We start from the raw sequence: 57,671 nt of genomic DNA on the forward strand, positions 1-57,671 counted from the left end.
GCTTTCCACTTTTTCGCGAAGCAAACCCTTAACCGTCAATCAGCTGTAACACGCGCTATGGCTGTGGTTTCGCCTCAGGTTCATCGGCGACATCCCCCGTGTGACGGCCCTCTTTGGTCCCCTGCCAGCCATGGCGCTGGACCACGGACAGATGCGCCCGGTCTTCGCTGATAATCTCCGTCAACATCGCACTGGTGCGTTTAAAGACGTCCGCTCTGGCCTGAGCGGTGTTATCCACTCCGGCCATCTCCTCAACCATCTGGGTGTTGAACTGGCGGAAAAGGTCGGCACGCTCACGCGCCTCATAAGGCCCCAGACCTAACCCTTCGAGCGCCATTCGCCCGGCTTTCAACGCCGCTTCAAATGTTTCACGCTCCGGCTTCTCAACACCCGCCTGGCGCAGACGAATGTAATGATCGACGTCGCGGGCACGGGCAATAATACGCAGCGCCGGGAAATGGGTTTTCGCCAGTTCAGTAAGCTGGAGATTGGCCTGCGGATCGTCAATCGCGTTGATCAGCACTTCGGCTTTTCCGGCACCGGCTGACTCCAGCAGATCCACGCGCGTCGCATCGCCATAAAAGACCTTCATGCCGAATTTGCGCAGCGTTTCAATGTGGTCCGGGTCGTGATCGAGAACAACCATTTTGACTCCACTAGAGAGTAGCAGACGCCCGGCAATTTGGCCGAAGCGGCCGAATCCGGCCACAATGACCCGCGGTTCATCTTCGTCAATCTCATCGGCTTCACGCGCTTGCCCGGTGGCAGCGCTTTCCAGACGCGTCAGCAGGACTAACAGCACAGGCGTCGCCGCCATGGACAACGCCACAGCCAGCGTCAAGGCTTTGACCCACTCCGGGTCGAGCACACCTGCCATTTGTGCTGCACCAAAAACCACAAACGCGAACTCACTGCCCTGCCCCAGCAGTGCCGCAAACCAGCGCCGCTGTTTGCCTGGCACACTCAGCGGACGAGCAATCAGCCAGAGAACGAGGGTTTTAATCACCAGGAAACCGACCAGCAAAAGCAGGATACGCAGCGGATGAGTGACCAGGGTGCCAAAGTCTATCGACATACCGACACCGATAAAAAAGAGCCCCAGCAGCAGACCTTTAAAGGGTTCAATATCGCTTTCCAGCGCATGACGGTATTCCGAGCTTGCCAGCAGCACGCCAGCCAGGAACGCCCCCATCGCCATGGAAAGGCCAGCCTCTTCCAGCAACAAACCGAAGCCGAATACCAGAAACAGCGCCACGGCGCTGAACACTTCACGTAATCCGGAGCGGGCAACAAAACGCAGTGCCGGACGCGCGACATAGCGCCCCAGCACGACCACCAGCGCCAGCGCGCCAACCACTTTCAACGCCGACAGGGCAAACGCCCCCACCGTTGTGGATGCGCCACTGCTGGCCAGTAGCGGAATCATCGCCACCAGTGGAATGGCCGCGATATCCTGGAAAAGCAGCACGGAAAAGGCACTACGCCCCATTTGCGAAACGGTCAGGTTACGCTCATTCATCGCCTGCATGGCAATCGCGGTTGAGGAGAGCGCCAGCGTCAGGCCGATAAGCAGCGCCACCGGCCAGTCGAGCCCCAGTACCATACAAAACGCCCCCAACAAAACGCCGCAGGAGGCCATTTGCAACGCGCCGCCGCCAAAGACGGACACGCGCAACTTCCACAGTCTCTGGGGATCCAGCTCAAGGCCAATCACAAACAGCATCAACACCACGCCGATTTCAGCGAAGTGGAGGATAGATTCAGCGTCAGTGACCAGGCGTAAGCCCCACGGACCAATAATACAACCGGCGATCAGATAACCCAGCACGGACCCCAGCCCCAGACGTACCGCGATCGGTACGATGAGCGCGGCCGCCCCCAGGTAAATCAGCGCCTGAATAAGCGTATGACTATCCATGGTGGGTCTCCTGCCAGTCGAGCAACAATTGTTTGTAGCGACGGGCCTGCGCCTGCAGAGTTTCGTCGTCGCAAATGAAGGTGCAGTGAGTGGCAAACGGCGGCAACCAGTTCATCCCGCAATAGAGCGCCGTGGCCTGTAATGGCTGTCCCAGAACATCAAAGCCAGGGTGTGAGCCAATATCAAAGTGCTGATCCCCGCCGCCCGTGGTCACGGCCCATAACAGACTTTTCCCCTGCAACGCACGCGCGCCATGGCCATATGCCCAGCCGTGGGCCAGGACTTTATCAATCCATAATTTGAGGAGCGGCGGTACACTGTACCATTGCATGGGATGTTGCCAGACAACCAGGTCAGCGCGACGCAATGCCTCCTGCTCGGCGGCGATATCAATATTGAAATCGGGGTAGAGGTGATAAAGAGAGCGAATTTCCACCCCCTCCAGAGTCCCTGCATGCTCAATCATCCGCTTATTCGCATGGGAATACTGCGGATAGGGATGGGCATAAATTATCAGAATCATCGATTAACCTGTTTTCACTGCACACTTTTTTCTTTGAGTGTAGACAGTTAATCGTCGTGCTAACAGCGACAATCTATGCGGGATTAGCAGGCACCAGCACAGCACCTGTCAGAATAGCGGCTAAAACAGCGAGAAGGGTTGGCATTACCGGTCTGCCGCCACCGAGGGGTGAGATAAAAAAGTCCCGCGCTAATGGCGGGACGCTTTCTGACACGGAGTGAAATTAATTGTCCAGTTCACTCATGTTCTTCACCTGGTCGCGGTTAATCTGCTCGGTTTTACCCGTTTCCGCATTTTTGTAAGAGACCAGGCCGGTGTCGCTATCGATTTCCGGTTTGCCATCAGTCACGATAGTTTTGCCATCGGTGGTTTTTACGGCCTGATTGGATGAACAACCGGCAACGGTAAAGAGCGTGGCAGCCGTAAACAGTGACGTTAATAACAGTTTCGTTCGCATGGTGTTCTCCCCTGCTTTTCAGTCGTTTTCAGTTAAATACAGGGTAACTTTAGACTAACTGACTGACCTTAAAAGAAAATACAGAACACTCTGAAGGTTTGACTTAATTCAGCGACTTGCGTCGAATCGTCATACTCCCCGTCTGAGCAAGCGTCAAACCACGCGTCTCCGGTGCAAAAGCGATGGAGATGAGCAGGCCAACGAGCGAAATTCCCGCCCCCATCAGCATGACGTAACTGATCCCATATTTAGTGATAAAAATCGGCAGCGCCCAGGTTGAAAGAATGGTACCAATCCGGCTCAGGGACATGATGACGCCAACGGCAGAAGCGCGAATATCGGTCGGGAACAGCTCATTCGGGTAAAGCCACTGGAGGTTTCCTGGCCCGCCGGAGAAAAAGGCATATACCGCGAATGCCGCAACCACCAGCCAGATACCCATTTCAGGGATCAATCCCAGCACGGCCAGCGCCAGTGTCATCATCATAAAGCTGCCGATCAGCAGCGGTCGCCTCCCCATGCTGTTCAGCCAGTACATCGGTGGAATGCAGCCCAGCATAAAAAACAAGCTGATCACCACATTGCCCAGCGCCGCGCTTTTCCCGACGCCCAGCCCCAGCAGGCCAACAATCTGCGGACCAAAGGTATAGATGGCGAACATCGGAATAACCTGGCACGTCCAGATAGCGGCGACAAACAAGACAAACGGGAAGTGACGACGATTAAACAGTTGTAAGAAGCGAGTTTCTTGTGGTGGTTCATCATCGAACGCTACCGGCTCGCCAAACAGTTTAATCATCATCTCCTCACACTCTTTCACCCGCCCTTTACGCAGGAGCCAGCGCGGAGATTCTGGAAGATCAAAACGCCCAATGAGGATCATGATACAAGGGATTGCCGCACTCCCCAGCATCCAGCGCCATCCGCCGTCCACATCGTACAACCAATAACCGACCAGATCGGCACAGGTCGCGCCGACATACCACATCGCAGCAATAAAACTGATTGAGAAAGCTCGTTGGCGGGTACTGGAAAATTCAGTGATCATGGAGGTTGCGATAGGATAATCCGCGCCAATCACCACGCCAATCAGCACACGCATAATGAGCAATTCCATGGGCGAGGAGACAAACATCGTGGCCACCGATATCACCCCAATGGCAATGATATCGATGAGGAACATTTTCCGTCGCCCCACTTTGTCTGAGATGTAGCCAAACAACGAGGTGCCGACAAACAGACCCGCCAGCGTTCCCGCCCCCAACAATCCCAGCCACTGTGCATCCAGCTTTAATGCTGGCGTGAGTTGCTCCAGTGCAACGCCAATCATGACAAGCACATACCCATCCAGGAAAGGTCCGCCGCTTCCCCACAACATGATTCGACGGTGAATAGATGAGAATTGGATATCATCAAAATTTCTGATCTGCTGCATGGTTATGTCCTGTCTCAACGGCAAAATACGAGGTTGGTCACCTCAAGTGCCTAATGGCCCGGCAAAAGCACCTTCTCCAGCCAATACTTCACGTAATTTTTATAGGCCGGATAAATCTCTGTTATCCGGCACCGGTTTTAGCCGTAGCGAAACTCCACACCAAACGTACCGCGTGGGTAGTCCCATTTTTCGAGGACCGTATCCAACCCCAAAATCCGACAGGTACCGCACTCCAGGCATCCGGCGTAATCAAAACGCACGCTGCCGTCATCCTGCTTTTTGTACAGGCCCGCAGGACAGGCTTTAACTAACACCTCCAGCACCTGCTTATCGGGGTCGGTTTTTAAAATGATGTGTGGGTTTTCTTCATCCACGTTGAATTTGTTAACACCCAGTTTGATGTCCACATTGACGGGGGAAGTCATAGTACAGTCGCTCCTTTTAGACCATCCTTTATCAAATTGATAAAACCTACCTTTTTGGCATGACGAAGGATTTTCTTACGCATTGCTACCGGGGCGGTACCATCGACGGTAAACAGATCGCGTGCCACGCCAACCGCCATTTCTGGGTAACGGGTAAACATGCGCGGGTTATCGAGGAAGGCAGGTAAACGCTGATACATACGCATATCCCGCATCGGACCGTCATCAAGGCGCTGACGATAAGCCGAAAGCCCCTGACGGCTGAAATTGTTACTTTGCATCGCGGAAAGTACCGTTTTCGCGGCGGCTTCCCCTGCCGCCACGGCCAGGTCCATGCCACGAATGGTGAAACCAAGATTCATACACATGCCGGCGGCATCACCCGCGATCAGTACACCGTCGCCAACCAGTTCAGGCTGCATATTCATCCCGGATTCCGGAACAACATGAGCGGCGTATTCCACCATTTTGCCGCCGCTAATCAACGGCGCGACGGCAGGGTGCTGTTTAAAATCCTCCAGCATTTGCGGGACTGATTTTTTGGCCTCTTTGAGATGATGCAGACCGCATACTAACCCAAGCGAAACTGTCGTTTGATTGGTATAGAGGAACCCGCCCCCCATCAGGCCATCTGTCGGTGCGCCGGCAAACAACCAGGCCGCTCCTTCGTTGCCCCGTAACTGGAAACGATCTTCAATGACCGTTTTTGGCAATTCGATGAGTTCTTTAACCCCAACCGCAACATTCGAAGCCGTAACGCGTTTCGCCATGCCCAGTTGTTCAGCCAGCAAGGAGTTCACACCGTCCGCCAGAATCACGACTTTCGCTTCCAGAATGTCGCCATCGGCTTCCACGCCAACCACTTTGCCATCACGTTGCACAACATTGTCAACGCGGATCCCGGTGATCAATTGCGCACCCGCCTCTTCTGCCTGCTCCATCAGCCAGGCATCAAATTTACTGCGTAAGACGGAATAAGAGGCTTGCTCAGGTTCACCATGATCGCCGTTGAGGTAATCTACCGTCATTGCTCCCTTATCGGTCATAAACGAGAGCTTTTCATGTGTAATCAGGCGTTCGACGGGAGCATGCCCGGCAAAACCGGGAATAATACGTTCGAGACTATGGGCGTAAATACGCCCGCCAGTTACATTTTTCGCTCCAGCGGAATTGCCCCTCTCAATCACCAGTACTTGCGCACCTTCCCTGGCAAGCACCAGCGCTGCCACCGAGCCCGCCACCCCCGCCCCCACGATGATGGCGTCAAAAATATCTTCTGACATAAAAACTCCAGAAATTACCTGTAATAACAGAGCGGCCACCGCTCTGCTTAAGGAATTAGCGCGTTAATGCGGCCGTCAGTGCGGGTAAAATTTTCAGCGCATCACCGACGATACCGTAATCGGCATACTGGAAAATCGGCGCGTTTTTGTCTTTGTTAATGGCAAAAATCGTCTGTGCGCCGTTTGCGCCCACCATGTGCTGAATCTGACCGGAGATCCCTACAGCCAAGTACAATTCCGGTTTGAGCATCAGGTTAGAAATGCCGACATAGCGTTCGTGTTCCATCCATTTTTCGTTTTCAGCGACCGGACGCGAACAGGCCAACTCCGCGCCAATGGACTGGCACAACGCTGTTGCCAGCGAGATATTCTCCTTGCTACCGATACCGCGTCCGACGCTGACAACCCACCGCGCTTTATCAAGATCAACATTACTGTTCTGGCGAGCCTGAGTTGCCGTGCGAATGACGGTGATTTCCGGTGACTGCCATGCGACAGTCTGCGCCACGCCGCTTCGCGAAGTGTCTGGCTGCGCCGGCTCAAATGTGCCGCTGCAGAGTGTAATCACGGCGAAAGAAGAACGTAGCGTTTCTTCGCCAATGGCAAGTCCGCCATACACCATATGTTTTACCAAAGCCTTATCACCCGCGATGGCGACGGCACTGGCATCATTAGAGACTGCGGCCGTCAGGCGGAAACCCAATTTTGCCGCCAGTAATTTGCCCCGACGTGTATTGGGCAGCAGTACCAGCCCTTTCGAACCCTGCTGGCGAATGGTCGCCGCCATGGCGTCCGCATAATCTTCAATCATGCGGTCTTCCGGTTTACCGCTGAGATGCCAGACGCTATCGGCCCCCAGGTGGAATGCTGTGGCACTGTCGGTTTCACTGAGCACAAATACATTGGTCTGTTCGCCCAACATGCGTGCGCCACCCACCAAATCAGCCAGCCGGGAAACGGTATCGCTGAATACCCATACAGTGGAAAACTTGCTCATAACATCCCCTTTTAATTGATGATCTTGCGCAGATGGTCAGCAAATACGGCGATTTGTTCTTCGCCATCACCTTCAATAACGATGCGCTGGCGCTCACGTTGTCCTGGCGCAGCGATCTGTTGCACGGAGTTCGCTTCCCCGTGGGTAAAACCAATATCTGCTGTCGTCCAGACCTGAACCGGTTTTTTAGCCGCCCCCAGAATGGCTTTCATGGAAGGAATTTGCGGGGAGTTAATATCCGTAGAGACCGCAATGGCCGCCGGAAGCGGTATGCTCAGGGTTTCGATCTCGTCTTCCAGAGCGCGCTCAACGGTCAGCGTGTTATCCACCAGCGATAAAATTTTACTGACGCCGTTGATTGCCGGAATGTGCAGCATTTCACCCAGCAGCAGACTGACCTGTTGGGCATAGAGATCGGAGGAACCGTCGCCACAAATAATCAGATCAAAGCCGGATTTTTTCGCTGCCTGCGCTAACACCACTGCGGTTTGTTGCGGCAGCGCATTCTCAAACGCATCATCAATCACAACAATCAGTTCGTCCGGGCCGCGCGAAAGCACATCTTTGCGTCCTTTCGCATTAGTCAGCGCCTTCCCGCCAACACTCATGGCGATCACTTGCGCTTCTCCGGACTGCTGTTTTAACTGGCAGGCAGCTTCAATCGCATTCAAATCGTATTGGCTAATTTTGGCATCCGCTTTACTAATATCTAACGAACCATCCGCGTTATTGATCGCAATATCCTGTTCATCAGGTACGCACTTGTAACAAGTAATTATCTTCATTGCCTCTCCAGAAATCATGAAGGAATCGTCGTCCATATCGGCGATGGTAAATACAGATATCACACCATTTAATTACGGGATAAAACATTAATCACCAATATTGAAAATGTCACACCCTGTAAAATGGGACTTTCAATATTGTTAGCGACCTCACCAATATTGAAAAATCGGTTTCACCTTACAAATTTTCAATATTGTTTCCGGGATCACCAATATTGAACACCACAAGGATGAAAAAACAGAAAAACAACAAGTAAGAAATTGTTTTTAAAGAACTTATCAATCACTCCCAACCAAATAAAAACCGACAAAAAAGTGTGACCAGAATAACAGAATACGCTGTAGCGAATACCCATCATGGAGTACTCGCCGAATCTCCCTTGAGGTTAAAGAGTCATTAAATAAACACTCACAAAAATGAACATAAATATAACAAACGGGAACGAAATATAAATCAATTATGACACTGGAATTCGAACATGAAAAATGACAAGAGAAAGTCAGGTATAGAGCCAAAAGTTTTTTTCCCACCGCTAATAATCGTCGGAATACTTTGCTGGCTAACTGTTAGAGATCTTGATGCCGCCAATGTGGTTATTAATGCAGTATTTACTTATGTAACGAATGTCTGGGGATGGGCATTTGAGTGGTATATGGTCGTGATGCTCTTTGGCTGGTTCTGGCTGGTCTTTGGCCCTTACGCCAAAAAGAAACTGGGCAATGAGAAACCTGAATTCAGCACCGCGAGCTGGATTTTCATGATGTTCGCCTCCTGTACCTCCGCAGCCGTGTTGTTCTGGGGATCGATAGAGATTTATTACTATATCTCTACGCCACCGTTTGCATTAGCCCCCAACTCTACCGGCGCCAAAGAGCTCGGCCTCGCCTACAGTTTGTTCCACTGGGGACCGCTACCGTGGGCCACCTATAGCTTCCTTTCCGTCGCTTTCGCCTACTTTTTCTTTGTTCGCAAAATGGATGTGATTCGCCCCAGCTCAACGCTCGTGCCTTTAGTGGGCGAGAAACATGTGAAAGGGTTATTCGGGACCATCGTCGATAACTTCTATCTTGTGGCGCTGATCTTCGCGATGGGTACCAGCCTCGGTCTGGCTACGCCGCTGGTCACCGAATGTATGCAGTATCTATTCGGCATCCCCCATACGCTGCAACTGGACGCGATCATCATTACCTGCTGGATCATTCTGAACGCAATCTGCGTGGCCTGCGGCCTGCAGAAAGGAGTGAAGATTGCCAGCGACGTGCGTAGCTACCTGAGCTTCCTGATGCTCGGCTGGGTATTCATCGTCAGCGGTGCCAGCTTCATCATGAACTACTTCACCGATTCCGTCGGTATGCTGTTGATGCATCTGCCACGTATGTTGTTCTACACCGATGCTATCGGCAAAGGCGGTTTCCCGCAGGGCTGGACCGTTTTCTACTGGGCCTGGTGGGTCATTTACGCCATCCAAATGAGTATCTTCCTCGCCCGTATATCGCGTGGACGTACCGTTCGGGAACTGTGCTTCGGAATGGTGCTGGGCCTGACGGCTTCCACCTGGATCCTGTGGACTGTGCTGGGCAGTAACACGCTACTGCTAATGGATAAAAATATTCTGAATATTCCGCAGCTTATCACAGAGCATGGCGTACCACGCGCCATTATCGAGACCTGGGCCGCCTTACCCCTGAGTACAGCAACAATGTGGGGATTCTTTATTCTCTGCTTTATTGCCACCGTCACACTTATCAACGCGTGTTCTTACACGCTGGCCATGTCGACCTGCCGTGAAATACGCGATGGTGAAGAGCCGCCTCTGCTGGTACGTATCGGCTGGTCCATTCTGGTCGGCATCATCGGTATTGTGCTGTTGGCTCTCGGCGGGTTGAAACCGATACAAACGGCGATCATCGCAGGCGGCTGCCCTCTCTTCTTCGTCAATATCATGGTCACGCTGTCCTTTATTAAGGACGCCAAAGCGCACTGGAAAGATAACTAAGATAAATCAACCATATCAAGAGGTTAAAAGATGGACTTTAACTTGAATGATGAACAGGAGCTGTTCGTCGCCGGTATTCGTGAATTAATGGCCAGTGAAAATTGGGAGGCCTATTTTGCCGAATGCGATCGCGATAGCGTCTATCCTGAGCGTTTCGTAAAAGCACTGGCCGATATGGGCATTGACAGCCTGCTGCTCCCGGAAGATCGCGGTGGTCTGGATGCCGGTTTCGTTACCGTGGCGGCTGTGTGGATGGAATTGGGTCGCCTGGGTGCACCAACCTACGTGCTCTATCAACTTCCTGGCGGCTTCAACACGGTGTTACGCGAAGGCACTCAGGAACAGATCGATAAGATCATGGCGTTTCAGGGTACCGGTAAACAGATGTGGAACTCGGCGATCACCGAACCGGGCGCCGGGTCTGACGTGGGCAGTTTAAAAACCACTTATACCCGTAAAAATGGTAAGGTTTATCTTAATGGCAGTAAGTGCTTCATCACCAGTAGCGCTTACACCCCTTATATCGTGGTAATGGCGCGTGACGGCGCGTCTGCGGATAAACCCATTTATACCGAATGGTTTGTCGATATGAGCAAACCTGGCATCAAAGTTAACAAGCTTGAGAAACTCGGTCTGCGCATGGATAGCTGCTGCGAAATTACCTTTGACGATGTTGAACTGGATGAAAAAGACATGTTCGGCCGTGAGGGTAATGGGTTTAACCGTGTTAAAGAAGAGTTTGACCACGAACGCTTCCTCGTTGCTCTGACGAACTACGGTACCGCAATGTGCGCCTTTGAAGATGCGGCGCGCTACGCCAATCAGCGAGTACAGTTTGGCGAAACGATCGGTCGCTTCCAGCTCATTCAGGAGAAGTTTGCCCATATGGCAATCAAATTAAACTCCATGAAAAACATGTTGTTGGAAGCTGCCTGGAAAGCAGATAACGGCACCATTACCTCCGGCGATGCAGCCATGTGCAAATACTTCTGCGCCAATGCGGCATTTGAGGTCGTTGACAGTGCGATGCAAGTACTCGGTGGCGTTGGGATTGCAGGCAATCACCGTATTACCCGTTTCTGGCGCGATCTGCGCGTTGACCGGGTTTCCGGCGGTTCCGACGAAATGCAGATCCTGACGTTGGGTCGCGCAGTGCTCAAACAGTACCGTTAATCGGGTGATAACCCCATCACGCTGTGATGGGGTTCCAGGGATGCCACACAGGAGTATGTCATGAGTCATCGTTTACCAATGCCCGTGTTTGGACCACTTGCGGGTGTGCGGGTCGTTTTCTCCGGTATCGAAATTGCCGGGCCCTTCGCCGGACAAATGTTTGCCGAGTGGGGCGCAGAAGTTATCTGGATTGAAAATGTCGCCTGGGCCGACACAATTCGTGTCCAGCCCAATTATCCGCAACTCTCACGCCGCAATCTGCACGCGCTATCGCTGAATATCTTCAAAGATGAAGGCCGGGAAGCGTTCCTTAAGTTAATGGAAACCACCGACATTTTTATCGAGGCCAGTAAAGGTCCGGCATTTGCTCGTCGGGGAATTACCGATGAAGTGTTATGGGAACACAATCCGAAGCTGGTCATCGCTCACCTGTCTGGTTTTGGGCAGTTTGGGACAGAGGAGTACACCAACCTTCCTGCTTATAACACCATTGCGCAAGCCTTCAGTGGTTACCTGATTCAAAATGGCGACGTTGACCAGCCGATGCCCGCTTTTCCCTACACGGCAGACTATTTTTCCGGCATGACGGCGACAACCGCAGCACTTGCGGCGCTGCATAAAGTACGTGAAACAGGTAAAGGGGAAAGCATTGATATTGCGATGTATGAAGTGATGCTGCGCATGGGCCAGTACTTCATGATGGATTATTTCAATGGCGGCGAAATCTGTCCGCGTATGACCAAAGGCAAAGACCCCTACTACGCTGGCTGTGGTCTGTATAAATGCTCGGATGGCTACATCGTGATGGAACTGGTCGGTATCACGCAAATTACCGAGTGTTTTAACGATATCGGACTGGCGCATATTCTCGGCACGCCAGAAGTTCCGGAAGGTACACAACTCATTCACCGCGTCGAGTGCCCGTACGGTCCACTGGTGGAAGAGAAACTGGATGCATGGCTGCTAACGCATACCATTGCCGAAGTACAAGCGCGCTTCGCCGAGCTGAATATTGCCTGTGCAAAAGTACTGACCATTCCTGAACTGGAGGGTAACCCGCAGTACGTCGCCCGCGAATCAATCACCCAATGGCAAACCATGGATGGCCGTACCTGCAAGGGGCCAAACATTATGCCGAAATTCAAAAATAACCCTGGGAAAATCTGGCGCGGCATGCCGTCACACGGCATGGATACCTCCGCCATCTTGCAGAACATCGGTTACAGCGAAGCAGATATTAAGGAACTGGTAAGCAAGGGGCTGGCCAGGGTTGAGGATTAAATACATAGCGCTAACGGGATCGTGTAGCCACCCGGTTAGCGCTTATACCTAATTTCAGTGGATAAAAGTGCGATGGATGTTATTGGCGATCAAAACTTACGTCAGATGTGGGACGACCTGGCAGAGGTCTATGGCGATAAAACGGCGCTGATTTTTGAGTCATGTGAAGGTGAAGTACAGCAATTCAGCTATACCTTCCTCAATGAGGAAATCAATCGCACAGCAAACCTGTTCAACGGGCTGGGGATCCAAAAAGGCGATAAAGTCGCGCTGCATCTGGATAACTGCCCTGAGTTTTTCTTTTGCTGGTTCGGGCTGGCAAAAATCGGCGCCATCATGGTGCCGATTAACGCCAGGCTATTGCATGATGAAAGTCTGTGGATCCTGCAAAACTGCCGGGCTCGTTTGTTGGTAACCACTGAAAACTTCTATCCCCTTTACCGTCAGATTCTGCAGGAAGGTGAAACGCAGCTCAATCATATCTGCCTTATCGACCGGCAGTTCTGTGTCTCAGATACCGCGGTGAGTGATTTTTATCAACTTAAGCGCGCCCAACCCACTACCCTGAACTCTACGCCGACGTTAAGCACCGACGATACCGCAGAAATTCTTTTCACCTCGGGCACGACCTCACGACCAAAAGGCGTGGTTATTACTCAATATAACTTACGCTTTGCGGGTTACTACTCCGCCTGGCAGTGTGCATTACGCGATGACGATATTTATCTGACCGCTATGCCCGCTTTTCATATCGATTGTCAGTGTACGGCGGCAATGGCCGCCTTTTCCAGCGGTGCCACCTTTGTGCTGCTTGAGAAATACAGTGCGCGTGCGTTCTGGAGCCAGGTGCGAAAATACCGTGCCACAGTTACCGAATGCATTCCCATGATGATTAGAACCCTGATGGTGCAACCGCCAATGCCTGCGGATAATCAGCATTGCCTTCGTGAAGTGCTTTTCTACCTCAATCTTTCCGTGCAGGAAAAAGACGCCTTTGTTGAACGTTTCGGTGTCAGGTTGCTGACATCGTATGGCATGACGGAAACGATTGTCGGCATTATTGGTGACAGACCCGGTGATAAACGGCGCTGGCCGTCAATTGGCCGCGCGGGGTTTTGCTACGAAGCGGAAATTCGTAACGATCAAAATCAGCCCCTTCCTCCCCATGAAATCGGTGAAATATGTATTAAAGGCATGCCGGGGAAAACGCTTTTTAAAGAGTATTACGAACAGCCGAAAGCAACCGCCATGGCGCTGGATGCAAGCGGCTGGTTACATACCGGTGATTCGGGTTACTACGATGAAGAAGGCTTTTTTTATTTCGTCGACAGGCGTTGCAATATGATTAAGCGCGGTGGCGAGAATGTCTCCTGTGTAGAACTGGAGAATATCATTTCGACCCATCCAAAAATTCAGGATACGGTGGTTATCGGTGTTAAAGACACTATCAGGGATGAAGCTATAAAAGCCTTTATTGTTCTTCATGAAGGCGAAACATTAAGTGCTGATGAGTTTTTTTCTTTTTGTGCCAGCAATATGGCGAAATTTAAAGTACCGACGCTTGTTGAATTCAGGAGCGATCTGCCACGCAACTGTTCAGGGAAAGTCATCAAGAAAAATCTAACATAACGTATTTGGCTGAATTTATGTTCGCCGAAATAGAAATAACGTGAACACTTCATATCTTGCAGAGGCGGTATGCCTCTGCAAAGCATACACATATTTAAAAGGAGCAAAATATGAGTGAATCATTACATCTGAACCGCCATGGGCATATTCTGGAAATTATTCTCGATCGCCCCGTTGCTAATGCCATTGATGCAAAAACCAGTTTTGCCATGGGTGAAGTATTTCTGAATTTCCGCGATGCCCCTGAATTACGCGTGGCAATTATTACCGGCGCCGGCCAGAAATTCTTTTCCGCGGGCTGGGATTTAAAAGCAGCAGCAGAAGGTGAAGCACCGGATGCAGATTTTGGGCCTGGCGGGTTTGCGGGATTGACAGAACTTTTTGATCTCGATAAACCGGTCATTGCCGCAGTAAACGGCTATGCCTTTGGCGGTGGGTTTGAACTGGCGCTGGCAGCAGATTTCATTATCTGCGCTGAAAATGCCAGCTTTGCCTTACCCGAAGCCAAACTCGGCATCGTGCCGGACAGCGGTGGGGTTTTACGCCTGCCTAAACGCTTACCGCCCGCTATCGTCAATGAAATGGTGATGACCGGGCGGCGCATGAATGCCGAAGAAGCACTACGCTGGGGTATCGCTAATTATGTTGTCAGTCAGGAAGCATTAATGGAGAAGGCGCGCGAACTGGCACAGCAACTGCTTCAAAGCGCACCACTGGCTATTGCCGCATTAAAAGAGATAACCAGAACAACCAGAGAAATGCCGGTAGAAGAAGGCTATCGTTATCTCCGTAGTGGTGCGCTGAAACACTATCCGGCGGTCCTGCATTCCGAAGATGCTATTGAAGGGCCGCAGGCCTTTGCCGAAAAACGCTCACCGGTATGGAAAGGACGTTAATAACTCATGAGCTATTACGCCTTTGAAGGCTTGATCCCGGTCGTCCATCCAGAGGCGTATATCCATCCGAGCGCGGTATTGATTGGCGACGTCATTGTAGGGGCTGGTGTCTACGTCGGCCCTCACGCTTCGCTTCGCGGTGACTATGGCCGCCTGATTCTGGAACCAGGTTCGAATTTACAGGATGGCTGCATTATGCACGGTTACTGCGATACCGACACCGTCGTCGGTGAGAACGGACATATCGGACACGGCGCGATTTTGCATGGCTGCGTGATTGGCCGGGATGCGCTGGTCGGTATGAACAGCGTGATTATGGACGGCGCGGTCATTGGCGAAGAGAGCATTGTTGCCGCCATGAGCTTTGTGAAAGCCGGATTTATCGGGGCAGCAAGACAGTTATTGGTAGGATCGCCAGCCCGTTTCATCCGTGATGTAACCGAAGAAGAGTTACACTGGAAGCAACTTAATACCCGGGAATATCAGGATCTGGCTATCCGTTGTCGCTCATCATTATATGAGACGCAACCGCTGCGCCAGCCAGAAAAAAACCGACCGCGGCTTAAAGGTACGACAGAGGTGAAGCCGAAATCAGCGCAATGACTTTATCGAATGGCGCACTCGCGCCATTCGATATTCGCTCATTAACGACGCAAACTTTTTGACAACATCATTTGCCATTTCTGTTCCGTCTTAAGTCCTGCTGGCAGGACTACAGGCATATGGGATGTTTTTGTGGTACTGAGAATTTTTTCCTGCGCATTATTTTTCAGCCTGGTATAGATTTGATCGTCAATATTTTTTACACGCACCAGACGCTGACATTGACATCCTCTACCTTGCAGTTGATTTGGAATTGTCCTGGTCTCACAGGTAATTTCTTCTACCTCAGAAAGAATATAAGAAACCGTATTGATCGCTTTACAGTGGTCCATGTCAAAATGCCTGGCAATTTCCTTAGCGCTCACCCAACGATTTTCCGCCATCATCCAATCGGCAATTAACAAATAAAGGGGTTTTTCAACATATTCTTTACTCATAAGCACACCATTTTTACAAATTAAAAATCTTGTTATGGTCAGGCTTGCCTGAATATCGACAAAACCATTAACCATATTAAAAATACGGATAACAAGAAATAGTATGCAGGTTTGAGGATCATTAGTGTGAGCAAAATCGTGCTAGTAGCATTAGAAAAATGCGTAACAATGATTTGCACGTTCAGCACGAATGGTATGGATAAAAAAACGGCTCCTTTACAGGAACCGTTTATTTAATCGGTAATACTGTGCGCTGGTCTGCGCAGCAAGTTACGCTTTAATCTGCGCGTGCATTTCCTGAACGGAGGTCACCTTCTCGGTGGCATCAGCGTTCAGCGCCATCGCGGTAGCAAAACCACCGTTCAGCGTGGTGTCGTAATGCACTTTGTACTGCAGCGCGCTGCGGCGAATGACCCTGGAGTCTTCTATCGCCCGACGGCCTGCGGTGGTGTTGATGATGTAGGTGTATTCGCCATTCTTAATACGGTCCTGAATGTGCGGACGACCTTCATGCACTTTGTTCACCAGACGCGGATTAATACCGGCTTCACCCAGGACAATCGCCGTACCGTGGGTTGCATCAAGCTCGAAACCGAACTTGAGCAGCTTCGCTGCCAGGTCAACCACACGCTCTTTATCCCCTTCACGTACAGAAAGCAGCGCACGACCCTGTTTCTTCATCGTGGAGTTGCTACCCAGTTGCGCTTTAGCAAACGCTTCGGCGAAGGTACGGCCCACACCCATCACTTCCCCGGTAGAGCGCATTTCTGGCCCTAACAGCGGGTCAACGCCCGGGAATTTATTGAATGGCAGCACCACTTCTTTCACTGAGTAGTACGGCGGGATAATTTCTTTGGTGACGCCCTGTTGTGCCAGCGTCTGACCGACCATCACACGCGCCGCCACTTTCGCCAGCGGTACGCCGGTGGCTTTGGAGACAAACGGTACGGTACGCGCCGCACGCGGGTTCACCTCAATCAGATACACTTCGTTATCTTTTACCGCAAACTGGACGTTCATCAGACCGCGAACCTGCAGTTCGAAGGCCAGTTTCTGCACCTGCTGGCGCATCACATCCTGAATGTCCTGGCTCAGCGTGTAGGCTGGCAGGGAACAAGCGGAGTCGCCGGAGTGCACGCCGGCCTGCTCGATATGCTCCATGATGCCGCCAATCAGCACCATTTCGCCGTCGCAGATAGCGTCAACATCCACTTCTACCGCATCGTCCAGGAAGCGATCCAGCAGGACTGGCGCATCATTGGACACGCTCACTGCGGTCTGGAAGTAGCGACGCAGGTCGGCTTCGTCGTAGACGATTTCCATCGCACGGCCGCCCAGTACATAAGACGGACGCACCACCAGCGGGTAACCAATCTCTTTCGCCTTTTCAACCGCTTGCTCAATGGCGGTGACAGTGGCGTTCGCCGGTTGTTTCAGTTTCAGACGGTCAACCGCCTGCTGGAAACGTTCACGGTCTTCGGCACGGTCAATGGCATCCGGGCTGGTACCGATAACCGGTACACCCGCCGCTTCCAGCGCGCGCGCCAGTTTCAGCGGCGTCTGACCGCCGTACTGCACGATAACGCCTTTCGGCTTCTCGATACGCACGATTTCCAGCACATCTTCCAGCGTTACCGGCTCGAAGTAGAGACGGTCGGAGGTGTCATAGTCGGTGGAGACGGTTTCCGGGTTACAGTTGACCATGATGGTCTCGTAGCCGTCTTCGCGCAGCGCCAGCGAGGCGTGTACGCAGCAGTAGTCAAATTCGATCCCCTGACCGATACGGTTCGGGCCGCCACCCAGTACCATGATTTTATCGCGGTCCTGGTTCGGATTCGCTTCACACTCTTCTTCATACGTGGAGTACATGTAAGCGGTGTCGGTCGCGAATTCTGCCGCACAGGTGTCCACACGCTTGTAGACCGGGTGCAGGTTGTACTGATCGCGCAGCTTACGCACTTCCGTTTCGCGCACGCCTGCCAGTTTAGCCAGACGCGCATCGGCAAAGCCTTTACGCTTGAGCATACGCAGGAAATCCGCGTCGAGGCCGTTAATACCCACTTCGGCGACTTTCTCTTCCAGACGCACCAGTTCTTCAATCTGCACCAGGAACCAGCGATCAATATTGGTCAGGTTGAAAACGCCATCAACGGACAGGCCTGCACGGAAGGCATCGGCGATGTACCAGATACGCTCAGCGCCAGCGTCTTTCAGCTCGCGACGGATTTTGGTCAGCGCTTCCGGGTCATCCAGGCTCACTTTCGGGTCAAAGCCGGTGGCGCCGACTTCCAGGCCGCGCAGCGCTTTTTGCAGGGATTCCTGCTGCGTGCGGCCAATGGCCATCACTTCACCGACCGATTTCATCTGAGTGGTCAGGCGGTCATTGGCGCCAGCGAATTTCTCAAAGTTGAAGCGCGGGATCTTGGTGACAACGTAGTCGATAGACGGTTCGAAGGACGCCGGGGTACGGCCACCGGTGATATCGTTCATCAATTCGTCGAGGGTGTAACCCACCGCCAGTTTCGCCGCCACTTTGGCAATCGGGAAGCCGGTCGCTTTCGAGGCCAGCGCAGAGGAGCGGGAGACACGCGGGTTCATTTCAATAACAATCAGACGGCCATTTTTCGGGTTAACCGAGAACTGGACGTTAGAACCGCCGGTTTCCACGCCGATTTCACGCAACACCGCCATCGAGGCGTTACGCATGATTTGATACTCTTTATCGGTCAGGGTCTGTGCAGGCGCAACGGTGATGGAGTCACCGGTGTGGATGCCCATGGCGTCGAAGTTTTCGATGGAGCAGACGATGATACAGTTGTCGTTTTTATCACGCACCACCTCCATCTCGTACTCTTTCCAGCCAATCAGCGACTCATCAATCAGCAGCTCTTTTGTCGGGGAAAGGTCCAGACCGCGTTCACAAATCTCTTCAAACTCTTCGCGGTTGTAGGCGATACCGCCGCCCGTTCCGCCCATGGTGAAGCTGGGTCGAATGATGCACGGATAGCCCACGTCAGCGGCAACGGCGAGCGCCTCTTCCATATTGTGCGCGATACCGGAACGCGCGGTTTCCAGGCCGATTTTCTTCATCGCCACGTCGAAACGGCGGCGGTCTTCTGCTTTATCAATCGCGTCAGCGGTGGCACCGATCATAGTGACGCCGAACTCGGCCAGTACGCCCTGGCGTTCCAGCTCCAGCGCACAGTTCAGCGCTGTCTGGCCCCCCATGGTCGGCAGTACCGCATCCGGACGCTCTTTTTCGATGATTTTGCGTACCACTTCCCAGTGGATCGGCTCGATATAGGTTGCATCCGCCATTTCCGGGTCGGTCATGATCGTCGCCGGGTTGGAGTTCACCAGAATGACGCGATAACCCTCTTCACGCAGCGCTTTACACGCCTGCGCACCGGAGTAGTCGAACTCACACGCCTGACCGATAACAATCGGGCCGGCGCCAAGGATCAGGATGCTTTTTATGTCTGTACGTTTTGGCATGGCTCTTTTTCGCTCCTGATTATTTAGCAGACTGACGGTAAATCTCAATTAACTCGATAAAATGGTCAAACAGCGGCGCAGCGTCGTGCGGGCCCGGGCTTGCCTCAGGATGGCCCTGGAAGCTGAATGCCGGTTTATCCGTGCGATGAATCCCCTGCAGGGTGCCATCAAACAATGACTTATGCGTGACGCGCAGGTTTGCAGGCATGGAGGCTTCATCTACTGCAAAACCGTGGTTCTGTGCGGTAATCATCACGGTGTTGTTATCGATATCTTTTACCGGGTGGTTGCCGCCATGGTGACCGAACTTCATCTTCACAGTTTTCGCGCCGCTCGCCAGCGCCAGCAACTGGTGGCCAAGACAGATACCGAATACCGGAATGTCGGTCTCAAGGAATTTTTCGATTGCCTCGATAGCATAATCGCACGGTGCCGGGTCGCCAGGGCCGTTAGAGAGGAAGATACCGTCCGGATTCATTTTCAGGACATCTTCCGCCGACGTTTTCGCCGGAACGACCGTCAGACGGCAGCCTCTGTCCACCAGCATACGCAGGATGTTACGTTTTGCGCCGAAGTCGTACGCCACGACATGCAGCGGCAGTTCATCTTCGCTTTTCGCTTCCGGCAGTTCGCCTTTCAGTGTCCAGCTCCCCTGCGTCCAGCTATATGGCTCGGCAGTCGTCACTTCTTTCGCCAAATCCATCCCGTTCAGCCCCGGGAAGCTTTTCGCTTTCTCCAGCGCCAGAGCGGCATCCAGATTGTCCCCGGCGATGATGCAGCCATTCTGTGCGCCTTTTTCACGCAGCAGACGCGTCAACTTACGGGTATCGATATCGGCAATCGCCACGATGTTATGGCGTTTCAGGTATGAAGAGAGGTCTTCGGTATTACGATAGTTGCTGGCAATCAGCGGCAGGTCGCGAATGACCAGGCCTTGCGCATGTACCTGAGAGGATTCTTCATCGGCGGCATTGGTGCCGACATTACCAATATGGGGATAAGTAAGAGTGACGATTTGGCGGGAGTAGGAAGGATCAGTGAGGATTTCTTGATAACCGGTCATTGAAGTATTGAAAACGACTTCCCCAACCGCCGAACCTGTTGCCCCTATGGCCCGACCGTAAAACTGGGTTCCGTCTTCCAGAACCAATAGCGCTGACTTAATCAAAACACCCTCCAGAGAATATTCACTCACTTTATTTGCATATTAATTCAATTATAAGCCTCGAATCAATGCAAATTTGCGTAACCGCGAATTTTTTGCAAACGGCGGCATTCTGGAGACATGAAGGGTAAAAGTCAACTCATAGCGCATCTTTTTCATGTCTTTTTGCGCCCCAGAAAAGAATAGCACGATTTAGAGGGCAAAAAGATCACATTACCGGAGGAAGGAAAACGCTTGCGTCGCCATAAAACTGGTTACACGGGCTTAGCTCTAGTAGAAAGTGGACCAAACGGTCAAAATTTACATTTCAACAACCATAATGAGACGGAAGATAGGCATTAATAGAGGTTTAAACGAGGAAATCACATAAAATCGGGAAAAATAAAAGGGCAATAAAATATTGCCCTATGCAATCAATGCATTACGACTGCAACAACCACATCACGATGGGTAATAACTTTTACAAATTATTCAGATCCAGCACATCTCGCATATCAAAAAGGCCGGCTTCTTTGTTTTTTAGCCATAAAGCAGAGCGAACAGCGCCATTGGCAAACGTCATTCGGCTTGACGCTTTATGGCTAATTTCAATGCGTTCACCGATATCAGCGAACATCGCTGTATGTTCGCCGACAATGTCGCCCGCGCGAACGGTAGCAAAGCCAATTGTGCCCGGTACACGCTCGCCGGTATGGCCTTCACGTGCATAAACCGCACATTCTTTTAAATCTTTATTCAATGCCTGGGCAATAGACTCTCCCATAGCCAGGGCTGTTCCTGACGGCGCATCTACTTTATAGCGGTGATGTGCTTCGATAATTTCTATATCGGTGTAATCCCCCATCACCTTCGCCGCTTTTTCCAGCAGCTTAAGCATTACGTTCACGCCAACGCTGAAATTCGCCGCAAAAACAATGGCAATCTCTTGCGATGCCTCGCGAATTGCCGCTTTGCCTGCATCATCAAAACCGGTGGTACCGATAATCATCCCTTTGCGGTGCTGGCGACAAAACGCCAGATGAACAAGGGTCCCCTCCGGACGGGTGAAATCGATCAGTACATCAAAATTGTCCTTTACCGCCTGCAGATCGCTGCTCACGGTAACGCCTGTTGTACCCACGCCAGCGAGCTCTCCTGCATCGCTGCCCAGCAGGGAAGAACCTTCGCGCTCCAGCGCTGCGCCAAGCGCGACGCCATCCATCTGCTGGGTTGCCTGAATTAACTGGCGGCCCATACGCCCGCCGGCCCCCGCGATGGCTACGCGGATTTGTGCATCATGCATAGTTGTACTCTTTTGTTAATGAAATGCTGAAAATCGTTCTCAGATTAACCAGCCCGCGTCGGGGCTACCAGCCGAAAACACCGATAATTAGAATTAAATGATAAACAGCGGGAAATATCAGTAAAAGACATGTGTTCGCATGTTGCGAATTGAATAGCAAAACCCACATAAGACACTGATCATCGGTATGCTAAGAAGATTTTTCACTACAGCGATGCGTTACCACCTCGTCTTTTGCTGCATGACAACGCACCGCGCGTCAGCGAACGGTCAGCGTTCGTCCACTGTATAGCTGACCACGAGCTGACCTTTTTTCATTTTGACATTGGTAAGTGTGATGAGCCCGATTTCACGCAGTGCGCTGACATGGGTGCCGCCGCAACCATAGGCAGACAATTCGCCGAAGCGAACGTGCCGCTTTCCTTCGGAAAAGCCGATGTGTCGCGGCAGATTTTCCTCCATCCACGCACTGATTTTCGCCGTTAACATCTCCGCAGTGAGAGTCCCGTTACCGCTAAAAGTAATGCGCCCCTCACCTGGCCAGTGATGGGCTTTTACAGGCTGCCAGCCGAATGTTTCACCTGCACAACCAATCAGATGTCCGGCCGAATGCCAGCGTGCATGAAGATGACGTAATTCACCGTCGACACTGAGCGTGACCGGGCCTGGCGCGACCGGCGTGGCGGTGCGATGCCATACCGTATCACCGTCGGCGAAAACGCGTTGTACGGGCACGCCGTCGATGGTTCCGCCATCAGAGGGCTGACCGCCTCCCTGTGGGTGAAAGAGCGTGGCATCCAACTCAATCACATAACCGTCCTCCCCATCGGGAATACATTGCACAACATTGGCCTGGCCCTGTGTCTCATCACAGGTGTAGTAATTTCGTGTTGTCATCTTCTTCCTCCTGATTACACGACCAGTATATTATCTTCACTGACTTTTATAATCCGTTTCGCTCTCAACACACTTTTGCCTGGCAGACACAAATGAATAACACCCTACTTCCCGATCTCGCGACCTTTGTTCTGATTGTCGATCAGGGCAGCTTCTCTGCCGCCGCCCGTGTTTCCGGCGCGACACCATCTGCAATGAGCCGCTGCGTTTCACGCCTTGAGCAGGCGCTGGGTAATAAATTACTGCACCGCACAACGCGCAAACTGCGGCTGAGTGAGTCCGGGCGTAGCGTGTACGAACATGCGCAAATGATGCTCGACGCCGCCAGACAGGCAATGAATGCTGGCAGCAGCGTGCAGGATATTGCGCAAGGCACCCTGACTATCAGCGTGCCCAAAGCCGTTGGGCGATTTGTTATCCACCCCCTCATGCGCGAATTTCTGGCCCGTTATCCGCAGGTTGATGTACGGCTGCGTCTGGAAGATCGGTATATGGATTTAATTGATGACGGCGTCGACCTGGCGCTGCGCATTACCGACTCGCCTTCTCCCGGCCTGCACGGTAAGCCGTTAATACCGATTAAACATCTGATTTGCGCCACGCCGGAATATCTGCGCCAGCGCGGCACACCCGAGAAGCCGGAAGATTTACGCCAGCATAGCTGCATCAGTCTTGGCGAAACGCCAGCAGACTCACGCTGGAAATTTCGTAAGCGTGGCAAAAGTGAAACCATTCAGACCCACGGACGCTATGCCGCTAACCACACCGGCGTGCGTCTTGATGCGGTGCTGAACCATCTGGGGATAGGCAGCCTGCCGCTGTTTACCGCAAGTAGGGCACTGGCGCGAGGTGAGATAGTTCAGGTGCTGCCAGACTGGGAATTTATTAGCGACTATTCCGGGCAGCTCTGGCTACTGTGGTCTTCAGGAAAGCATATGCCCGCCAGAATGCGGGCAATGATTGATTATTTAAGTGAGAAGATGCCGCTGGTCTCGCTTACGGCGCCTTACTGAGTACGTCTGCAACCCAGGCGCGGAATGCATCGATATCAATACCCAGGGCCACCTGCGCATTCGCGGGTTTCCCCAGACGGCCTTCAATGTCCACCACAGTCGTGCCCGCCGTGTACGTGCCCTGGGTTTCCACCGCCACAAAGCAGGATTTCAGGGTAAAAATGTCCGGGCGCACCAGCCAGGCAATCGCGCAGAGATCGTGCATTCGTAGCCCGGTCGCCATACTGCCGCTGCGGTAGTGGCTAAACAGGGCATGCAGCATTTTCCCGGTTTGATTTCCCGATGTCAGCATAGACAGATAATCCGGGGTAAGCGTTGCATGGTTAGTCACATCCAGACCGCACATCACAATCTCCAGCCCGCTTTCAAAGACACGCGCAGCCGCCTCCGGGTCGATGGCGATATTAAATTCGGCATTCGGCGTGAAGTTACCGCGTCCGGCAGAGCCACCCATCATCACCAGACGACGAATGTTGAACTGACATTCCGGGTAGTGGGATAACAGCAGAGCAATGTTGGTCAATGGGCCAATCGCTACCAGTGTGACCGGCTCCGGTGAGGCCATGAGCACATCTCGGATCGCCTGAAACGCTGGCTTTGCCAGCGGCTGGCGCTGATGTTCAATAAAGTTATAGCCTTCCATGCCGGATTCACCGTGGACACTTGCCGCATCGCGCAACGGGCGCAGCAACGGCGTCGCCGCACCTTTCGCAACCGGGATATTGGCATTCCAGAAGTGAAGCAATTGCAGAGCGTTACGGGTGGTTTTCTCCAGCGAGACATTACCTGCGACCGTGGTCATCAGTTTGAGATCAAGCTCAGGAGCAAAAAGCGCAGCGGCAATGGCAGCCGCGTCGTCAATACCAGGATCGGTGTCGAGAATAATCGGCAGGCGCATACATCCTCCATAAAAAATGCCAGGCGTCAGGCCTGGCATCTTCTCATAAACTCAAAACGAAAAAGTTATTCGACTTCGCGAACATCGACCCGCAGCTCTTTCGGAACTTCGAAAACGATATTTTCTTCACGGCCTTCCAGCGGAATGGCTTCCCCACCGCCAAGCTCCTGCAGACGGGAGATAACGTTTTGCACCAGAACGTCAGGCGCCGATGCCCCGGCCGTTACGCCAACGCAACTGATTTCGCGCACCCACTCTTCCTGAATATCAGAAGCATCATCAATCAGGTAAGCGGATTTCCCCATACGCTGGGCCAGCTCCGCCAGACGGTTGGAGTTCGACGAGTTCTTCGAGCCGACAACCAGTACCACTTCCGCCTGTTCCGCCAGTGCGCGCACGGCTTCCTGACGGTTGGTCGTGGCGTAGCAGATATCATCTTTACGCGGCCCGACAATTTTCGGGAAGCGCTGACGCAGCGCATCAATCACGTCGGAAGTATCATCCACGGAGAGTGTCGTCTGCGTCATAAAAGAGAGCTTATTGATATCTTTGATATTGAGCGTTTCTACGTCTTCCGGCGACTCCACCAGGTACATTCCCCCTTTCGGGTTGCTGTACTGCCCCATGGTGCCTTCGACTTCCGGATGACCAGCATGGCCAATCAGGATGGCTTCTTCCCCACGACGACTGGCGCGAGCGACTTCCATATGCACTTTGGTTACCAGTGGGCAGGTGGCATCAAAGACGGTCAGATCGCGGCTTTTCGCTTCGTTACGTACCGCCTGTGAAACACCGTGAGCAGAGAAAATCAGGATCGCGCCGTCCGGCACTTCGCTGATTTGCTCGATAAAAATCGCCCCGCGTTCACGCAGGCTGTCTACCACGTAACGGTTGTGGACCACTTCGTGACGGACATAAATGGGCGCGCCATAAATCGCCAGCGCGTTTTCAACAATGCTAATCGCGCGGTCTACGCCCGCACAAAAACCACGTGGGTTAGCCAACAGGATCTGCATGCATCCCCTCCAGTGCCGGTTCCACTTCCAGCACGTCGACATCAAAATGAACGGTCTGCCCTGCCAGCGGATGGTTAAAATCAACGGTAATAGAATCACCGTTGATCTCACGGATCACGCCTGGCATTTCGCTGCCATCCATTGCGGTAAAGAGCATAATCGCGCCGATTTCCGGCTCACCCGCGTCCATAAAATCACGGCGCGAGAAATACTGAATCAGATCGGGAACCGGCGTGCCAAATGCCGCGTCCGGTTCCAGCGAAAACGCTTTTTTGTCGCCTGCTTTCAATCCCAGCAAGTGCTGCTCAAGCCCTTCGGACAGCGAACCATCCCCCAGACGAAACAGCGCAGGCTTACCATTGTTGCGGGTTGACTCAGCGGTGGAGCCATCTTCGAGTTTGAGCGTAAAGTGCACCAGCACCGCGCTATTACTCTGTACAGATTTTGACATGCAGGTACGCTCACTTGTTTTGCCCGGTGACGATAATGCTTACCGGGCCTGAGGATAACCCAGGCCGGGCAAGCGTAACGCCGCCCGGCAGGTTTTGTTACGCCTGTTTCTTCGCAGCCGCGTTCGGCAGGAAGCCTTCCAGCACAATCAGCGCCGCGCCGACGCAAATGAAGCTGTCGGCCAGGTTGAAGGTGGCGAAATGCCAGTCGCCGACATAAAAATCAATCATATCAACGACAAAACCGTGCCACAGGCGATCGAACAGATTGCCTAACGCACCGCCGATAATCATCGCGTAGGCGATATTGTTCAGCTTCTGCGAGGCTTTTGAACGGTACATCAATACCGCCAGCACGACAGAAATACCGATAGCGATACCGGCAAAGAACCAGCGCTGCCAGCCACCGCTGTCCGCGAGGAAACTAAATGCCGCGCCATAGTTACGCGCGTAATGCAGATTAAGCGACCGGAACAGCGGCACCGTATCCCCCAGCGCAAAATGCTGGAGGATAAGGAACTTACTGCCCAGATCGATAATCAGCACGACGACGACCAGCCACAACCAGCGTAGCCCTGTTGAAAAGATCGGTTTACTCATCAGGCAAACTTACGTTTTTCGCCGTCACCGGCGACGTTGCTGACACAGCGTCCGCAGATTTCTGCGTGTTCCGCTACCTTGCCGACATCCTGAGTGTAATGCCAGCAACGCGGGCATTTCTCACCTTCGGCTTTGCTTAACGCCACTTTCAGACCTTTGAGCAGCTCGCTCTGTTGGGCATCAGCACAAGCGTTGGCATAATCTTCAACTTTCGCACCGGAGGTCAACAGGACAAATCGTAATTCGTCACCCAGCGCCGTCAGTTTCGCAGACAGTTCCGGTTCAGCGAACAGGGTTACTGCCGCTTCCAGCGAACCGCCCACTTTCTTGTCGGCACGCGCCTGTTCGATAACCTTGTTCACTTCGCCACGCACTTTGAGCAGTTCATCCCAGTAGGCGTCGTTCATGGCTTCGGTTTCCGCCAGACCAAACAGCCCCTGATACCATTCGCCGGTGAACACATATTTTTCGCGCTCGCCTGGCAGGTAGCCCCAGATTTCATCTGCGGTGAAGGACATGATCGGCGCCATCCAGCGCACCAGCGCTTCTGCGATATGGTACAGCGCAGTCTGGCAGCTACGACGGGCAACACTGTCCGCCTTTGCGGTGTACTGACGATCTTTGATGATATCGAGGTAGAAAGAGCCCATCTCGATGGAGCAGAAACGCATCAGGCGTTGCACAACTTCATGGAAGTCATAGGAGTCGTACGCGCTGATGATATCTTTCTGCGCTGCCTGCGCGCAGCCCACCGCCCAGCGGTCCAGCACCACCATCTCTTCCGGTTTCACCATGTCTTTTGCCGGATCGAAACCATTGAGGTTCGCCAGCAGGAAGCGCGCGGTGTTACGAATACGACGATAGCTATCGGCGGCACGTTTGAGGATCTCATCGGAAACCGCCATTTCACCGGTATAGTCGGTTGATGCCACCCACAGACGCAGGATATCCGCGCCCAGTTTGTTCATCACGTCCTGCGGAGAAACGGTATTACCGATAGATTTGGACATCTTACGGCCCTGACCATCGACGGTGAAGCCGTGGGTCAGTACCTGGCGGTAAGGTGCTTTGCCTTTCATCGCGACGCTGATCATCAGAGACGACATGAACCAGCCACGGTGTTGGTCAGAACCTTCCAGATACATATCCGCTGCGTGGCCGCCAAATTCCGGACGCGCGTCAACCACAGAGTAGCTTGTTGAACCGGAGTCAAACCAGACGTCCAGGGTATCCGGCACTTTCACGTAGTTGTCAGCGTCATCGCCCAAAATTTCACGCGGATCGAGATCCCACCACGCCTGAATGCCGTCTTTCTCAACGTATTTAGCGACAGCTTCCATCAGTTCAGTGGTACGCGGATGCAGCTCTTCGGTGTCTTTATGCACGAACAGCGCCATCGGCACGCCCCAGGTACGCTGACGGGAGATACACCAGTCAGGACGGTTCGCGACCATCGATTCGATACGTGCTTTACCCCATGCCGGGATCCAGCCGCTCAGGTTCTCTTTCGCCAGACCTTCCTGCTCAATGCGATCGATCTCTTTAAGAGACTGAATGCGCAGGCCTTTCTGATCCATGCTGACGAACCACTGCGGGGTCGCACGGAAAATGATCGGCGACTTGTGGCGCCAGCAGCACGGATAGCTGTGTTGCAGTTTTTCGACATGTAACAGTGAACCGTTGTCACGCAGCAGGTTGACGATAATATCGTTCGCTTTGAAGACGTTTACGCCATCCAGAATCGGATACGTACCCGGCAGATATGCCCCATCCGGACCAACCGGGTTAGCGATTTCCAGACCGTATTTTTGGCTGATGGTATAGTCATCAGGGCCATGGCCACCGGCGGTATGCACTGCACCGGTACCGGCTTCCAGCGTCACGTGGTCGCCCAGGATCGCAGGCACATCAAAGTCGAGGAACGGGTGTTTAAAGCGCATCAGTTCCAGGTCAGAACCTTTAACCACGCCCAGCACGGTAAACTCACTGATACCAGCGCGTTTCATCACGCTTTCCAGCAGATCTTTCGCGAGGATCAGCGCCTGCCCTTCAACCTGCACCAGCGCATAGTCAAATTCCGGGGACAGAGAGATAGCGCGGTTTGCCGGCAGCGTCCACGGGGTGGTGGTCCAGATAACCAGAGAGACAGGACCGTTAACGCTGGCAACGCCAAATTTCGCTTTTACCGCGTCGACATCGACGGCATGGAACGCCACGTCGATAGACGGAGAGGTTTTGTCGTAATACTCAACTTCCGCTTCCGCCAGCGCAGAACGGCAGTCAACGCACCAGTGCACCGGCTTGGCGCCTTTATGCAGGTGACCGTTACCGATGATTTTACCCAGCGCACGGATAATGTTGGCTTCGGTTTTGAAGTCCATGGTGCGATACGGATGTTCCCAGTCGCCCAGTACGCCAAGACGGATAAAGTCTTTGCGCTGGCCATCGATCTGGGTCGCAGCGTATTCACGGCATTTTGCACGGAACTCCGCGGCGGTGAATTTCTCACCCGGCTTACCAAATTCCTGCTCTACTTTCAGTTCGATAGGCAGACCGTGACAGTCCCAGCCCGGCACATACGGCGAGTCGTAACCCGCAAGGCCTTTGGACTTCACGATAATGTCTTTCAGAATCTTGTTAACAGAGTGACCAATATGAATGCTGCCATTCGCATAAGGAGGGCCATCATGCAGAATGAAGGTTTTTTTGCCTTTTTTGGCTGCACGAATGATGCCGTACAGATCATCATCAGTCCAACGCGCCAGCATTCCCGGTTCGCGTTTGGCGAGGTCGCCACGCATCGGGAACCCTGTTTCCGGCAAATTCAGGGTTGATTTATAGTCACTCATCAGATTCTCGGTTCCGTATTTATCACACAGGCATTTAAGCCGGGTTTGATAGCCCAAAAAACTCGCGGGCGGTTAACTCATCACGCGCGATCTGCGCTTTAAGCTCATCAAGCGATGTAAATCGCTGCTCGTTGCGTATCTTTTTACGCAGTACTACATCTATATGGCGTCCATAGAGGTCCATTACAACATCCAGCAGATGGACTTCAAGCTGCTGGCGAACCCCGGCAACCGTCGGGCGCGTACCAATGTTGGCCACGCCGGGCAGTAAAGTATCGCCTAAGCCAGCCACTTCTACCGCATAGACACCTTTAACCGGGGAAACCTGGCGGCGCAGCGGTATGTTCGCCGTCGGAAAACCGATAGTACGCCCCAGCTCGTCGCCGTGAACCACACGCCCGGAGATACTGAACGGACGGCCCAGCAGTTGTTCAGCGAGCTCAAGGTTGTCATCAGCCAACGCCTGACGAACCGCCGTACTGCTCACGCGCGCGCCACCAGAGCAGAAGGTTTGCGTGCTGGTAACATCAAAGCCGTATTTCAGACCAGCTTTCTGTAATAACAAGAAATCCCCCTGGCGACCAGCGCCAAAGCGGAAGTCATCGCCCACGGCGAGGAATTTCACGCCAAGTTTGTCAACCAGCAGGTCGCTGACGAAGGTTTGCGCCGTCAACGCGGCAAAACGCCGGTCAAAACGTACGCACAGTACGTAATCGACGCCACATTCGGCCAGCAGGCGCAGTTTTTCCCGCAGCCGGGTCAGGCGCGCAGGCGCTTTATCGCTCGCGAAAAGTTCGAGAGGTTGCGGCTCGAATATCATCACCACCACGGGGAGAGCACGGGTACGACCTTCTTCGCTAAGCCCTTGTAAAAGCGCCTGATGGCCGCGATGCACGCCGTCGAAATTACCAATAGTCAGCACACACCCGTGCGGTGCCTGGCTGAGATTATGTATGCCGCGTATCAGCTTCATGTCTGGCTCAAAACAGTGAAAATCGTCAAAGTATACCTTGTACAACGTGCAACGTTAACCGACGATTGCCCGAACCCGCCAGAAAGGAGAAGGATTTCATCAGGCTGCCTTCTTACCGCATGAAAAACTGAGCCGGAAAGCGATTTTTATAGTGGAAAGGCTGTATTCGATGACCACAAGCTGGTAGAATCCTGCGCCATCAATACGTAACGTAGCGTCGCACATTAACGGCGCTTATTTGCACAAATCCATTGACAAAAGAAGGCTAAAAGGGCATATTCCTCGGCCTTTGAATTGTCCATATAGATCATATTTGGGAGTTGGACCTTGGCTAATATCAAATCAGCTAAGAAGCGCGCCGTTCAGTCTGAAAAGGCTCGCAAACACAACGCAAGCCGTCGCTCTATGATGCGTACTTTCATCAAGAAAGTGTACGCTGCGATCGAAGCTGGCGACAAAGCTGCTGCACAGAAAGCATTTGACGAAATGCAACCGATCGTGGATCGCCAGGCCGCTAAAGGTCTGATCCACAAAAACAAAGCTGCGCGTCATAAAGCAAACCTGACTGCACAGATCAGCAAACTGGCTTAATCGCCCGCTTGTTGTACTTTGTGAAAGAACCCGCGTAAAGCGGGTTTTTTTATGCCTGCTACCCGACGTCAATGCCGAGTAATGTCTGTAACCCCTGCCGACCTTTCGCAGTCAGCGCAACTTCACGAAACCCGGGCGTCCTGCGGATCCACCCCTTCGTTTCAAAATAAATAAGCAACACCGCTCCTGCATGCCCCCCCAGATGAAAGCGCCGCTCGCTCCAGTCAAGACAGGCACAGCTACGTTTACGCGTTGATTTATTTTCCAGCGGTAAACCCATCCGGATAAAAAATGCCAGCCCTTCTTCGGTAAGCGACGCACCATCCGCGGTCAGGTAATCTTTCGCCACCAGCGCGTCATAAATGTTTACCGCCAGCTCACCAGCCAGATGATCGTAACAGGTGCGCGCATGCCGCAGCGCCACGTGCGTGCGTGTGGTTAAAGGTTTATCCTGCCGCCAGGAAATGCCCATCATCATTTCAATCAACCGGGCAACCTCCTGGCCTGCCAGACGGTAGTAACGATGACGCCCCTGTGACAGGAAACAGACCAGTTGGCTGTCAACCAGCTTACTCAGATGTGCGCTGGCGGTGGAGGCCGCAACGCCTGCCGCCACACTCAATTCCGTTGCCGTCCATGCCCGCCCATCCATCAGCGCACACAGCATTTTCACGCGTGATGGATCGGCCATCGCTGCGGCAACTGCCGCGACCGAAAGCTCAAGTGCGTCGTCATCAGAAAGATGTTCAGGATGAAGTTGCATAAACCGCCCAGGGTTCTGTTGCCTCGCTGGCAACGAGATCATTATCCGTCACCAGTATGAGCTGATTTGCGTGATCGCTATACTGCACGAGAATATTTACGCCATGGGATGCAAGCGTTGCCGTTATCTCGCCCAGCTCGCCGGGCCGCTCCTGTTTGAGCTTACGGATCACAGGCCTGCGCAGCTCGCGGACATCAAAACCGTGTTGCTCCAGTACCGCTTTCGCCCGTATGCCCTCTTCCACCAGAAAGTGGGCATGCCCTTCATTATTGTGGGTAAAGACACCGCCGCCCTCAAGGCCGATACCGTTACTGCCCAGCGTTTTGCCCAGTTTCGCCAGCTCACCCGGCAGGTTTTTGAGTACTACATAAATATCGTACATCACCTTACCTCCGGTTTTCCGATGAATATTCCCGTTCCAGACGGGCAATACGGATGCGATAAAACGAAAAAATTGCCTCGCGCCCCTCCGTCTGCGCCTCACGGTGAAAATGGTTATTTTTCCATGTCTGAATGGCTTCCTCATCGCGCCACCAGGATAACGAGAGTATCTTCCCCGGTGTGGTCAGGCTTTGAAAACGTTCAATCGCGATAAAGCCATCGATATCGGCAAGCAGCGGTTTCAGTTCCGCAGCCAGCTCAAGGTAGCGCTCTTGCTTTGCCGCAACCGCGTCGGCTTCGAAAAGTACAGCAATCATGATTTATCTCCTGTATGGGTAGGAGAGATAAATCTACCGTGCTGAAAAAGTCATGCTTCGGTGGTTAACGAAATATGGCGCGTATCATCAGAGGTCATGAAATAGCCGGGAGTAATCACGGTTACAAATACGCTGTACGGCGGGGTGCTGAATCATTCGTTCGGCAAAAATGGCGTGGTACTCTTCCATCACGTTATCCACTCGGCCAATTTCGACGATATTCTCATCGGCAAAATAGTCTTTTGCATAGAGCGTCGGAGCCACAAAAATGGCATTGTGCGCTGCGCCAAACGATTTCATCAACGCCGCATCATCAAACTCGCCCAGCACTTCAACATTCAGCCCCTGCGAATTAAACCAGTTAAGCAATTTACGCCCGAGCATCGACCGGCGGCCAGGAATCAGCAAACGGCGTTCTTCAAGGCAGGCAGGAAAGGGCTTTTTAAGTGCCGGTTTCTGGCACCAGAAGCTGACGCTGCATTCGCCAATCTTCACCGAAAAGAGCCCTTCCTGATGGGTAGAATCTATCGGGCAATCCGAAATAATCATATCGAGCTTATGCTGGCTCAACTGTTCGAGCAGCATTTCATGGGTGGATTCAAAACAGCGTAAATGGATAGGCTCGCCTTCCTGAACCGCAGCCTCAAGAATACCGCTCACAAGTTGTTTTGACAGCGCATCCGCTACCCCGACGTCAAACAACAAATGTGACTCTTTGCGATAATTAACGATATCCAGCATTTCCTGGCTTAGCGTAAACATCTTATCGGCGTAACGAAAAACCAGCTCACCAAGTTCCGTTGGTTCCAGCCCCCTTCCCCGGCGCTTAAAGAGCTTGCCCTGCAGGCGCTCTTCCAGCGCTTTTATTTGCCCGGTGATGGTTTGTGGCGTGAGGTATAACGCTTCCGCAGCACCGACAACGGACCCCGCGCGGTATACCTGCCAGAAGTAATACAGATGGTTGTAATTGATGTTCGACATCGTGTCTTCGCTCCCTGAGTGACGTTTTCGGGAAGGCTATCGTTCGCCTTCCCCTTCAGGAATTAGCGGACTATACGCGAACGCAGCAGACAGTATCCCACCACCGCCGCCAGGATTGAACCTGTAAGAATGCCTAATTTCGCCCAGGCAACCATATGTGTATCGACGTCACCAAACGCGAGGGTAGCGATGAAAATCGACATGGTAAAACCAATACCGCACAGCACGCCGACCGCCATTATTTGTTTAAACGCCGCCCCCTGCGGCAGTTTTGCCAGTTTGAGACGAAGCGCCAGCCAACAAAAAATGGTTATGCCGACGGGTTTACCGATAAACAGACCGGCAATCACCCCCATTGGCAACAGCGACGTCAGCCCGGCAAAGGTGACCCCTTCAAGCGATACGCCCGCATTAGCAAAGGCAAACAGGGGCAAAATCAGCCAGCCAACCCAGGGGTGGATCGCATCAATCACCTGACGGGCCGGAGAGACGCCATTCTCCTCTTTCAGAGGAATGAAGAAGCCCAGTACGACCCCGGCCAACGTGGCATGAATGCCCGATTTCAACACCGCAGTCCACAACACTATGCCCACCAGCATATAGATGCCGATCCGGCGAACATTAAGGGCATTCAGTACCGCCAGCGCCACGATGGCCGCCGCCGCAACGCCCAGCGATACCAGCGAGAGATCGCTGGTGTAAAACAGCGCGATAATAATGATCGCACCCAGATCATCGATAATCGCCAGCGCCATCAGGAAGATTTTCAGCGCCGGGGGAATGCGATCGCCGAGCAGTGCCAGAACGCCAAGGGCAAAGGCGATATCCGTCGCCGCAGGAATCGCCCAGCCGTGACGCGCCAGCGGATCGTGCATGTTAAACGCCAGAAATATCAGCGCTGGTGCCACCATACCGCCCAGGGCGGCAATCACCGGAAAAATTGCCTGTTGACGGCTGGCAAGCGAACCTTGCATCAGCTCATATTTCACTTCAAGGCCGACCATCAGGAAAAAGACCGCCATAAGCGCGTCATTTATCCATAACAGCATATTTTTATTGATTTCCAGCGCTGCAAACTTGAACGCAACCGGTGTATCAAGGAAAGCTTGATAACCTGCTTTGGTCACATCCAGATTGGCGCAAAACATCGCCAGTACGGCAGCAATGATGAGGATAATCCCGCCTGAGATATCACTGCTAAAAAAACGTTGTAGAAATTTCATGGTCTTCTCTCGATTTACGACTCCCTGGGGCGCTTATATTACCCCGCCAGAATCATCGATAAAATCAGATAAATTTTGGGGATAAACTCGGTTTTACCGAGTTTATATGATAATACGGTTATCAATGAGATGTTCAGGCTTTGCATACTTCGCCTGAATAGGGGGGATATTCTAGTGGCAGAGAGAAGGCTCGAGCGGCAGTACCGTGCGGGTCTGGTTGTATTCATACTTCATAAAATCAAGGACCATTGTCAGATTTGCCGGGGAAAGGCGCGTCATCTGAGCGTAAAAAGGATGCGACTCGACATAATGAATAAATCGCGTCGCGGGTAACAGCGTCGCACGACACAATTCTCCAGGTTTTTTACTGCCGGTCAAATTGGAGACGGCCATCGCGTAGTCAGGCGTGGAAAAATAGCGCCAGACATTGTTACGAATACCTCCCGCCAGAAAATATCGCGGTGGCCGCGCCTGCTGCTGCGCGACAAGCCCACGCTCAGCGACAAACGATATATGGCATCGTCCACGCACCACGTCATCGTGATTGGCTATCAGGCATCCACCATAAATAAAGCATTCGTGTTCAAGAAAATGCTGAACATTGATAGACCTTTCATCCGTCAATTTTTTCACCAACTCAAAATGACGATAAGCAGGCAAAACGGGCTTCACTATCATCCCTGCATCGTTTTTACGCAATGCGGCCATGCCGTAATCAATATCGAATAACGTCGCCCGTTGCGCAGTCAGCTTCTCTTTTCGTTGAACGATGTGGGCAAACGTTCCGCTCAATGAGCGCTCGGTAAAACTGTGAGTGTACTGATATTCTTTTTCTACGCAGACTGGCGAGTAATTGGTGGAGACGGCAACAACGTTGCCGCTATCCGCCTCGGCGGTCACCAGAATATAGAGCAAATTGCCCGAACCCAGATAAGGCAGAACAAAAGCGCGCGTACACAAAGCAATGTCATATGCCAAGAAAAGACATTGTGATTGAAGGCTATTAACCTGCCGCGCCAGTCGGGAAAATTGTCGGCTCAGGGCGGTACTGTCCAGACGCAGCTCTCTGCGAAGATCTATCAAAGTAGCGCCTGCCGCAATGCCTTTACCCAACTCGCTTAAATTCTCTTTTTCCAGACTCACCGGCGTAAAAAGGAAGGTTCTGCTGCAATGACGGCAGAGGAGTCGGCTTTTACCTTGCGAAGAATAACCGTGTCGTTTAAACGCCGTCCCGCCACAAAAAGGGCACTGTTTTATTAATCCCTTCCACTCTTTATTGATAGCCGTACGAAAAACATTCAAAGCGTGTCTGGAAATCCGCGGAAAGGTAAAACCACATTCGCGGCAAAGAATATCTTTCCCCTGCGGTTGGTAATCGGGGCTATTCAGGATACCCAGATTTTTGCAGCCAAAAGTTTTGCAGCAATCGACATCATGATGACCAAACATTGCGTTTCCTCCCTGAAATGCTCAGTTTGCCGATAAAACATACCTTATATCTGCCGGCGAGTATCCATTTTCAAACAGGGTTTTCATCGCTTGCATTAACGCGGAGGTATGAGAAAAGAAGTGCTGATAGCCCTGGCAAAGATAATTTTGCGGGAATGATCCCTCTGCCTGAGGCAAAAAACGATGTTTCGGGCAACCGCCATTGCAGGCAAACAGCCATGGGCAGGAGTGACACTCACGAGAAAGGTATTTGTTTTTCGCTTCGCCAAAAGTGTGGTTTTGCCGACTGTTGTTCATCTCTCTGATGGTGGTGTTATTGATATTGCCAAGTTTGTACTGCGGATAGACATAATGATCGCAGTTATACACATCGCCGTTCATTTCCATAGCAAAAGCACTGCCGCATGTCGGGGCAAACACGCAAACCTGGGGCGGCAATCGACACCACGCCGCAAGAGTTTGATCAAAGAGTTGCACAGAAATGTCGCCGATATCCTCCCGGATCCACACATCAAAAATCGTCGAAAGAAATTCGCCAAACGCCAGAGAGCCCACTGACCAGGGCATCATCTCCGCTTGCGGTTCCTGCGGATGGGCCAGTGATGCAGTGTCAGGCGTTTTGCTTCTTCGCTCCACCAGTGGGATAAACTGCATGTACTGACTACCCAGCGATTTCAGATAGCGGTAAACCCGAAGCGGGTGGGCCGCGTTTGCCGCGTTAACCACTGTGAGGGTATTAAATGCAACCTCATGGCGGGCAAGAAGATGGATCGCGCGCTCTACTTTTTCATGCGTTGGTTTTCCCGCTCGCGTCACCCGCCATGCATCATGCAACGCCGCATCACCATCAATTGAGATGCCAACCAGAAAGGCGTTCTCACGGAAAAACTCAGCCCAGCGATCGTCGATGAGTATTCCATTGGTCTGAAAGGTGTTCACAATCTGTTTGCCATTGGCATAACGTTTTTGTAGCGCGATGGCCTGCTGATAAAACGCTATCCCCATCAGTGTGGGTTCGCCTCCCTGCCAGGCGAAAATCACCTCGTCAACATCCTGCGCAGCGATATGCTGGGCAATGAAGCGCTCAAGGGTGCTTTCGCTCATGCGGAAATTTTTATTTCTCTCAGGGTAAAGCTTCTCTTTTTCGAGATAAAAACAGTACTGGCAATCAAGGTTGCATACCGAACCGGTGGGTTTGACCATGACCTGGCAGCTTTTTCTTAACATGATGTTCGTCCCTGAAATAAAAATAACCCGATCCCTCTATATGAAAGATCGGGCGGGCAGTGCCCTAAGTGGCATAATTACTTCTTTTTATTATTAAATGCGTTTAACCCCAGGTAACTGGCGTAGGTTTTTCACCGCGCGCTTTCATCAGTGAATCGTTATCAATATCCTGCTTATATTTCAGGAATTCCTCATACAGACGCTTTTCAACCTCTGGATTTTTGCCGATCTGGTTCATGGTTTCAGCCCGATCCTGTTTGAGGTTGTAGAGATATTTTGCCTTCCCTTCGCGGTCGATGATCATTTTCCAGTCTCCGTCGCGAAGCGCCCACAGGTCGGTCGGATCGTCCTGGAAAGGCATATCAATACCAAAAATCAGCGGTTTCTCGCGTTTCAGTTCAGCCTTCTCGAAGACAGGCGTCAGAGACTGACCGTCAATAGTGCGATCTTTTGGCAGATCAAATTTCATCATCTGTGCGAGTGTCGGCATCCAGTCCAACCCGGAAGCCGGCGTGTCGGTTACCATCCCCTGCGGCAGATGCTTGCCATATTTAATGATCGCCGGAACACGTATGCCCCCTTCCCAGAGATTATCTTTACGTCCGCGCAGGCCGTCGGTCTCACCGGCCATGTTCAGTTCGTAGACTTTACGAACTTCACGCGTTACCGGTCCGTTATCACTGGTAAAGATAATGATGGTATTGTCTTCTTCACCCATCGCCTTAATTTTTTCTACGACTTTACCTACCTGCTCATCCATATAGCTGATATTGGCATAGTACTCACCCGGTCCACGCCAGGGTTTATCCGCCCAATCGCCGTAATACATATCCGGGTGTTTCTTCTGAAATTCGCTCATATATTGCGAATACATATCGAGGTATTTCTTCGGCGACGCGACAGGGGTGTGTACTTCGGTGAAGGCAACGTACAGGAAGAACGGTTTGTCCTCTTTCTTCTTCTCACGCTCGTCCAGCCAGTTCACCACTTCGGTACTGACCAGCTCACCGCTCAGTAATTTCGCTTCGCCGATGGGCTTACCGTTGCGAATAAAGGCATCCGGATAAACGGCGCCGTAGCGAGGACGCTCTTTTGCATTTGCCAGTCGTTCGTTAGTGATAAATCCACCCGCGTGAACCAGTGAATAATCAAACCCAACATCTTTAGCCTGCGGCTGGTCTGTGCGATCCGCCCCGGCGTTAAGGTGTAATTTGCCCATTAACGCCGTGTCGTAGCCTTGCTCACGTAATAAATTCGCGATGGTGACTTCGTTACGACCAATCGACACATCTTTGCCTGCCGGTATCCAGGAACGAATACCGGTGCGGAAAGGCATACGTCCTGTGAGTAAGCCCGCACGCGAAGGCGAACAAAGCGGCGCGGGAGCGTAGTAATCGGTAAATTTGACGCCCTCCTGTGCTAATTTATCGATGTTTGGCGTTTTGACAATTTGATGACCATAAGCCCCCAGATCACCGTAGCCTAAATCATCCGTTAAAATTATCACCAAATTAGGGCGTTTCGCCTCTGCGGCGTGAACGGGAGAGATTGTGCTTCCTGCATATAACGCCAGACCAATCATACTGGCAACAAATGTTTTCTTCATTTCAGATCCTCTGAAAAATTAAAATTCATAGCCCAACATATAAATCATTTGATCGCCAAATCCATCATAACCAAGTTTATTATCAAAATAACGCCAGGTGACAGATGCTTTCCAGCGGGGATAAAATTTCCAGGCTAATGTTAAACCACCATTAATTCCGGTATGCCCATGCTGTTGTTCGGCGTATGCATCATTTCTGTCGAGTTCAATTTCATTCCAGTTCGACAATACAAACTTCTCATTAAAAGCATTGAAGAAGTATGCTGCGGTCCAGCCAATAACGTAACCGTTCCAGCCACTGGTTTGCCCATATTTTTTTGAGTAATAATCCCCGGACTGGTTATGCAATCCAATATAGGGTTTAAAAAAACCCGATTTCCCTTGCCAGCCCAGATAGCCAAGCCCATAGAACATATCTAAATCATCGCTCCATGAGTTGTCCCATTGACCATATAGTTTTCCGAAGAAGGAGTAGTCAGAATCGAAGAGACGGACATGAGCCATCGCCGATACGGTATGGTTTCGTCCCTCAACGGAGTGATTTAAGACATTACTTTCAAAAAATGAATAAATTTCTGCTTCGCGGAAATTAACGCCAAAATCGGCAGTTGCTTTCCATACTTCACCACGATGAACATTTTCAAAACCGCTATTCCAGTCAGCATAACCGGCATTTATAGAACCAAAAGCCCCTTTATACTCCAGAGACCATGCAGGGAGACTGCATAATGCGGTCGTCGATATCAGGGCACACGCCAGCAACTTTCCCTTTTTTTGGGGCATATAATGCATTCCTCATTATTATAGTTAACGTGAATACTTCAATAATAAAAACGATCTCAGGCAAGAATGAAAACGAGGCCAGTTTATTAAAAAGAACAAATTGGTTTGTGATAGAGATATCACATTGATGGATTAGCTAAGCCGTTAAAATGCAGGTGTCAGAAAATGTTGTTTTTCGTATCGTTAACCTATGAAAATAAGAAATTGCACTAAAATTTGTTTTTTACGACCAGCAGGAAGGTAATTCAATTTAGTAGAAGGAATAATTCGGGGGTTTACGTTAATAACATAACACGCCGTTCGATGTAATTTTTTTCACACCACGGCGGCAAGGAGAGATCCATAAAACAAGATAAGTGATAAGCCGTTTATGGCTGCGGATGCAATAAAAAAGGGTTGCGTTAAGCAACCCTCTAAAAGTTATAACTGATTAACGCGTCAGGTCATCAAAGAACTTTTTGACACCGTCGAAGAAGCTTTTGGAGCGCGGGCTGTTGTGTTCACCTGTCGGTCCACCAAAGCTTTCCTGCAAATCCTTAAGCAGTTGTTTCTGCTTATCGTTCAGGCCAACCGGCGTTTCAACCACCACACGACACAGCAGATCGCCCTGCGCGCCGCCGCGTACCGATTTCACACCTTTACCGCGCATGCGGAACAGCTTGCCGGTCTGAGTTTCGCCAGGGATCTTCAGATTGACGCGACCATCCAGCGTCGGAACCTCGATTTCTCCCCCCAACGCCGCCATAGCAAAGTTAATGGGGACTTCGCAGTACAGGTTGTTACCTTCACGCTCAAAGATAGCGTGCTGTTTCACCTGCACCTGAACGTACAGATCGCCTGCCGGTGCGCCGTGCTCACCCGCTTCACCCTCACCCGCCAGGCGGATGCGATCGCCCGTATCCACACCTGCCGGAATTTTAACGGACAGGGTTTTGGTTTTTTCTACGCGACCATGACCGTGACATTTATTGCACGGATCTTTAATCAGCGTACCGCGCCCCTGACAGTGCGGACAGGTCTGCTGAACGGCGAAGAAACCCTGGCGCATCTGCACCTGGCCGGAACCATGACAGGTCGGACAGGTCTGCGGCTGGGTACCGGCTTTCGCGCCGCTGCCGTGGCAAACGTCACACTCTTCCAGCGTCGGGATACGGATCTCTTTACTGACGCCGCGAACGGCTTCTTCCAGCGTCAATTCCATGTTGTAACGTAAATCGGCGCCACGCGCCGCACGCTGGCGACCACGGCCACCGCCAAAAATATCGCCGAAGACATCGCCAAAGATATCGCTAAAGTCAGCGCCGCCGCCAAAGCCGCCGCCGCCGAATCCACCGCCGCCCATGCCGCCTTGTTCGAACGCCGCATGGCCATACTGGTCATACGCAGCACGCTTTTGCGCGTCGGTCAGAACTTCGTATGCTTCTTTGATCTCTTTAAATTTGGCTTCGGCCTCTTTATCACCCTGGTTACGGTCCGGGTGATATTTCATGGCCAGGCGCTTGTACGCCTTCTTGATTTCGCGCTCTTCCGCTGTTTTGGAAACGCCCAAAATCTCGTAGTAGTCTTGTTTCGCCATCTTTTTTTATCTACCCCTAACATGCGAGCACGGGCGTGGAGAAATCTCCTACGCCCGTGCCGATTAATTACCCTGCATCAGGGCGATTATTTTTTATCTTTTACTTCTTCGAACTCAGCGTCGACAACATCGTCGTCTTTCGCGTTGTTCGCAGAAGCGTCAGCGCCACCAGCCTGCTGCTGTGCGTGCTGCTGCTGTGCGATTTCCAACAGTTTCTGAGAAGCCTGAGCCAGGGCCTGCATTTTCGCTTCGATGTCCGCTTTGTCTTCGCCTTTGAGAGACGTTTCCAGCGCGGTCAGCGCAGCTTCGATAGCGGTTTTATCTTCCGCTGGCAGTTTGTCGCCTGCTTCTTCAACCTGCTTACGGGTGCTGTGCAGCAGGTGGTCACCCTGGTTACGGGTCTGAACCAGCTCTTCGAACTTACGGTCAGATTCAGCGTTCGCTTCTGCTTCGCGAACCATTTTCTGAATTTCTTCCTCGTTCAGGCCAGAAGACGCCTTGATGGTGATCTTCTGCTCTTTACCGCTGTTTTTGTCTTTCGCAGATACGTGCAGAATACCGTCAGCATCAATATCGAAAGTCACTTCGATCTGCGGCATGCCGCGCGGTGCCGGGTTGATACCATCCAGGTTGAACTGACCCAGAGATTTGTTATCAGACGCACGTTTACGTTCACCCTGCAGCACATGGATGGTTACCGCAGACTGGTTGTCTTCCGCAGTAGAGAACACCTGGCTGTGCTTGGTCGGGATAGTGGTGTTCTTGTTGATCAGCGCAGTCATCACGCCGCCCATGGTTTCGATACCCAGCGACAGCGGAGTAACGTCGAGCAGCAGCACGTCTTTCACATCACCGGTCAACACACCACCCTGGACCGCAGCACCGATAGCAACAGCTTCGTCCGGGTTAACGTCTTTACGCGGCTCTTTACCAAAGAACTCAGCGACTTTCTTCTGCACCATCGGCATACGGGTCTGACCGCCGACCAGGATAACGTCCTGCACGTCGGATACAGACAGGCCAGCGTCCTGCAGCGCAACTTTCAGCGGCTCGATGGAACGGTTCACCAGGTCTTCGACCAGGCTTTCCAGTTTCGCGCGAGTCACTTTGATGTTCATGTGTTTCGGACCAGTAGCGTCTGCAGTAATGTACGGCAGGTTCACGTCGGTCTGCTGAGCGGAAGAAAGCTCAATTTTCGCTTTTTCTGCTGCTTCTTTCAGACGCTGCATCGCCAGCGGGTCGTTACGCAGGTCAATGCCCTGATCTTTCTTGAATTCTTCAACCAGGTAGTTGATCAGACGGCTGTCGAAGTCTTCACCACCCAGGTGGGTATCACCGTTGGTTGCCAGAACTTCGAAGGTTTTTTCGCCATCAACTTCGTCGATTTCGATAATAGAGATATCGAAGGTACCGCCACCGAGGTCGTAGACCGCGATAGTACGGTTGCCCACTTCTTTATCCAGCCCATAAGCCAGTGCAGCGGCAGTCGGTTCGTTGATAATACGTTTGACTTCCAGACCCGCGATACGGCCAGCATCTTTGGTTGCCTGACGCTGCGCATCGTTGAAGTATGCCGGTACGGTGATAACCGCCTCAGTTACTGGCTCACCCAGGTAATCTTCAGCCGTTTTCTTCATTTTTTTCAGCACTTCGGCAGAGATCTGCGGCGGTGCAGTTTTGGTGCCTTTCACATCAAGCCATGCGTCACCGTTGTCAGCAGCGATGATTTTGTACGGCATGATAGAAACGTCGCGCTGAACTTCTTCGTCCTGGAAGCGGCGGCCAATCAGGCGTTTAATCGCAAACAGGGTGTTTTGCGGGTTTGTCACTGCCTGACGTTTAGCCGGCTGACCAACCAGAGTTTCACCATCCTGGGTATAAGCAATGATAGAAGGCGTGGTGCGGTCGCCCTCGGCATTCTCCAGCACACGCGCGGTAGTGCCATCCATAATCGCTACACAAGAGTTGGTAGTACCCAGGTCGATACCAATAATTTTACCCATCTAAACGTCTCCACTAAAAATTCGGTCAACATGTGGTTGTGAACCTGTAATAAGGGCGAATCGTGCGGTTTCAACTACCCTCGTTCGTTTTTTTTCAGGTCCACACATTGCGGTTGACTACAAGATGGGGTCGCAACGAAGCTCATCAAGGGGTAAGGAATAAAAAAATTTTTAATTTCCACCTGTTCAGATCATAGACACAGCCAGTGACGCTATTTATGATGCCGCGCCCCGCCTCCTCTATATAGACGCGGGGAATACATTTCATCCTTCAATGTTGATTTATTTTGAGGAATTATGGGCAACATCAAGTTGGCTAATCCGGCTCCGCTGGGCCTTATGGGCTTCGGCATGACCACTATTCTGCTTAACCTGCACAATATTGGCATGTTCCCGCTGGATGGTATTATCCTGGCTATGGGTATTTTCTACGGTGGTATCGCGCAGATTTTTGCGGGGCTGCTGGAATATAAAAAAGGCAACACCTTCGGTTTAACCGCATTTACCTCTTACGGTTCTTTCTGGCTCACCCTGGTTGCGATTCTTCTGCTGCCTAAAATGGGTCTGGCAGATGCAGCGAATGGCCATTTCCTGGGTGTCTATCTGGGTATCTGGGGTGTGTTCACCCTGTTTATGTTCTTCGGCACGCTGAAAGGCGCACGTATGCTGCAGTTCGTCTTCCTGAGCCTGACCGTGCTGTTCGCTCTGCTGGCAGTAGGTCACCTGGCAGACAACGAAGGTATCGTTCATGTAGCCGGCTGGATTGGTCTGGTATGTGGCGCAAGCGCTATCTACCTGGCGATGGGTGAAGTCCTCAACGAGCAATATGGCCGTACCGTTCTGCCAATTGGCGAACAAGGGCAGCACTAATACCTTCTTCGTGCCTGCACCGCGGGCACGAATTCCCCCGTTTTGCCTTCCTGTTGATTACGCATTCATCCACTTTATGGGATGATGACGGCACTTCTTCGCAGACAGAATCTGACAATGACTACGCTTTTCCAGGGCCGTGCTTACTGGTTACAACGCTGGGTTGCGCTTCTTCTCACCGGGGTCATGGCCGGGCTTAGCGGTATGTTGCTTGCCATGTTGCTACATGAAATTCAGCACCTCGCGTATGGCTATAGCCAGAATGTATTGATAAGCCCACAGACCTTTCTGGAGGGCGTGAGCGACGCCAGTGCACAGCGGCGCTTTATCGTGTTGGTCGCCGCAGGCATCGTTGCCGGGGGAGGATGGTGGCTGCTTGCCCGTTATGGCAAAAAGCGTGTCAGCATCAGTACGGCGGTAAGCAATCCGGACAAACCGATGCCGCCACTCACCACACTTGTTCATATTCTGCTGCAAATCATCACCGTAGCGATGGGCTCACCGCTCGGGCGCGAAGTCGCTCCACGTGAAGCGGGCGCCCTGTTTGCCGGCGGCGCTGCGCGGAGATTGCACCTTCCCCCTGCCGATATCCAACTGATGACCGCCTGCGGTGCGGGTGCAGGGCTGGCTGCGGTGTATAACGTGCCGCTGGCGGGTGCTATCTTTACGCTTGAAGTTTTGTTGGTGAGTTTTAGCTGGGATGCGGCTATCGCAGCGCTGGTCACGTCGGCGCTGGCGGCCTGGGTCGCCACGCTGGGGCTGGGAGACGAACATCAGTATCACTTCACAACGGAGTTCGCTGCCCCATCATTGATTTTCTGGAGCGTGCTTTGTGGCCCATTGCTGGGCGCGGGCGCTTTTCTTTTTCGCCGCCTCACCCAATATGCGAGCAGCAAAGTTCGGGATAACTGGCAGATGCCTGCTGTCAGTCTGATTGCCTTTACGTTGCTGGGTATTTTTTCCGTCTGGTTCCCACAGCTTCCGGGCAACGGTAAAGGTGCTGCGCAACTGGCGCTGAGTGGCGAAATGACGGCCTGGCTCGCGGTGGTTTTACTGGTACTCAAAGTGGTTGTTATCTGCGCCGTACTACGTGCAGGGGCGGCAGGCGGATTGTTGACACCGGGCCTTGCCGTCGGCGGCCTGCTGGGGTCATTACTGTTTATGCTTGTCGGGCCGCTTTTCCCCGGTAGCGATATGGAAAGTTTCGCCCTGTTGGGGGCTGCCGGGTTCCTGGCCGCCTCAGCGAATATGCCCGTCACCACACTCGCCTTAGTGATGGAGTCCACGCGAATGGACCACAGTTTCCTGGTGCCTGCCGCACTCTCAATCGCCGGGGCATATGCCACCTCGCGCGCGCTGGGAACCTGGCAGAATGCGCGTTTTTCGACCGAAACCATAACCGAAGCTAAACGAGATGGTAATAAAAATCCCATTTAATTGATAAGCATTATCATTTCTAATATGGTCGCCGGGAGCATCCCGGATATTGGATATCATGCAACAGCCTGAACAGGAACGTTGGGGGATACATCGATTCTGTTGTGTTGCATAAGGTAAGCCAATGAGTTCCCCTCTTGTCGCCAGTATCAAGCCTGACGAATCCGCCGTGTCGTCACATTACAGAAAAGTCGTGCTACGGCGTTTTGCGCTGGCAGGCGCGATCCTGGCGTTTATTCTCTTTTCACTGATTCTCGATTTCACTATTGGTCCTTCCGGGCTCTCTCTTTCCGCACTCTGGCATGCGCTGGTTGATGCCGGGTCTGCCGATGCGGGCACCCGCGTTATTGTCTGGGAGTTACGCCTGCCCATTGCCTTAATGGCGATCGTGGTCGGAATGGCGCTCGGTCTGGCGGGGGCAGAGATGCAAACCATCCTCAATAACCCGCTCGCCAGCCCGTTTACCCTCGGGGTCTCCTCCGCCGCGTCATTTGGTGCCGCGCTGGCTATCATTCTTGGCCTGGGTATTCCGGGCATTCCCGATCAGTGGGTTATCTCGGTTAACGCCTTTGTTTTCGCCCTGCTGGCCTGCTTTATTCTTGATGGCATTAGCCGCTGGACACGGGTGGCGACCTCCGGCGTAGTGCTGTTTGGCATTGCGCTGGTATTTACCTTCAATGCGCTGATCTCCATTCTGCAATTTGTGGCCAGCGAAGATACATTGCAGGGGCTCGTCTTCTGGACCATGGGCAGTCTGGCCCGCGCATCATGGGACAAGCTCGCAATTCTGAGCATCGCCCTGCTTCTCATCGTTCCGCTGTCGATGAAAAATGCCTGGAAGCTTACCGCCCTGCGTCTGGGGGAAGACCGGGCCGTCAGTTTTGGTATCAATGTGCGTCAACTGCGTATGGCGACGCTGCTGCGTATCAGCATCATCTCCGCGCTGACCGTGGCCTTTGTTGGGCCTGTTGGTTTTATTGGCCTGGTGGCGCCACATATTTCGCGAATGCTGTTTGGTGAAGACCACCGCTTTTACCTGCCCGGTAGCATGTTGATTGGCGCACTGGTGCTCTCACTGGCGTCCGTGTTATCGAAGAACATTGTCTCCGGCGTCATCATTCCCGTCGGTATTGTTACCTCCCTGGTCGGCGTCCCCTTCTTCCTGAGCATCATCATTCGCCATCGGGGGAATATATGACCGACGGACTGCGCATCCACGCCCTGCATACCGGCTATCGCAAAAAGAAAATTATCGATGGGCTAACCACCCCGATGCTGCCACGCGGGCAAATCACCGCTCTGCTGGGGCCGAATGGCTCCGGCAAGTCCACCCTGCTACGTGCGCTTGCCGATCTCAACCCGGCCCAGGGGCAACTGTGGCTGAATGGCGAAGATTTAATGGCCCTCCCCCCGGCGAAGCGGGCGCAAAAGGTGGTTTATCTGCCGCAATCCTTGCCACAGGGCGTGCATCTGCATGCGCTGGAGTCGATTATCGTCGCCCGACGCGCCAGCGGCTTCTATGGCGGCGATAACGTCGAACAGGAGGCCTACGACATTCTGCATAAGCTCGGTATTTCGCACCTGGCGATGAGCTTTTTAGACCAGCTTTCCGGCGGACAGAAACAGTTGATTGGCCTTGCCCAGTCGCTGATTCGCAAACCGGACCTGCTGCTGTTAGATGAGCCGCTGAGCGCACTCGATCTGAACTACCAGTTCCACGTAATGGACATCGTCGCCCGCGAAACGCGCCTGCGTAACATCGTGACGGTGGTGGTGATCCATGACATCAACATTGCGCTGCGCCATGCCGAATATGCGGTGATGTTAAAAAACGGCGCGCCGGTTGCCAGCGGCGTTCCAGGCGAGGTCGTCACGCCCGCGAACCTGGCGGCAGTCTACGGGGTAAAAGGCCGGGTCGAATATTGTTCGCAGGGACTACCACACGTGGTGGTCGATGGATTAACAACCTAAAACAGTCATAAGACGGGAAAGAGATGAATCTGAAAAAGACAATCATGGGGATCGCGCTGATCTTTGCCCCCCTGCTGGCGATGGCGCAAAACTGGCCGGTCACGGTGACGGATCTGGATAACCGCAGCGTCACAATCCCTAAGGAGCCGCAGCGCATCATCTTGCAGGATGGCCGCGATATCCTGGCGCTGGCGCTGCTGGAGCGCGACAATCCCTTTGCCAAAGTGGTGGCGTGGAACAACCTGCCGAAAAAACAGGATACGGAAACCTGGAACGTCCTTAAGCGCAAATGGCCGGAAGCCGAGAAGATCCTGGACATGCAGTTTTCTGATCAAGGGAATGTCGATCTGGAGACCATCATCTCGCGCCATCCGGATCTGATGATTGCCCAGCTCCGCGCTAAACCGTCCCTGGTACAAAGTGGTGTGCTGGCAAAACTGGAGGCACTGCATGTGCCGGTGGTGTTTGTCGATTACGAGCTGCATCCGGTAGAAAACACCCTGCCAGGTATCGCGCTGCTCGGTAAAGTGCTCGGCCAAAATGAGCGCGCGCAACAGTACATCACTTTCTATCAGCAACGTCTGGATATGCTGCATCAGCGTCTGGCCAACGCTCACAAAAAACCGCTGGTGTTTATCGAACCGATCGCGGGTGTCGCAGGGCTGGATAATGGTTGCTGTTTTACCCATGCCCGTAATGGCTGGGGCGGTCTGGTCGAAGCGGCGGGCGGTGTGAACATTGGTTCACAACTGCTGCCAGGGGCAACCGGTAATGTGTCAGTGGAAAAAATCATCTCCATGAACCCGGACTACTACCTGATGACCGGTTCAAAACGCCCGGGCAAAGGAACGGCGATCATTCCGTTCGGCTACAACGTGGACGAAAAAGAAGTGGCTGCCGCCTTCAATGCCTTACTGGCACGCCAGGGGGTCAGCAGCATTCCTGCCGTTACTCAGGGCCATACCGGCGCGCTCTATCACCACTTCTACAATAATCCGTACAACATTATCGCAATTGAAACGTTAAGTAAGATTTTCTACCCGGAGCTGTTTAAAGACATCGATCCGCTGGCGGATTATCACACTATCATCAAGGACTTCACCCAGATCCCGGATGACAATATCGTCCTGAGCTACACGCCTTCGCACTAATCTTTCTCAGCGCCATCGTCCGATGGCGCTTTCTTTCCAAACGCGCACTTAGCGCGTGGATTTCGCCAACGCCGGGCTCTCGGTAGCGACCAGGTCCTGGCGCAGCCATAACCCCAACCCCAGGCCAATCAGCGACAGCGCCAGTACATACCAGGCGGGCGCCATTGGCGAAACCCCCATCAGCATCGTCACCGCAATCGGCGTCAGCCCGCCAAAAATGGCGTAAGAGACGTTATAGGAGAAGGAGATCCCGGTAAAACGCACTTCCGCCGGGAAAGCGCGAACCATCACATAGGGTACGGCCCCGACAACCCCAACGCAGAACCCGACCAGCCCATACAAGGCAAAAAGCTGCTCCGGGTGGCTGCCCGTCAGGTGATAGAAGAACCAGCTTGAGCAGGCCAGCATAATGCTGCCGACAATAAAAGTTTTGCTGGGGCCAACGCGATCCACCACCAGCCCGGCGGTCAAACAGCCGAAACAGAGCATAATGGTCGCGATACTGTTCGCCTGCAGGGTTAAGGCTGGCGCGAAACCATACTGTTTTTGCAGCCAGACGGGCGACATCAGAATCACCACTACGATCCCGGCCGACAGTAACCAGGTCAGCAGCATCGAGATCACTACCGCTTTCTTATGCTTCATGACGACGGCTTTCACCGGTAGCTCTTGCGCCAGTGCTTTACGCTGCTGCATTTCGAGGAAAATCGGCGTCTCTTGCAACCAACGGCGCAAATACATTGCCACCAGGCCAAACGCACCGCCCAGCAGGAAAGGTATACGCCATCCACCATCGTGAATCGCCTGCTGCGTCATGCTGGTATTGATCAGGGTAGCGACCACAGAGCCAAGCAGGATCCCCACCGTCAGCCCGGCGGTTAATGTTCCGCAGGCAATCCCGATACGGCGTTCCGGCACATGTTCCGCCACAAACACCCACGCCCCCGGCACTTCGCCGCCAATCGCCGCCCCCTGCAAGACACGCATCAATAGCAGCAGCAACGGCGCAACGATGCCCATAGAGGCATACGTTGGCAGCAAGCCAATCGCCAGCGTAGGTACCGCCATCAGCAAAATGCTCAGGGTGAACATCTTCTTACGCCCCACCAGATCGCCAAAATGGGCCATCACGATACCGCCCAGCGGGCGCGCCAGATAACCTGCGGCAAAGATGCCGAACGTCTGCACCTGACGCAGCCACTCCGGGATATCCGCCGGGAAAAACAGCTCACCGACAACGGCGGCAAAGAAGACAAAAATGATGAAGTCATAGAACTCAAGCGCACCGCCTAAGGCGGCAAGCGTGAGGGTTTTGTAATCCTGCTTATTGAGGGGACGTGTGTAGTTTGACATAGCGGACCATTTGTAAAGAGGAAGTGTTGATTTCGTTTTTACGCAAACTGTAAATTAAAAATTACTATACCGTAAATAAATCAACACTCCAGTGCCCGCATGACTTAATTTAAAAAACCACTATTTTTAGGATATTGTCTCGCGTCTTGCACTTTTTGGGCGAAAAGCCGCTACGATTTTAGGATCGGTCTCAATATAAGGCCCGTCGAGAAGCTGTACACAATACGGTACACTGGCAAAAATACCCGGCACGGTTACCTGCCCGTCCGCCTGCTTCACCCCTTCAAGCGTCTCTTTGATGGATTTTGGCTGCCCCGGTAAATTGAGGATCAGCGCCTGCTTGCGAATCACCCCCACCTGGCGGGAGAGAATGGCGGTAGGCACAAAGTGGAGGCTGATTTGACGCATCTGTTCGCCAAACCCCGGCATTTCGCGGTCAGCAATGGCAAGTGTTGCATCAGGAGTGACATCACGGCGCGCAGGACCGGTGCCGCCCGTCGTCAGGACCAGATGGCAGCTCATCTCGTCCACTAGCTCACACAGTGTCTGTTCAATGATGCTCTGTTCGTCCGGAATAAGCCGCTTTTCGATGGTAAAAGGGGTGGTCAGCGCCTGCGCCAGCCACTCTTCCAGTGCCGGGAGGCCTTTATCCTGGTAAACACCGCTGGAGGCGCGATCGGAAACAGAAACTAAGCCAATGCGTAATGTATCCATATTCATTCCGTTCAAAAAAATAATGACTAACGGAAATGATACACGCTGAGGGGAAATGCAGACAGAGGGGAAAGTGTGGCCGGGTCTCCGGCCACACCTGAATGATTACAGCAGATCGCCGATCATTTTTTCCAGTTTTTCCTGGTCAACAGCAAACTTACGGATACCATCCGCCAGTTTGTCTACTGCCATCGGATCCTGGTTGTGCTGCCAGAAGAATTGCGCTTCGGTAATACGTTCCGGGCGTGCTTTCACTTCGCCAGCATAGGACAGTTTACGTTCGATAGCGCCTTCGCTTTCTGCCAACTCTTTCAGCAGGCCCGGAGCGATAGTCAGACGGTCACAGCCTGCCAGTTCCAGAATTTCACCGACGTTACGGAAGCTTGCGCCCATCACGACGGTTTCATAGCCGTGCTGTTTGTAGTACTGGTAGATTTCGGTTACGGAAACCACACCCGGATCTTCTGCCGGTGCGTACTCTTTTTTATCCGTGTTGGCTTTGTACCAGTCGAGGATACGGCCCACAAACGGGGAAATCAGATAAACGCCAGCTTCTGCACAGGCACGTGCCTGGGCGAAGGAGAACAGCAGCGTCAGGTTACAGTTGATGCCTTCTTTTTCCAGCTGCTCAGCCGCGCGAATACCCTGCCAGGTAGAAGCCAGCTTGATCAGGATGCGATCGTTGCTGATACCCGCGTCGTTATACAGTTTGATCAGGCGTTTTGCTTTCGCGATGGACGCGTCGGTGTCATAGGAAAGGCGTGCGTCAACTTCGGTAGAAATGCGACCAGGGATCAGTTTGAGAATTTCCAGACCGATATTCACCGCCAGTTTGTCCGTTGCGTCTACCACTTGCTGCGCGCGGTCGCTGCTCTGTTCTTTCGCCCAGGCAATAGCGTCATCAATCAGTTTGCGGTATTCAGGGATTTGGGCAGCGCCAAGAATCAGAGAAGGGTTAGTGGTAGCGTCCTGCGGCTGGTACAGCTTCATCGCCGCGATATCTCCGGTGTCAGCAACAACAGTTGTGTATTGACGCAGAGAAGTCAATTTATCCGTCATGATAGTGTTTCTCTTTGAACTTGTTAGGGGGATGTAACCGGTCTGCCCTGATGATAACACGACGCCCTGCCAGCGCAACCGCAGACATTGCGCACGCCCGGTATGGTAAACTAGATTTATTAATTGCCTGCAAAGTAGTGCTTTATTAATAATAGCGCTGCTTATTAACCTGCGAACCGGCATAGACAAGAGGGATGTTAATGCCTGAATTCTTTTCTTTTATCAGTGAAATACTTTGGGGTTCATTGATGCTCTACCTGCTGCTTGCGGCAGGTATCTGGTTTGCTTTTAAAAGCAAATTTGTACCGTTTCGCCTGATTGGCGACTTCTACCATAATCTCAAACATAGCCGCGCCCAGTCGGGTGGACTGACGTCGTATCAGGCGCTGTTTCTCAGTCTTGCCGGACGAATGGGGTCCGGTAATTTAGCCGGTGTGGCGTTAGCGATTACGGCAGGCGGCCCCGGCGCGATTTTCTGGATGTGGATATCGGCCTTGATTGGCATGGCAACGTGTTTCGCCGAAAGCACACTGGCGCAACTCTACAAAGAACGCGACGCCAACCAGCAATTTCGCGGCGGTCCTGCATGGTACATGGCGCGGGGCCTTGGCATGCGCTGGATGGGCGTGCTGTTTTCCGTATTCCTGCTGTTGGTTTACGGGCTGTTATTCAATACCATTCAGGCCAATTCGGTAGCGAATGCCGTCCATTTTGCCTGGCATTTTAATGAGATTTACACAGGCCTTATTTTTGCTGGAATGATTCTGCTATTGATCACGAAAAGCATGAAACAGATTGCTCGTATCATGCAGTGGGTGGTCCCGATCATGGCCCTGGCCTGGGTAATGACCAGTGTCGGTATTGGCATTGCGCACTTCACCGCACTGCCGGAGATGTTCGCTAATATTGTGAAAAGTGCCTTTGGTTGGCAGGAAGCGGCGGCAGGTACCATGGGTTACACGCTTAGCCAGGCGCTCACCAGCGGTTTTCAACGCAGTATGTACTCCAACGAGGCAGGGATGGGCTCAACGCCGAATGCCGCCGCAGCCGCGGCTTCATCTCCCCCTCATCCTGCCGCTCAGGGCTTCGTGCAGATGGTCGGCGTAATTGTCGACACGTTTTTGGTGTGCACCGCCAGCGCGTTTATTCTTCTCCTGGCAAAGGATACGCCAACAGATAACCCAATCATTGGCGTCCAGATAGTTCAGGAAGCGATGGTAGCCCTGACGGGTTCATGGGGAGCCAGCTTTGTCGCCGTCATCATCATCATGTTTGCGTTTAATTCCATTATCGCCAATTACGTTTACGCCGAAAATAATCTCATTTTCCTGCGTATGAACAGCAGGCGTAATATTTGGCTGTTGCGTATCGGGATCTTACTGATGGTGTTGATTGGCTCTCAATTGCGCATCCCGTTACTCTGGCATGTGGCAGATGTAATGATGGCGTTTATGGCTATCACTAACATGACGGCGATTCTGCTACTGTCTCCCGTCGTCACCCTTATCGCCGCCGATTATCTACGCCAGCGCAAGATGGGAGTGATGCCAGTGTTCGATCCGAAGCGTTATCCGGATATTAACCAGCAGCTCGCGCCCGGCGCATGGGATGATAAAACGGGATCGTAAATGACAATCGCAACTATTGATCTATTGCAGGCCGTTTTTTGTTACAGTCAGCGGAAATTTTCCTGCAAGGACTGACTATGCTGATTCTCATCTCGCCCGCGAAAACGCTGGATTATCAAAGTGAGCTGGCCACTACGCGCTACACACAGCCTGAATTGCTGGATTATTCGCAGCAGTTGATTAAGGTTGCGCGTAAGCTTAGCGCGCAGCAAATCAAAGCCCTGATGGGTATCAGCGATAAGCTTGCCGACCTGAACGCCACCCGCTTTCACGACTGGCAGCCGGACTTTACGCCGAAAAACGCCCGCCAGGCCATTCTGGCCTTTAAAGGCGATGTCTATACCGGCCTGCAGGCAGAAACCTTCACCGAGGCTGATTTCGATTTTGCACAGCAGCATTTGCGTATGCTCTCTGGTTTGTACGGCGTTTTGCGTCCACTGGACCTGATGCAGCCTTACCGTCTGGAGATGGGGATCCGCCTGGAAAATGCGAAGGGGAAGGATCTTTATCAGTTCTGGGGCGAGGTCATCACCAATACGCTGAACGACGCCATTAAGGCGCAGGGCGATGACATCGTGGTGAATCTGGCATCCGATGAGTACTTTAAGTCGGTCAAAACGCAAAAACTGAACGCGCAAATTATCAAACCCGTCTTTCTGGACGAGAAAAATGGCAAGTTTAAGGTCATTAGTTTTTACGCCAAAAAAGCACGCGGCCTGATGAGTCGTTACATCATTGAAAACCGCCTGACAAAACCAGAGCAGTTAACCGCGTTTGATAGCGAAGGCTATTTCTTTGATGAAGAACTGTCCGGCAAGGGCGAATTGGTCTTTAAACGTCACGAACAGTAAGGCTGTGGCCCCCTCTTTGAGGAGGGGGCAGACTAAGCGAAGGGTTTAATCGCGGCGCCAGTCCGGCCCAGGACGATGGTCATCGTGGCGATCATCATGATAGTCGCCACGGAAGTCGCGACGGTCGTCACCGTGCGGGCGCCAGTGATTTTCGCGCCATTCGTAGTGTCTGTGCCACCAGTCATGGTCGCGCCAGTGGCCGCCATCCCAGTAGTTGCCGTGACGATCCTGATCGCCGATTTGCAGTTTTACTGCTGGCACAAGGGTAATTTCAGCAGCCTGTGCCGCCAGCGGAGCCACCATCAACAACGAAAGCGCGAAGAATACAGGTTTCAACATGGGTTACTCCTTTGTTCATCTTGCCCGTAGTGGGCCGATGTGAGGAGCTTAAGCAAAGTGATGGCGGCTTGTTATTCTCTGCAATCCTAATCTCTAAGTGCCCGCATTTTATGGGAATTCCTCCGTTTTTCCTGCCATATTCCTCCTTAATTTCTCCGTATTCAGGCGTAAAAAAACCGGGCAGCGATTACGCTCACCCGGTTCTGGTTTGAGACGAAGCGGATTACGCTTTGCTCATCATCAGTTTACGCAGTTCAGCGAAGTCCGCAGGCAGATGGTGCGACAGCAGTTCCAGATCTGCGCGCTCTGCCAGTTCTTTCGGCAATGGCAGTGTTTCGCCGAGAATCTCTTCGACGCTCTCTTTGAATTTCGCCGGATGCGCAGTCCCCAGGAACAGGCCGTACTCGCCCGGATGCAGTTGATCGCGCAGCGCACGGTAAGCAATGGCCGCATGCGGTTCAGAGAGATAGCCCTTACCTTTCAGTTCACGCATCGTCTCTTTGGTCGTTTCGTCGTCCACTGCGGCATAGCCCAGTTCGTTCAGGCGCCAGATTTTACGGCGGAACAGCTCTTCCACGCGCGGCCAGTTGTTCGGCTGGCTGACGTCCATCGCGTTCGACAGAGTTGCCTGTGTCGCTTTTGGCTTCCACTCACCGTCCTGCAGGAAGCGCGGTACGGTGTCATTCGCATTGGTCGCCGCGATAAAACGCTTAATGGGCAGCCCAAGCGATTTCGCCAGCAGGCCCGCCGTTAAGTCGCCAAAGTTGCCGCTTGGCACGGAAACAACCAGCTGATTACGCGCCTCTTGTGGCAGTTGCGCCACCGCTTCAAAGTAGTAGCAAATCTGCGCCAGCAGGCGGCTAATGTTGATTGAGTTCGCTGAGTTCAGGCCCAGCGCCACTTTCAGTTCTTCATCATCAAAAGCCTGTTTTACCAGTGCCTGACAGGCGTCGAAATCCGCATCAATGGCGACGGTTTCGATATTGCCACCCAGCGTACAGAACAGTTTTTCCTGTAGCGGACTGATTTTTCCGTTCGGGTAAAGGATCACGACACGAACGTTTTTCAGGCCGTAGAAGGCATGCGCCACTGCCGCCCCGGTATCACCGGAGGTCGCAGTCAGGATCGTCACCGGCTTGTCGCCGCTGATGGTGGTCAGCATTTGCGCCATAAAGCGCCCACCGAAGTCTTTAAACGCCAGCGTCGGGCCATGAAACAGCTCCAGGCAACCAACATCGCTCTCAACCGGCTGTACGGGCGCCGGGAACGCAAACGCATCCCGAACGCGTGCTTCCAGAATGTCCTGCGGAATTTCATCACCGATGAACGCCCCGAGGATTTTGGCGCTGCGCGCAACGAAATCCATGGTCAGCATGTCATCAATTTCAGTCAGGCTGAATTCCGGCAGGTCATGCGGGAAAAACAGCCCCTGGTTCTTGCCAAGCCCTTGCGTGACGGCCTGCGCGAAGCTGACCTGTTCGTTGTGATCTTTTAAGTTATAGAGTTTCATTGGTTATCCCACTACTCGTGCACCCGTCGTGTCCAGACGGCAAATATGAACAAAGCCTTCCTGATTTTGCAAATAGTGTTTGCTCAGCCAGTCTGCCACACGTTGCGCGGTTTCCGTTTTATCGCACAACGCAAAAAGCGTTGGGCCGGAACCAGAAATACCACAGGAGAGCGCACCCATTTCGGCGACCGCCTGACGTGCCTCATTAAACCCAGGCAATAATTTCATGCGATACGGCTCAGCAATAACATCTTTCATCAGCTTCGCCGCAAGCTGGGGCTGACGGGAATAGCAGGCGTGAATAAAGCCCGCCAGATGCCGACCATGAGCAATACAGTCCTGACGACGATACTGCGCAGGCAGGATAGCACGGGCCTCCGCGGTAGAAACTTTGATGCCCGGATAGGCCAGCACCCACAGCCATTCATCAAAGCCTGGCACCTGCTGGCTGATAATGCCGTTTTCCTCGATCATCAATTGCATGCCGCCAAGGTAGCAAGGCGCCACGTTGTCGTAATGCACGCTGCCGGAAATGCGCCCTTCCAGCTCGCCCATCAGCGCCAGCATTCGCGTCTCATTTAACGGTTTGCCGCAATACTCGTTCATTGCCACCAGCGCCGCGACAACAGAACAGGCACTGGAGCCCAGCCCTGAGCCAATCGGCATGTTTTTTTCCAGTGTCATTGCCACAGGAACCGTTTTGCCAATCTCCTGGCAGAAACGCTCCCAGCACTGGTAGACAATATTTTCACGAGGCTCTGTCGGCAGTTTGCTGGCAAAACGCCCCAGATTTTTCAGGCTAAAACTGTCCGCCGCCTCAACTGAGACATTATCACCCAACAGCGTGCCATCTATCGGCGTCACCGCGGCGCCCAGCACGTCAAAACCCACGCTCATATTGGCGCTGGAGGCCGGAGCATATACTTTCACCATCTTAAACTCCCAACTTCCAGGACAGCGTACGCAGCAAGTCTGCAAACACCCCTGCCGCAGTAACATCATTGCCCGCACCATAGCCTCGCAGGACCAGCGGCAGCGGTTGGTAATAGTGGCTATAAAACGCAAGGGCGTTTTCGCCGTTTTTCACTTTGAACAGCGGATCGTTACCATCCACTTCGGCAATTTTCACCCGACAGGTGCCATCTTCTTCGATGTTGCCGACGTAGCGCAGCACTTTGCCTTCGTCGCGCGCTTTCGCCACACGATCGGCGAAGTGATCGTCAAGCTGCGGCAGACGCGCCATAAAACTTTCAACGTCACCGCTGTCGTCGAATGTAGCTGGCAGCACAGGTTCAATCACAATATCGGAAAGCTCCAACTCACGCCCGGTTTCACGAGCCAGGATCAGGAGCTTACGCGCCACGTCCATACCGGAAAGATCGTCACGCGGATCAGGTTCGGTGTAACCCATT

Annotated in this window: 52 protein-coding genes and 1 pseudogene (1 of these 53 cut by a window edge); 15 read left to right on the top strand and 38 right to left on the bottom strand. The window is 52.7% G+C overall.

All coding sequences use genetic code 11. From position 1 onward, the window contains the following. Positions 1–55 precede the first annotated feature (55 nt). From kefC to ABIB59_RS21990, 8 genes are all read right to left on the bottom strand, one after another. Positions 56–1,918 carry a glutathione-regulated potassium-efflux system protein KefC gene (kefC, locus tag ABIB59_RS21955; protein WP_071193627.1) on the bottom strand — a complete coding sequence of 621 codons (1,863 nt, stop codon included), beginning with the start codon at positions 1,916–1,918 and terminating at the stop codon, positions 56–58. Further along, the gene (gene kefF, locus ABIB59_RS21960; protein WP_039078322.1) at positions 1,911–2,441 is read right to left on the bottom strand and encodes a glutathione-regulated potassium-efflux system oxidoreductase KefF; all 531 of its coding nucleotides are present in this window, start codon (positions 2,439–2,441) and stop codon (positions 1,911–1,913) included. The genes kefC and kefF overlap by 8 nt, the downstream gene beginning before the upstream one ends. 223 nt (positions 2,442–2,664) lie before the next feature. Then, positions 2,665–2,898, bottom strand: coding sequence for a YgdI/YgdR family lipoprotein (locus ABIB59_RS21965; protein WP_039078321.1), 234 nt, complete (start codon positions 2,896–2,898; stop codon positions 2,665–2,667). Between the two features lie 103 nt (positions 2,899–3,001). Then, complete coding sequence (locus ABIB59_RS21970) at positions 3,002–4,333, bottom strand: MFS transporter (RefSeq protein WP_039078320.1); 1,332 nt, start codon at positions 4,331–4,333, stop codon at positions 3,002–3,004. 137 nt (positions 4,334–4,470) lie between these two features. Continuing rightward, positions 4,471–4,758: a ferredoxin-like protein FixX gene (fixX, locus tag ABIB59_RS21975; RefSeq protein WP_039078319.1), complete on the bottom strand. Its 288-nt coding sequence runs from the start codon at positions 4,756–4,758 to the stop codon at positions 4,471–4,473. Continuing rightward, positions 4,755–6,041, bottom strand: a complete 1,287-nt coding sequence (gene fixC, locus ABIB59_RS21980) for an FAD-dependent oxidoreductase FixC (protein ID WP_071193624.1) — start codon at positions 6,039–6,041, stop codon at positions 4,755–4,757. The genes fixX and fixC overlap by 4 nt, the downstream gene beginning before the upstream one ends. Before the next feature lie 55 nt (positions 6,042–6,096). Beyond that, positions 6,097–7,038 (bottom strand): electron transfer flavoprotein subunit alpha/FixB family protein, encoded by a 942-nt coding sequence (locus tag ABIB59_RS21985; protein WP_354037033.1) that lies wholly within the window; start codon positions 7,036–7,038, stop codon positions 6,097–6,099. Between the two features lie 11 nt (positions 7,039–7,049). Then, on the bottom strand, positions 7,050–7,823 hold the full coding sequence (locus ABIB59_RS21990; protein WP_079497280.1) for an electron transfer flavoprotein FixA: 774 nt from the start codon (positions 7,821–7,823) through the stop codon (positions 7,050–7,052). A gap of 479 nt (positions 7,824–8,302) precedes the next feature. On the opposite strand from ABIB59_RS21990, the gene caiT reads away from it, so the two are divergent. The 6 genes from caiT to caiE all read left to right on the top strand — a co-directional run bounded on the left by caiT (position 8,303) and on the right by caiE (position 15,402). Continuing rightward, entirely contained in the window at positions 8,303–9,820 is a 1,518-nt protein-coding gene (gene caiT, locus ABIB59_RS21995; protein ID WP_079497281.1) for an L-carnitine/gamma-butyrobetaine antiporter, read from the top strand. Between the two features lie 30 nt (positions 9,821–9,850). After that, positions 9,851–10,993: a crotonobetainyl-CoA dehydrogenase gene (gene caiA, locus ABIB59_RS22000; protein ID WP_079497282.1), complete on the top strand. Its 1,143-nt coding sequence runs from the start codon at positions 9,851–9,853 to the stop codon at positions 10,991–10,993. Between the two features lie 60 nt (positions 10,994–11,053). Further along, positions 11,054–12,274: an L-carnitine CoA-transferase gene (caiB, locus tag ABIB59_RS22005; protein ID WP_039078313.1), complete on the top strand. Its 1,221-nt coding sequence runs from the start codon at positions 11,054–11,056 to the stop codon at positions 12,272–12,274. A gap of 72 nt (positions 12,275–12,346) precedes the next feature. Further along, positions 12,347–13,903 (top strand): crotonobetaine/carnitine-CoA ligase, encoded by a 1,557-nt coding sequence (gene caiC / locus ABIB59_RS22010; RefSeq protein ID WP_110295069.1) that lies wholly within the window; start codon positions 12,347–12,349, stop codon positions 13,901–13,903. A gap of 110 nt (positions 13,904–14,013) precedes the next feature. Beyond that, positions 14,014–14,799, top strand: coding sequence for a crotonobetainyl-CoA hydratase (gene caiD / locus ABIB59_RS22015; protein WP_354037036.1), 786 nt, complete (start codon positions 14,014–14,016; stop codon positions 14,797–14,799). A 6-nt stretch (positions 14,800–14,805) separates the two neighbouring features. After that, on the top strand, positions 14,806–15,402 hold the full coding sequence (caiE, locus tag ABIB59_RS22020; protein WP_125125350.1) for a carnitine operon protein CaiE: 597 nt from the start codon (positions 14,806–14,808) through the stop codon (positions 15,400–15,402). Positions 15,403–15,443: 41 nt separating this feature from the next. On the opposite strand, the gene caiF is transcribed toward caiE, so the two are convergent. The 5 genes from caiF to ABIB59_RS22045 form a co-directional block, all read right to left on the bottom strand. Then, a complete protein-coding gene (gene caiF / locus ABIB59_RS22025) occupies positions 15,444–15,839 on the bottom strand; it encodes a carnitine metabolism transcriptional regulator CaiF (RefSeq protein ID WP_039078309.1) in 396 nt (131 codons plus the stop codon). Between the two features lie 270 nt (positions 15,840–16,109). Then, on the bottom strand, positions 16,110–19,334 hold the full coding sequence (gene carB / locus ABIB59_RS22030; RefSeq protein ID WP_079497285.1) for a carbamoyl-phosphate synthase large subunit: 3,225 nt from the start codon (positions 19,332–19,334) through the stop codon (positions 16,110–16,112). A gap of 19 nt (positions 19,335–19,353) precedes the next feature. Further along, a complete protein-coding gene (gene carA / locus ABIB59_RS22035) occupies positions 19,354–20,502 on the bottom strand; it encodes a glutamine-hydrolyzing carbamoyl-phosphate synthase small subunit (protein ID WP_039078307.1) in 1,149 nt (382 codons plus the stop codon). 457 nt (positions 20,503–20,959) lie between these two features. Next, the gene (gene dapB, locus ABIB59_RS22040) at positions 20,960–21,781 is read right to left on the bottom strand and encodes a 4-hydroxy-tetrahydrodipicolinate reductase (RefSeq protein WP_354037039.1); all 822 of its coding nucleotides are present in this window, start codon (positions 21,779–21,781) and stop codon (positions 20,960–20,962) included. Between the two features lie 270 nt (positions 21,782–22,051). Continuing rightward, positions 22,052–22,678, bottom strand: coding sequence for an alanyl-tRNA editing protein (locus tag ABIB59_RS22045; RefSeq protein ID WP_354037041.1), 627 nt, complete (start codon positions 22,676–22,678; stop codon positions 22,052–22,054). A gap of 92 nt (positions 22,679–22,770) precedes the next feature. On the opposite strand from ABIB59_RS22045, the gene ABIB59_RS22050 reads away from it, so the two are divergent. After that, on the top strand, positions 22,771–23,691 hold the full coding sequence (locus tag ABIB59_RS22050) for a LysR family transcriptional regulator (RefSeq protein WP_354037043.1): 921 nt from the start codon (positions 22,771–22,773) through the stop codon (positions 23,689–23,691). Here the strand turns inward: ABIB59_RS22050 and rihC are convergent. The 7 genes and pseudogenes from rihC to ABIB59_RS26440 all read right to left on the bottom strand — a co-directional run bounded on the left by rihC (position 23,675) and on the right by ABIB59_RS26440 (position 30,701). Continuing rightward, complete coding sequence (gene rihC, locus ABIB59_RS22055; protein WP_354037045.1) at positions 23,675–24,589, bottom strand: ribonucleoside hydrolase RihC; 915 nt, start codon at positions 24,587–24,589, stop codon at positions 23,675–23,677. The genes ABIB59_RS22050 and rihC overlap by 17 nt on opposite strands. 65 nt (positions 24,590–24,654) lie before the next feature. Continuing rightward, complete coding sequence (gene ispH, locus ABIB59_RS22060) at positions 24,655–25,605, bottom strand: 4-hydroxy-3-methylbut-2-enyl diphosphate reductase (protein WP_039078302.1); 951 nt, start codon at positions 25,603–25,605, stop codon at positions 24,655–24,657. Beyond that, the gene (gene fkpB, locus ABIB59_RS22065) at positions 25,586–26,056 is read right to left on the bottom strand and encodes an FKBP-type peptidyl-prolyl cis-trans isomerase (protein WP_039078301.1); all 471 of its coding nucleotides are present in this window, start codon (positions 26,054–26,056) and stop codon (positions 25,586–25,588) included. The genes ispH and fkpB overlap by 20 nt, the downstream gene beginning before the upstream one ends. 97 nt (positions 26,057–26,153) lie before the next feature. Next, entirely contained in the window at positions 26,154–26,654 is a 501-nt protein-coding gene (gene lspA, locus ABIB59_RS22070; protein ID WP_354037047.1) for a signal peptidase II, read from the bottom strand. After that, a complete protein-coding gene (gene ileS, locus ABIB59_RS22075; protein ID WP_079497288.1) occupies positions 26,654–29,503 on the bottom strand; it encodes an isoleucine--tRNA ligase in 2,850 nt (949 codons plus the stop codon). Before ileS ends, lspA begins: the two co-directional genes overlap by 1 nt. A 34-nt stretch (positions 29,504–29,537) precedes the next feature. Further along, positions 29,538–30,476 carry a bifunctional riboflavin kinase/FAD synthetase gene (gene ribF, locus ABIB59_RS22080; protein ID WP_039078298.1) on the bottom strand — a complete coding sequence of 313 codons (939 nt, stop codon included), beginning with the start codon at positions 30,474–30,476 and terminating at the stop codon, positions 29,538–29,540. 25 nt (positions 30,477–30,501) lie between these two features. Further along, positions 30,502–30,701: pseudogene (locus tag ABIB59_RS26440) on the bottom strand (DUF2575 domain-containing protein). Between the two features lie 102 nt (positions 30,702–30,803). Between ABIB59_RS26440 and rpsT the strand changes: the two are divergent. Then, positions 30,804–31,067: a 30S ribosomal protein S20 gene (rpsT, locus tag ABIB59_RS22085; protein ID WP_039078297.1), complete on the top strand. Its 264-nt coding sequence runs from the start codon at positions 30,804–30,806 to the stop codon at positions 31,065–31,067. Between the two features lie 58 nt (positions 31,068–31,125). Here the strand turns inward: rpsT and ABIB59_RS22090 are convergent, their stop codons facing one another. The 11 genes from ABIB59_RS22090 to dnaK form a co-directional block, all read right to left on the bottom strand. Next, positions 31,126–31,830, bottom strand: coding sequence for an ArsR/SmtB family transcription factor (locus ABIB59_RS22090; RefSeq protein WP_354037050.1), 705 nt, complete (start codon positions 31,828–31,830; stop codon positions 31,126–31,128). Further along, positions 31,814–32,212: an amino acid-binding protein gene (locus ABIB59_RS22095; RefSeq protein WP_071193612.1), complete on the bottom strand. Its 399-nt coding sequence runs from the start codon at positions 32,210–32,212 to the stop codon at positions 31,814–31,816. Before ABIB59_RS22095 ends, ABIB59_RS22090 begins: the two co-directional genes overlap by 17 nt. 4 nt (positions 32,213–32,216) lie before the next feature. Next, positions 32,217–32,528 carry an antibiotic biosynthesis monooxygenase family protein gene (locus ABIB59_RS22100; protein WP_071193611.1) on the bottom strand — a complete coding sequence of 104 codons (312 nt, stop codon included), beginning with the start codon at positions 32,526–32,528 and terminating at the stop codon, positions 32,217–32,219. An 87-nt stretch (positions 32,529–32,615) separates the two neighbouring features. Continuing rightward, positions 32,616–33,509, bottom strand: a complete 894-nt coding sequence (nhaR, locus tag ABIB59_RS22105) for a transcriptional activator NhaR (RefSeq protein WP_039078293.1) — start codon at positions 33,507–33,509, stop codon at positions 32,616–32,618. Between the two features lie 62 nt (positions 33,510–33,571). Further along, positions 33,572–34,732: a Na+/H+ antiporter NhaA gene (gene nhaA / locus ABIB59_RS22110; protein WP_079497290.1), complete on the bottom strand. Its 1,161-nt coding sequence runs from the start codon at positions 34,730–34,732 to the stop codon at positions 33,572–33,574. 171 nt (positions 34,733–34,903) lie between these two features. Next, positions 34,904–36,181 carry an IS1/IS1595 family N-terminal zinc-binding domain-containing protein gene (locus ABIB59_RS22115; protein ID WP_354037051.1) on the bottom strand — a complete coding sequence of 426 codons (1,278 nt, stop codon included), beginning with the start codon at positions 36,179–36,181 and terminating at the stop codon, positions 34,904–34,906. A gap of 21 nt (positions 36,182–36,202) precedes the next feature. Then, positions 36,203–37,408, bottom strand: a complete 1,206-nt coding sequence (locus ABIB59_RS22120; RefSeq protein ID WP_079497292.1) for an anaerobic sulfatase maturase — start codon at positions 37,406–37,408, stop codon at positions 36,203–36,205. A 103-nt stretch (positions 37,409–37,511) separates the two neighbouring features. Next, positions 37,512–39,014 carry a sulfatase family protein gene (locus tag ABIB59_RS22125; RefSeq protein ID WP_107224027.1) on the bottom strand — a complete coding sequence of 501 codons (1,503 nt, stop codon included), beginning with the start codon at positions 39,012–39,014 and terminating at the stop codon, positions 37,512–37,514. Positions 39,015–39,032: 18 nt separating this feature from the next. After that, complete coding sequence (locus tag ABIB59_RS22130) at positions 39,033–39,797, bottom strand: outer membrane protein OmpK (RefSeq protein WP_039078288.1); 765 nt, start codon at positions 39,795–39,797, stop codon at positions 39,033–39,035. A 430-nt stretch (positions 39,798–40,227) separates the two neighbouring features. Continuing rightward, a complete protein-coding gene (gene dnaJ / locus ABIB59_RS22135; protein ID WP_039078287.1) occupies positions 40,228–41,373 on the bottom strand; it encodes a molecular chaperone DnaJ in 1,146 nt (381 codons plus the stop codon). A gap of 86 nt (positions 41,374–41,459) precedes the next feature. Next, a complete protein-coding gene (gene dnaK / locus ABIB59_RS22140) occupies positions 41,460–43,376 on the bottom strand; it encodes a molecular chaperone DnaK (protein WP_039078286.1) in 1,917 nt (638 codons plus the stop codon). 297 nt (positions 43,377–43,673) lie between these two features. Here dnaK and satP point away from each other — a divergent pair, with 297 nt between their 5' ends. The 5 genes from satP to ABIB59_RS22165 all read left to right on the top strand — a co-directional run bounded on the left by satP (position 43,674) and on the right by ABIB59_RS22165 (position 48,805). Beyond that, positions 43,674–44,246, top strand: a complete 573-nt coding sequence (gene satP, locus ABIB59_RS22145) for an acetate uptake transporter (RefSeq protein WP_039078285.1) — start codon at positions 43,674–43,676, stop codon at positions 44,244–44,246. Positions 44,247–44,363: 117 nt separating this feature from the next. Beyond that, entirely contained in the window at positions 44,364–45,683 is a 1,320-nt protein-coding gene (locus ABIB59_RS22150; protein ID WP_165159257.1) for a chloride channel protein, read from the top strand. 124 nt (positions 45,684–45,807) lie between these two features. Further along, positions 45,808–46,881, top strand: coding sequence for a FecCD family ABC transporter permease (locus ABIB59_RS22155; protein WP_039078284.1), 1,074 nt, complete (start codon positions 45,808–45,810; stop codon positions 46,879–46,881). Further along, positions 46,878–47,654, top strand: a complete 777-nt coding sequence (locus ABIB59_RS22160) for an ABC transporter ATP-binding protein (protein ID WP_169039960.1) — start codon at positions 46,878–46,880, stop codon at positions 47,652–47,654. Before ABIB59_RS22155 ends, ABIB59_RS22160 begins: the two co-directional genes overlap by 4 nt. A 23-nt stretch (positions 47,655–47,677) precedes the next feature. Continuing rightward, positions 47,678–48,805, top strand: a complete 1,128-nt coding sequence (locus ABIB59_RS22165; RefSeq protein WP_107224030.1) for an ABC transporter substrate-binding protein — start codon at positions 47,678–47,680, stop codon at positions 48,803–48,805. Positions 48,806–48,853: 48 nt separating this feature from the next. Here the strand turns inward: ABIB59_RS22165 and ABIB59_RS22170 are convergent, their stop codons facing one another. From ABIB59_RS22170 to tal, 3 genes are all read right to left on the bottom strand, one after another. Next, entirely contained in the window at positions 48,854–50,158 is a 1,305-nt protein-coding gene (locus ABIB59_RS22170) for an MFS transporter (protein ID WP_039078281.1), read from the bottom strand. 126 nt (positions 50,159–50,284) lie between these two features. Further along, a complete protein-coding gene (mog, locus tag ABIB59_RS22175) occupies positions 50,285–50,872 on the bottom strand; it encodes a molybdopterin adenylyltransferase (protein WP_110295081.1) in 588 nt (195 codons plus the stop codon). A 105-nt stretch (positions 50,873–50,977) separates the two neighbouring features. After that, positions 50,978–51,931 carry a transaldolase gene (gene tal / locus ABIB59_RS22180; RefSeq protein WP_071193601.1) on the bottom strand — a complete coding sequence of 318 codons (954 nt, stop codon included), beginning with the start codon at positions 51,929–51,931 and terminating at the stop codon, positions 50,978–50,980. 200 nt (positions 51,932–52,131) lie between these two features. Between tal and ABIB59_RS22185 the strand changes: the two genes are divergently transcribed. Further along, positions 52,132–53,559 carry an alanine/glycine:cation symporter family protein gene (locus ABIB59_RS22185; RefSeq protein ID WP_039078278.1) on the top strand — a complete coding sequence of 476 codons (1,428 nt, stop codon included), beginning with the start codon at positions 52,132–52,134 and terminating at the stop codon, positions 53,557–53,559. A gap of 77 nt (positions 53,560–53,636) precedes the next feature. Further along, entirely contained in the window at positions 53,637–54,410 is a 774-nt protein-coding gene (gene yaaA, locus ABIB59_RS22190; RefSeq protein WP_039078277.1) for a peroxide stress protein YaaA, read from the top strand. Between the two features lie 45 nt (positions 54,411–54,455). Here yaaA and ABIB59_RS22195 read toward each other — a convergent pair whose 3' ends face one another. The 4 genes from ABIB59_RS22195 to thrA form a co-directional block, all read right to left on the bottom strand. Next, positions 54,456–54,749 carry a DUF2502 domain-containing protein gene (locus tag ABIB59_RS22195; protein WP_039078276.1) on the bottom strand — a complete coding sequence of 98 codons (294 nt, stop codon included), beginning with the start codon at positions 54,747–54,749 and terminating at the stop codon, positions 54,456–54,458. 223 nt (positions 54,750–54,972) lie between these two features. After that, positions 54,973–56,259 carry a threonine synthase gene (thrC, locus tag ABIB59_RS22200; RefSeq protein ID WP_039078275.1) on the bottom strand — a complete coding sequence of 429 codons (1,287 nt, stop codon included), beginning with the start codon at positions 56,257–56,259 and terminating at the stop codon, positions 54,973–54,975. Between the two features lie 3 nt (positions 56,260–56,262). Beyond that, a complete protein-coding gene (gene thrB, locus ABIB59_RS22205; RefSeq protein ID WP_039078274.1) occupies positions 56,263–57,192 on the bottom strand; it encodes a homoserine kinase in 930 nt (309 codons plus the stop codon). A gap of 1 nt (position 57,193) precedes the next feature. Beyond that, positions 57,194–57,671 carry the final stretch of a bifunctional aspartate kinase/homoserine dehydrogenase I gene (gene thrA, locus ABIB59_RS22210; RefSeq protein ID WP_039078273.1) on the bottom strand. The gene runs 1,985 nt beyond the window's last position, so only the last 478 of its 2,463 coding nucleotides appear in the window; its start codon lies off the right edge, out of view; the stop codon is at positions 57,194–57,196.

The organism is Citrobacter sp. UYEF32 (assembly GCF_040546205.1).
GTDB lineage: Bacteria > Pseudomonadota > Gammaproteobacteria > Enterobacterales > Enterobacteriaceae > Phytobacter > Phytobacter diazotrophicus.

Bases quoted from the DNA above. Each gene is read 5' to 3' on its own strand.
- ispH (WP_039078302.1), bottom strand. From the start codon at position 25,605: ATGCAGATCCTGTTGGCTAACCCACGTGGTTTTTGTGCGGGCGTAGAC.
- caiT (WP_079497281.1), top strand. From the start codon at position 8,303: ATGAAAAATGACAAGAGAAAGTCAGGTATAGAGCCAAAAGTTTTTTTC.
- dapB (WP_354037039.1), bottom strand. From the start codon at position 21,781: ATGCATGATGCACAAATCCGCGTAGCCATCGCGGGGGCCGGCGGGCGT.
- caiF (WP_039078309.1), bottom strand. From the start codon at position 15,839: ATGAGTAAAGAATATGTTGAAAAACCCCTTTATTTGTTAATTGCCGAT.
- ABIB59_RS22050 (WP_354037043.1), top strand. From the start codon at position 22,771: ATGAATAACACCCTACTTCCCGATCTCGCGACCTTTGTTCTGATTGTC.
- nhaR (WP_039078293.1), bottom strand. From the start codon at position 33,509: ATGTCGAACATCAATTACAACCATCTGTATTACTTCTGGCAGGTATAC.
- ABIB59_RS22045 (WP_354037041.1), bottom strand. From the start codon at position 22,678: ATGACAACACGAAATTACTACACCTGTGATGAGACACAGGGCCAGGCC.
- dnaK (WP_039078286.1), bottom strand. From the start codon at position 43,376: ATGGGTAAAATTATTGGTATCGACCTGGGTACTACCAACTCTTGTGTA.
- lspA (WP_354037047.1), bottom strand. From the start codon at position 26,654: ATGAGTAAACCGATCTTTTCAACAGGGCTACGCTGGTTGTGGCTGGTC.
- yaaA (WP_039078277.1), top strand. From the start codon at position 53,637: ATGCTGATTCTCATCTCGCCCGCGAAAACGCTGGATTATCAAAGTGAG.
- kefF (WP_039078322.1), bottom strand. From the start codon at position 2,441: ATGATTCTGATAATTTATGCCCATCCCTATCCGCAGTATTCCCATGCG.
- thrC (WP_039078275.1), bottom strand. From the start codon at position 56,259: ATGAAACTCTATAACTTAAAAGATCACAACGAACAGGTCAGCTTCGCG.
- satP (WP_039078285.1), top strand. From the start codon at position 43,674: ATGGGCAACATCAAGTTGGCTAATCCGGCTCCGCTGGGCCTTATGGGC.
- ABIB59_RS22090 (WP_354037050.1), bottom strand. From the start codon at position 31,830: ATGCAACTTCATCCTGAACATCTTTCTGATGACGACGCACTTGAGCTT.
- ABIB59_RS21965 (WP_039078321.1), bottom strand. From the start codon at position 2,898: ATGCGAACGAAACTGTTATTAACGTCACTGTTTACGGCTGCCACGCTC.
- dnaJ (WP_039078287.1), bottom strand. From the start codon at position 41,373: ATGGCGAAACAAGACTACTACGAGATTTTGGGCGTTTCCAAAACAGCG.
- kefC (WP_071193627.1), bottom strand. From the start codon at position 1,918: ATGGATAGTCATACGCTTATTCAGGCGCTGATTTACCTGGGGGCGGCC.
- ABIB59_RS21970 (WP_039078320.1), bottom strand. From the start codon at position 4,333: ATGCAGCAGATCAGAAATTTTGATGATATCCAATTCTCATCTATTCAC.
- caiD (WP_354037036.1), top strand. From the start codon at position 14,014: ATGAGTGAATCATTACATCTGAACCGCCATGGGCATATTCTGGAAATT.
- ABIB59_RS22095 (WP_071193612.1), bottom strand. From the start codon at position 32,212: ATGTACGATATTTATGTAGTACTCAAAAACCTGCCGGGTGAGCTGGCG.
- ABIB59_RS22150 (WP_165159257.1), top strand. From the start codon at position 44,364: ATGACTACGCTTTTCCAGGGCCGTGCTTACTGGTTACAACGCTGGGTT.
- ABIB59_RS22160 (WP_169039960.1), top strand. From the start codon at position 46,878: ATGACCGACGGACTGCGCATCCACGCCCTGCATACCGGCTATCGCAAA.
- tal (WP_071193601.1), bottom strand. From the start codon at position 51,931: ATGACGGATAAATTGACTTCTCTGCGTCAATACACAACTGTTGTTGCT.
- mog (WP_110295081.1), bottom strand. From the start codon at position 50,872: ATGGATACATTACGCATTGGCTTAGTTTCTGTTTCCGATCGCGCCTCC.
- nhaA (WP_079497290.1), bottom strand. From the start codon at position 34,732: ATGAAATTTCTACAACGTTTTTTTAGCAGTGATATCTCAGGCGGGATT.
- ABIB59_RS21985 (WP_354037033.1), bottom strand. From the start codon at position 7,038: ATGAGCAAGTTTTCCACTGTATGGGTATTCAGCGATACCGTTTCCCGG.
- ABIB59_RS22100 (WP_071193611.1), bottom strand. From the start codon at position 32,528: ATGATTGCTGTACTTTTCGAAGCCGACGCGGTTGCGGCAAAGCAAGAG.
- carB (WP_079497285.1), bottom strand. From the start codon at position 19,334: ATGCCAAAACGTACAGACATAAAAAGCATCCTGATCCTTGGCGCCGGC.
- caiC (WP_110295069.1), top strand. From the start codon at position 12,347: ATGGATGTTATTGGCGATCAAAACTTACGTCAGATGTGGGACGACCTG.
- ABIB59_RS22115 (WP_354037051.1), bottom strand. From the start codon at position 36,181: ATGTTTGGTCATCATGATGTCGATTGCTGCAAAACTTTTGGCTGCAAA.
- caiE (WP_125125350.1), top strand. From the start codon at position 14,806: ATGAGCTATTACGCCTTTGAAGGCTTGATCCCGGTCGTCCATCCAGAG.
- ABIB59_RS22130 (WP_039078288.1), bottom strand. From the start codon at position 39,797: ATGCCCCAAAAAAAGGGAAAGTTGCTGGCGTGTGCCCTGATATCGACG.
- ABIB59_RS22165 (WP_107224030.1), top strand. From the start codon at position 47,678: ATGAATCTGAAAAAGACAATCATGGGGATCGCGCTGATCTTTGCCCCC.
- caiB (WP_039078313.1), top strand. From the start codon at position 11,054: ATGAGTCATCGTTTACCAATGCCCGTGTTTGGACCACTTGCGGGTGTG.
- ABIB59_RS21990 (WP_079497280.1), bottom strand. From the start codon at position 7,823: ATGAAGATAATTACTTGTTACAAGTGCGTACCTGATGAACAGGATATT.
- ABIB59_RS22185 (WP_039078278.1), top strand. From the start codon at position 52,132: ATGCCTGAATTCTTTTCTTTTATCAGTGAAATACTTTGGGGTTCATTG.
- thrB (WP_039078274.1), bottom strand. From the start codon at position 57,192: ATGGTGAAAGTATATGCTCCGGCCTCCAGCGCCAATATGAGCGTGGGT.
- ribF (WP_039078298.1), bottom strand. From the start codon at position 30,476: ATGAAGCTGATACGCGGCATACATAATCTCAGCCAGGCACCGCACGGG.
- rihC (WP_354037045.1), bottom strand. From the start codon at position 24,589: ATGCGCCTGCCGATTATTCTCGACACCGATCCTGGTATTGACGACGCG.
- fixX (WP_039078319.1), bottom strand. From the start codon at position 4,758: ATGACTTCCCCCGTCAATGTGGACATCAAACTGGGTGTTAACAAATTC.
- caiA (WP_079497282.1), top strand. From the start codon at position 9,851: ATGGACTTTAACTTGAATGATGAACAGGAGCTGTTCGTCGCCGGTATT.
- fixC (WP_071193624.1), bottom strand. From the start codon at position 6,041: ATGTCAGAAGATATTTTTGACGCCATCATCGTGGGGGCGGGGGTGGCG.
- ABIB59_RS22120 (WP_079497292.1), bottom strand. From the start codon at position 37,408: ATGTTAAGAAAAAGCTGCCAGGTCATGGTCAAACCCACCGGTTCGGTA.
- ABIB59_RS22195 (WP_039078276.1), bottom strand. From the start codon at position 54,749: ATGTTGAAACCTGTATTCTTCGCGCTTTCGTTGTTGATGGTGGCTCCG.
- ileS (WP_079497288.1), bottom strand. From the start codon at position 29,503: ATGAGTGACTATAAATCAACCCTGAATTTGCCGGAAACAGGGTTCCCG.
- ABIB59_RS22125 (WP_107224027.1), bottom strand. From the start codon at position 39,014: ATGAAGAAAACATTTGTTGCCAGTATGATTGGTCTGGCGTTATATGCA.
- ABIB59_RS22155 (WP_039078284.1), top strand. From the start codon at position 45,808: ATGAGTTCCCCTCTTGTCGCCAGTATCAAGCCTGACGAATCCGCCGTG.
- fkpB (WP_039078301.1), bottom strand. From the start codon at position 26,056: ATGTCAAAATCTGTACAGAGTAATAGCGCGGTGCTGGTGCACTTTACG.
- ABIB59_RS22170 (WP_039078281.1), bottom strand. From the start codon at position 50,158: ATGTCAAACTACACACGTCCCCTCAATAAGCAGGATTACAAAACCCTC.